This is a genomic window from Micromonospora sp. NPDC050980, assembly GCF_040653835.1.
GTDB lineage: Bacteria > Actinomycetota > Actinomycetes > Mycobacteriales > Micromonosporaceae > Micromonospora.
Genome location: NZ_JBFAGS010000007.1, coordinates 116,588 through 172,189, shown reverse-complemented (window position 1 = coordinate 172,189; position 55,602 = coordinate 116,588). Strand labels below are relative to the sequence as shown.

General features: G+C 73.3%; 52 protein-coding genes, 3 pseudogenes and 1 riboswitch (1 of these 56 running past the window's edge). Of the genes and pseudogenes, 37 read left to right on the top strand and 18 right to left on the bottom strand.

What is annotated here, in order from left to right:
• Positions 1–44, bottom strand: the start of a protein-coding gene (locus AB0H28_RS13985; protein ID WP_358038661.1) for an STAS domain-containing protein. It extends 313 nt beyond the left edge of the window; 44 of the gene's 357 nt are visible here — the first part of the coding sequence; it begins with the start codon at positions 42–44; its stop codon lies beyond the left edge, outside the window.
• Positions 45–203: 159 nt separating this feature from the next.
• Between AB0H28_RS13985 and AB0H28_RS13980 the strand changes: the two genes are divergently transcribed.
• From AB0H28_RS13980 to AB0H28_RS13955, 6 genes are read left to right on the top strand one after another with little or no spacing between them, the layout of a single operon-like run.
• Entirely contained in the window at positions 204–1,064 is an 861-nt protein-coding gene (locus tag AB0H28_RS13980) for an STAS domain-containing protein (RefSeq protein ID WP_358038658.1), read from the top strand.
• Positions 1,064–1,477, top strand: coding sequence for an STAS domain-containing protein (locus tag AB0H28_RS13975; protein ID WP_358038655.1), 414 nt, complete (start codon positions 1,064–1,066; stop codon positions 1,475–1,477). The genes AB0H28_RS13980 and AB0H28_RS13975 overlap by 1 nt, the downstream gene beginning before the upstream one ends.
• Positions 1,474–1,893 (top strand): ATP-binding protein, encoded by a 420-nt coding sequence (locus AB0H28_RS13970; RefSeq protein WP_358038652.1) that lies wholly within the window; start codon positions 1,474–1,476, stop codon positions 1,891–1,893. The genes AB0H28_RS13975 and AB0H28_RS13970 overlap by 4 nt, the downstream gene beginning before the upstream one ends.
• Entirely contained in the window at positions 1,890–2,903 is a 1,014-nt protein-coding gene (locus tag AB0H28_RS13965; RefSeq protein ID WP_358039040.1) for a SpoIIE family protein phosphatase, read from the top strand. Before AB0H28_RS13970 ends, AB0H28_RS13965 begins: the two co-directional genes overlap by 4 nt.
• A 53-nt stretch (positions 2,904–2,956) precedes the next feature.
• A complete protein-coding gene (locus AB0H28_RS13960; RefSeq protein ID WP_358039037.1) occupies positions 2,957–4,324 on the top strand; it encodes a sensor histidine kinase in 1,368 nt (455 codons plus the stop codon).
• Position 4,325: 1 nt separating this feature from the next.
• Positions 4,326–5,864 carry a SpoIIE family protein phosphatase gene (locus AB0H28_RS13955; RefSeq protein WP_358038649.1) on the top strand — a complete coding sequence of 513 codons (1,539 nt, stop codon included), beginning with the start codon at positions 4,326–4,328 and terminating at the stop codon, positions 5,862–5,864.
• Positions 5,865–6,155: 291 nt separating this feature from the next.
• Here AB0H28_RS13955 and AB0H28_RS13950 read toward each other — a convergent pair whose 3' ends face one another.
• Together AB0H28_RS13950 and AB0H28_RS13945 are read right to left on the bottom strand one after the other, a co-directional pair.
• Complete coding sequence (locus AB0H28_RS13950; RefSeq protein ID WP_358038646.1) at positions 6,156–6,518, bottom strand: AraC family transcriptional regulator; 363 nt, start codon at positions 6,516–6,518, stop codon at positions 6,156–6,158.
• Between the two features lie 56 nt (positions 6,519–6,574).
• Positions 6,575–6,628: pseudogene (locus AB0H28_RS13945) on the bottom strand (hypothetical protein); the annotation flags it as partial.
• Here AB0H28_RS13945 and AB0H28_RS13940 point away from each other — a divergent pair.
• The 5 genes and pseudogenes from AB0H28_RS13940 to AB0H28_RS13920 all read left to right on the top strand — a co-directional run.
• Positions 6,629–6,721 (top strand): annotated as a pseudogene (locus tag AB0H28_RS13940) (TIGR03086 family protein); the annotation flags it as partial.
• A gap of 59 nt (positions 6,722–6,780) precedes the next feature.
• Entirely contained in the window at positions 6,781–7,317 is a 537-nt protein-coding gene (locus AB0H28_RS13935; protein WP_358038644.1) for a PadR family transcriptional regulator, read from the top strand.
• Positions 7,314–8,015 carry an ABC transporter ATP-binding protein gene (locus tag AB0H28_RS13930; RefSeq protein ID WP_358038641.1) on the top strand — a complete coding sequence of 234 codons (702 nt, stop codon included), beginning with the start codon at positions 7,314–7,316 and terminating at the stop codon, positions 8,013–8,015. Before AB0H28_RS13935 ends, AB0H28_RS13930 begins: the two co-directional genes overlap by 4 nt.
• Complete coding sequence (locus AB0H28_RS13925; RefSeq protein WP_358038638.1) at positions 8,012–9,514, top strand: FtsX-like permease family protein; 1,503 nt, start codon at positions 8,012–8,014, stop codon at positions 9,512–9,514. Before AB0H28_RS13930 ends, AB0H28_RS13925 begins: the two co-directional genes overlap by 4 nt.
• Before the next feature lie 53 nt (positions 9,515–9,567).
• The gene (locus AB0H28_RS13920) at positions 9,568–10,530 is read left to right on the top strand and encodes a threonine/serine dehydratase (RefSeq protein WP_358038635.1); all 963 of its coding nucleotides are present in this window, start codon (positions 9,568–9,570) and stop codon (positions 10,528–10,530) included.
• Here AB0H28_RS13920 and AB0H28_RS13915 read toward each other — a convergent pair.
• Positions 10,493–12,586: a S9 family peptidase gene (locus tag AB0H28_RS13915; RefSeq protein WP_358038633.1), complete on the bottom strand. Its 2,094-nt coding sequence runs from the start codon at positions 12,584–12,586 to the stop codon at positions 10,493–10,495. The two genes, AB0H28_RS13920 and AB0H28_RS13915, sit on opposite strands and share 38 nt — an antisense overlap.
• A 100-nt stretch (positions 12,587–12,686) precedes the next feature.
• Between AB0H28_RS13915 and AB0H28_RS13910 the strand changes: the two genes are divergently transcribed.
• A complete protein-coding gene (locus AB0H28_RS13910; protein WP_358038630.1) occupies positions 12,687–14,120 on the top strand; it encodes an FAD-binding oxidoreductase in 1,434 nt (477 codons plus the stop codon).
• A gap of 152 nt (positions 14,121–14,272) precedes the next feature.
• Here AB0H28_RS13910 and AB0H28_RS13905 read toward each other — a convergent pair whose 3' ends face one another.
• Positions 14,273–16,333: a SpoIIE family protein phosphatase gene (locus AB0H28_RS13905; protein ID WP_358038626.1), complete on the bottom strand. Its 2,061-nt coding sequence runs from the start codon at positions 16,331–16,333 to the stop codon at positions 14,273–14,275.
• A gap of 179 nt (positions 16,334–16,512) precedes the next feature.
• On the opposite strand from AB0H28_RS13905, the gene AB0H28_RS13900 reads away from it, so the two are divergent.
• Positions 16,513–20,877, top strand: a complete 4,365-nt coding sequence (locus AB0H28_RS13900) for a HAMP domain-containing protein (RefSeq protein WP_358038623.1) — start codon at positions 16,513–16,515, stop codon at positions 20,875–20,877.
• Entirely contained in the window at positions 20,874–21,431 is a 558-nt protein-coding gene (locus AB0H28_RS13895; RefSeq protein ID WP_358038620.1) for a response regulator, read from the top strand. Before AB0H28_RS13900 ends, AB0H28_RS13895 begins: the two co-directional genes overlap by 4 nt.
• A 4-nt stretch (positions 21,432–21,435) precedes the next feature.
• Here the strand turns inward: AB0H28_RS13895 and AB0H28_RS13890 are convergent, their stop codons facing one another.
• On the bottom strand, positions 21,436–21,939 hold the full coding sequence (locus AB0H28_RS13890; protein WP_358038617.1) for a MarR family transcriptional regulator: 504 nt from the start codon (positions 21,937–21,939) through the stop codon (positions 21,436–21,438).
• Positions 21,940–22,013: 74 nt separating this feature from the next.
• On the opposite strand from AB0H28_RS13890, the gene AB0H28_RS13885 reads away from it, so the two are divergent.
• Together AB0H28_RS13885 and AB0H28_RS13880 are read left to right on the top strand one after the other, a co-directional pair.
• The gene (locus AB0H28_RS13885; protein ID WP_358038614.1) at positions 22,014–22,904 is read left to right on the top strand and encodes an ABC transporter ATP-binding protein; all 891 of its coding nucleotides are present in this window, start codon (positions 22,014–22,016) and stop codon (positions 22,902–22,904) included.
• The gene (locus AB0H28_RS13880; protein WP_358038611.1) at positions 22,901–24,493 is read left to right on the top strand and encodes an ABC transporter permease; all 1,593 of its coding nucleotides are present in this window, start codon (positions 22,901–22,903) and stop codon (positions 24,491–24,493) included. Before AB0H28_RS13885 ends, AB0H28_RS13880 begins: the two co-directional genes overlap by 4 nt.
• Positions 24,494–24,563: 70 nt before the next feature.
• On the opposite strand, the gene AB0H28_RS13875 is transcribed toward AB0H28_RS13880, so the two are convergent.
• Positions 24,564–24,896, bottom strand: coding sequence for an STAS domain-containing protein (locus AB0H28_RS13875; protein WP_358038608.1), 333 nt, complete (start codon positions 24,894–24,896; stop codon positions 24,564–24,566).
• Between the two features lie 233 nt (positions 24,897–25,129).
• Here AB0H28_RS13875 and hemL point away from each other — a divergent pair, with 233 nt between their 5' ends.
• From hemL to ccsB, 6 genes are read left to right on the top strand one after another with little or no spacing between them, the layout of a single operon-like run.
• Positions 25,130–26,467 (top strand): glutamate-1-semialdehyde 2,1-aminomutase, encoded by a 1,338-nt coding sequence (gene hemL / locus AB0H28_RS13870; RefSeq protein ID WP_358038605.1) that lies wholly within the window; start codon positions 25,130–25,132, stop codon positions 26,465–26,467.
• 4 nt (positions 26,468–26,471) lie between these two features.
• Complete coding sequence (locus tag AB0H28_RS13865) at positions 26,472–27,119, top strand: histidine phosphatase family protein (protein WP_358038602.1); 648 nt, start codon at positions 26,472–26,474, stop codon at positions 27,117–27,119.
• Positions 27,119–27,697, top strand: coding sequence for a TlpA disulfide reductase family protein (locus AB0H28_RS13860; protein ID WP_358038599.1), 579 nt, complete (start codon positions 27,119–27,121; stop codon positions 27,695–27,697). The genes AB0H28_RS13865 and AB0H28_RS13860 overlap by 1 nt, the downstream gene beginning before the upstream one ends.
• Positions 27,697–28,548, top strand: coding sequence for a cytochrome c biogenesis protein CcdA (locus AB0H28_RS13855; protein ID WP_358038596.1), 852 nt, complete (start codon positions 27,697–27,699; stop codon positions 28,546–28,548). Before AB0H28_RS13860 ends, AB0H28_RS13855 begins: the two co-directional genes overlap by 1 nt.
• Entirely contained in the window at positions 28,548–30,167 is a 1,620-nt protein-coding gene (locus AB0H28_RS13850) for a cytochrome c biogenesis protein ResB (protein ID WP_358038592.1), read from the top strand. Before AB0H28_RS13855 ends, AB0H28_RS13850 begins: the two co-directional genes overlap by 1 nt.
• Positions 30,167–31,141 carry a c-type cytochrome biogenesis protein CcsB gene (gene ccsB, locus AB0H28_RS13845; RefSeq protein WP_358038589.1) on the top strand — a complete coding sequence of 325 codons (975 nt, stop codon included), beginning with the start codon at positions 30,167–30,169 and terminating at the stop codon, positions 31,139–31,141. The genes AB0H28_RS13850 and ccsB overlap by 1 nt, the downstream gene beginning before the upstream one ends.
• A 2-nt stretch (positions 31,142–31,143) precedes the next feature.
• Here ccsB and AB0H28_RS13840 read toward each other — a convergent pair whose 3' ends face one another.
• Together AB0H28_RS13840 and AB0H28_RS13835 are read right to left on the bottom strand one after the other, a co-directional pair.
• Entirely contained in the window at positions 31,144–31,353 is a 210-nt protein-coding gene (locus AB0H28_RS13840) for a hypothetical protein (protein ID WP_358038586.1), read from the bottom strand.
• Between the two features lie 41 nt (positions 31,354–31,394).
• Positions 31,395–31,862, bottom strand: a complete 468-nt coding sequence (locus tag AB0H28_RS13835; RefSeq protein ID WP_358038583.1) for a MarR family transcriptional regulator — start codon at positions 31,860–31,862, stop codon at positions 31,395–31,397.
• A 63-nt stretch (positions 31,863–31,925) separates the two neighbouring features.
• On the opposite strand from AB0H28_RS13835, the gene AB0H28_RS13830 reads away from it, so the two are divergent.
• Positions 31,926–32,480 carry a carboxymuconolactone decarboxylase family protein gene (locus tag AB0H28_RS13830; RefSeq protein ID WP_358038580.1) on the top strand — a complete coding sequence of 185 codons (555 nt, stop codon included), beginning with the start codon at positions 31,926–31,928 and terminating at the stop codon, positions 32,478–32,480.
• Between the two features lie 58 nt (positions 32,481–32,538).
• Here the strand turns inward: AB0H28_RS13830 and AB0H28_RS13825 are convergent, their stop codons facing one another.
• Positions 32,539–32,796: a hypothetical protein gene (locus tag AB0H28_RS13825; RefSeq protein WP_278108326.1), complete on the bottom strand. Its 258-nt coding sequence runs from the start codon at positions 32,794–32,796 to the stop codon at positions 32,539–32,541.
• Between the two features lie 226 nt (positions 32,797–33,022).
• Here AB0H28_RS13825 and AB0H28_RS13820 point away from each other — a divergent pair, with 226 nt between their 5' ends.
• Entirely contained in the window at positions 33,023–33,814 is a 792-nt protein-coding gene (locus AB0H28_RS13820; protein WP_358038576.1) for a helix-turn-helix transcriptional regulator, read from the top strand.
• The gene (locus AB0H28_RS13815) at positions 33,802–33,993 is read left to right on the top strand and encodes a DUF397 domain-containing protein (RefSeq protein WP_358038573.1); all 192 of its coding nucleotides are present in this window, start codon (positions 33,802–33,804) and stop codon (positions 33,991–33,993) included. Before AB0H28_RS13820 ends, AB0H28_RS13815 begins: the two co-directional genes overlap by 13 nt.
• A gap of 7 nt (positions 33,994–34,000) precedes the next feature.
• Here the strand turns inward: AB0H28_RS13815 and AB0H28_RS13810 are convergent, their stop codons facing one another.
• The gene (locus tag AB0H28_RS13810; protein ID WP_358038571.1) at positions 34,001–34,174 is read right to left on the bottom strand and encodes an alpha/beta hydrolase; all 174 of its coding nucleotides are present in this window, start codon (positions 34,172–34,174) and stop codon (positions 34,001–34,003) included.
• A 243-nt stretch (positions 34,175–34,417) separates the two neighbouring features.
• Here AB0H28_RS13810 and AB0H28_RS13805 point away from each other — a divergent pair, with 243 nt between their 5' ends.
• Complete coding sequence (locus AB0H28_RS13805; protein ID WP_358038568.1) at positions 34,418–35,878, top strand: menaquinone biosynthesis decarboxylase; 1,461 nt, start codon at positions 34,418–34,420, stop codon at positions 35,876–35,878.
• Positions 35,875–36,777 carry a menaquinone biosynthesis prenyltransferase MqnP gene (gene mqnP / locus AB0H28_RS13800; protein ID WP_358038565.1) on the top strand — a complete coding sequence of 301 codons (903 nt, stop codon included), beginning with the start codon at positions 35,875–35,877 and terminating at the stop codon, positions 36,775–36,777. Before AB0H28_RS13805 ends, mqnP begins: the two co-directional genes overlap by 4 nt.
• 40 nt (positions 36,778–36,817) lie before the next feature.
• Here mqnP and AB0H28_RS13795 read toward each other — a convergent pair whose 3' ends face one another.
• Positions 36,818–37,783, bottom strand: a complete 966-nt coding sequence (locus tag AB0H28_RS13795; protein ID WP_358038562.1) for a terpene synthase — start codon at positions 37,781–37,783, stop codon at positions 36,818–36,820.
• 101 nt (positions 37,784–37,884) lie between these two features.
• On the opposite strand from AB0H28_RS13795, the gene AB0H28_RS13790 reads away from it, so the two are divergent.
• Complete coding sequence (locus AB0H28_RS13790; RefSeq protein ID WP_358038559.1) at positions 37,885–38,529, top strand: UbiX family flavin prenyltransferase; 645 nt, start codon at positions 37,885–37,887, stop codon at positions 38,527–38,529.
• A gap of 65 nt (positions 38,530–38,594) precedes the next feature.
• On the opposite strand, the gene AB0H28_RS13785 is transcribed toward AB0H28_RS13790, so the two are convergent.
• A complete protein-coding gene (locus tag AB0H28_RS13785; protein ID WP_013473529.1) occupies positions 38,595–38,861 on the bottom strand; it encodes a BldC family transcriptional regulator in 267 nt (88 codons plus the stop codon).
• A 269-nt stretch (positions 38,862–39,130) separates the two neighbouring features.
• On the opposite strand from AB0H28_RS13785, the gene AB0H28_RS13780 reads away from it, so the two are divergent.
• From AB0H28_RS13780 to AB0H28_RS13770, 3 genes are read left to right on the top strand one after another with little or no spacing between them, the layout of a single operon-like run.
• Positions 39,131–39,589 carry an Lrp/AsnC family transcriptional regulator gene (locus AB0H28_RS13780; protein ID WP_358038556.1) on the top strand — a complete coding sequence of 153 codons (459 nt, stop codon included), beginning with the start codon at positions 39,131–39,133 and terminating at the stop codon, positions 39,587–39,589.
• 40 nt (positions 39,590–39,629) lie between these two features.
• A complete protein-coding gene (locus tag AB0H28_RS13775) occupies positions 39,630–40,469 on the top strand; it encodes an SDR family oxidoreductase (RefSeq protein ID WP_358038553.1) in 840 nt (279 codons plus the stop codon).
• 10 nt (positions 40,470–40,479) lie between these two features.
• Positions 40,480–41,571: a PLP-dependent cysteine synthase family protein gene (locus AB0H28_RS13770; RefSeq protein WP_358038550.1), complete on the top strand. Its 1,092-nt coding sequence runs from the start codon at positions 40,480–40,482 to the stop codon at positions 41,569–41,571.
• Between the two features lie 4 nt (positions 41,572–41,575).
• Here AB0H28_RS13770 and AB0H28_RS13765 read toward each other — a convergent pair whose 3' ends face one another.
• The 4 genes from AB0H28_RS13765 to AB0H28_RS13750 form a co-directional block, all read right to left on the bottom strand.
• Positions 41,576–42,196 (bottom strand): putative glycolipid-binding domain-containing protein, encoded by a 621-nt coding sequence (locus AB0H28_RS13765; RefSeq protein ID WP_358038547.1) that lies wholly within the window; start codon positions 42,194–42,196, stop codon positions 41,576–41,578.
• Between the two features lie 212 nt (positions 42,197–42,408).
• Positions 42,409–44,433, bottom strand: a complete 2,025-nt coding sequence (locus AB0H28_RS13760) for a DEAD/DEAH box helicase (RefSeq protein ID WP_358038543.1) — start codon at positions 44,431–44,433, stop codon at positions 42,409–42,411.
• A 186-nt stretch (positions 44,434–44,619) separates the two neighbouring features.
• Positions 44,620–46,221 (bottom strand): hypothetical protein, encoded by a 1,602-nt coding sequence (locus AB0H28_RS13755; protein ID WP_358038540.1) that lies wholly within the window; start codon positions 46,219–46,221, stop codon positions 44,620–44,622.
• A 110-nt stretch (positions 46,222–46,331) separates the two neighbouring features.
• Complete coding sequence (locus AB0H28_RS13750; RefSeq protein WP_358038538.1) at positions 46,332–47,996, bottom strand: C40 family peptidase; 1,665 nt, start codon at positions 47,994–47,996, stop codon at positions 46,332–46,334.
• Between the two features lie 229 nt (positions 47,997–48,225).
• Between AB0H28_RS13750 and mqnE the strand changes: the two genes are divergently transcribed.
• Genes mqnE through AB0H28_RS13735 form a run of 3 tightly spaced genes read left to right on the top strand, consistent with a single transcriptional unit; the run spans position 48,226 to position 50,137 of the window.
• Positions 48,226–49,395: an aminofutalosine synthase MqnE gene (gene mqnE, locus AB0H28_RS13745; RefSeq protein ID WP_358038535.1), complete on the top strand. Its 1,170-nt coding sequence runs from the start codon at positions 48,226–48,228 to the stop codon at positions 49,393–49,395.
• An 8-nt stretch (positions 49,396–49,403) separates the two neighbouring features.
• Positions 49,404–49,832 (top strand): hypothetical protein, encoded by a 429-nt coding sequence (locus tag AB0H28_RS13740; protein WP_358038532.1) that lies wholly within the window; start codon positions 49,404–49,406, stop codon positions 49,830–49,832.
• Between the two features lie 26 nt (positions 49,833–49,858).
• Entirely contained in the window at positions 49,859–50,137 is a 279-nt protein-coding gene (locus AB0H28_RS13735; RefSeq protein WP_358038529.1) for a DUF4229 domain-containing protein, read from the top strand.
• A 59-nt stretch (positions 50,138–50,196) separates the two neighbouring features.
• Here the strand turns inward: AB0H28_RS13735 and AB0H28_RS13730 are convergent, their stop codons facing one another.
• Positions 50,197–51,537, bottom strand: a complete 1,341-nt coding sequence (locus AB0H28_RS13730; protein ID WP_358038527.1) for a C39 family peptidase — start codon at positions 51,535–51,537, stop codon at positions 50,197–50,199.
• Positions 51,538–51,742: 205 nt separating this feature from the next.
• On the opposite strand from AB0H28_RS13730, the pseudogene AB0H28_RS13725 reads away from it, so the two are divergent.
• The 3 genes and pseudogenes from AB0H28_RS13725 to AB0H28_RS13715 form a co-directional block, all read left to right on the top strand.
• Positions 51,743–53,050, top strand: a pseudogene (locus AB0H28_RS13725) (M14 family metallopeptidase); the annotation flags it as partial.
• 120 nt (positions 53,051–53,170) lie between these two features.
• Positions 53,171–53,264: riboswitch (cobalamin riboswitch) on the top strand.
• A 106-nt stretch (positions 53,265–53,370) separates the two neighbouring features.
• Positions 53,371–54,303, top strand: a complete 933-nt coding sequence (locus AB0H28_RS13720) for an ABC transporter substrate-binding protein (protein ID WP_358038524.1) — start codon at positions 53,371–53,373, stop codon at positions 54,301–54,303.
• A 125-nt stretch (positions 54,304–54,428) separates the two neighbouring features.
• Complete coding sequence (locus tag AB0H28_RS13715; RefSeq protein WP_358039034.1) at positions 54,429–55,460, top strand: iron ABC transporter permease; 1,032 nt, start codon at positions 54,429–54,431, stop codon at positions 55,458–55,460.
• Positions 55,461–55,602 lie beyond the last annotated feature (142 nt).

Below are 55,602 nucleotides of genomic sequence, written 5' to 3'. Positions count from 1 at the left end.
ACGACCATGTCGCCGCGCTGTTCCGTGTGCACCGTCAGGGACATTCGTCGACCTCCTGTGTTCGACAGGAACGGTATCCCACGACGGGCGCGTCGCGCAGAACGGGAGCGGCACAGGTGCCGACGATCATTTCTTTGTCCCGGGGCAAGGAGTGCCGCGACCTCCGGTGATAGAGTCCGCCCGTCCAGATCAGGGAGGTCAGCATGGCGTTGAGCGCGGAGCAGGGGGGTCGCCTCGCCGACCTGCTGAGTCAGCACGCAGATCGGTTGACCGACCGCTGGATCGGAATCGTCGCCGGCTCGCTGCGTGGCCGGCTGAGCCGCGCCGAGTTGGCCCGCCAGGTGCAGGAGTTGCACCGCGCGCTGGTCGACGCCGGCCGGCAGGGTCTCGGCGACCTGGCCGACGAGCACGGCGGTGAGCTGCGGGCGGTGCTCGCCGAGGTCTCCACCACCCGCGCCCGGCAGGGGTTCAGCGCCACCGAGACCGCGATCAGCGTGTTCGCGCTCAAGGACGCCCTGCTGGAGCTGATGGAGCAGGAGCAGGGCGAGAGCACCCTGCGCGACTTCGTCGCCTACTCCGCGCTGATCGACCAGATGGGCCTGTTCACCTTCGAGACGTTCGTCCGCGCCCGGGAGAGCCTGATCGCCGACCAGGCGGAGCAGTTGCTGGAACTTTCCACCCCGGTGGTCAAGCTGTGGGAGGGCGTGGTCGCCGTCCCGCTGGTCGGGACGCTCGACTCGGCCCGCGCCCAGGTGGTGATGGAGCGCCTGCTCCAGACGCTCGTCGACACCGGCTCGCCGTACGCGATCATCGACATCACCGGCGTGCCGGCGGTGGACACCCAGGTCGCGCAGCACATCCTGAAGACCGTGGTGGCCGCCCGGCTGATGGGCGCCGACTGCATCATCTCCGGCATCCGGCCCCAGATCGCGCAGACGATCGTCGCGCTGGGCATCGAGTTCGGCGACATCGCCACCAAGGCGAGCCTGGCCGACGCGCTGCGCCACGTGCTGCGCCTGACCGGCGTCGAGACCACGGCCCGCCGCAGCCGCCGGGAGGCGTGATGGAGCGGGTGCCGATCCTCAAGATCGGCGACATCCTGCTGGTCTCCATCCAGGTCGACATGTCCGACCAGACGGCGGTCCAGCTCCAGGAGGACCTGGCCGAGCGGATCGTCGCCACCGGCTGCCACGGCGTGATCATCGACATCACCGCGCTGGACATCGTCGACTCCTTCGTCGGCCGGATGCTCTCCACCATCGCGTCCATCTCCAAGGTGCTCGACGCCGAGACGGTGGTGGTCGGGATGCGTCCCGCCGTCGCCATCACCCTGGTCGAGCTGGGGCTGTCGCTCAACGGCATCCGCACCGCGCTCAACGTCGAACGGGGCATGGAGCTGATCGCGGCGTCCCGCGCCGACGACGGCGACCTGGCGCTCGGTGACGACGAGGACGCCGAGACGACGGCGACGCCATGACCACGGGCGTCGACCTGGGGACGCCGGCGACGCAGGCGATCCGTAGCGACGAGGACGTGGTGCGGGTGCGGCAGTTGGTGCGTACCGCCGCCGTCGCCGCCCGGCTCTCCCTGGTCGACCAGACCAAGCTGGTCACCGCCGCCAGCGAACTGGCCCGCAACACGCTGATCTACGGCGGTGGGGGCAGCGCCGAGGTGGCCACCGTCTCCGACGGCCGCCGCCGCGGCGTCCGTATCGTCTTCGCCGACCAGGGGCCGGGCATCGCCGACCTCGACCTGGCCCTCACCGACGGCTACACCACGGGCGGCGGGCTGGGCCTCGGGCTCAGCGGCGCCCGCCGGCTCGTCGACGACTTCGACATCAAGACCGCCGTCGGCGAGGGCACCGCGATCACCGTCACCAAGTGGTCACGATGATCGCCGACGTGGTTCCCGACCACGGCGTGTGGTTCCGGGTCGACAACGGCGCGACCGCCGGCGGCGTACGCCGGGTGGCCGAGCGGCTCGGGCGGCAGCTCGAACTGGGCGCGCCGCGCGTCGCCGACCTGGCCATCGTCACCGCCGAGATCACCAGCAACCTGGTCAAGCACGCCCGCGAGGGCACCCTGCTGCTGCGCCCGACGCGCCGTGACGGGCGGGCCGGGGTGGAACTGGTGGCCATCGACGCCGGCCCCGGCATGGCCGACCTCGTGCTCTCCTCGGCCGACGGCCACTCCACCTCCGGCACGCTCGGCATCGGCCTCGGTGCGATCAGCCGGCAGGCGAGCCGCTTCGACGGCTACTCCGTGCCCGGCCGGGGCACCGTCCTGACCGTGCAGGTGTGGGACGGGCCGCCGCCGGCACCGGATTGGGCCGGTGGGCTGGCCCGACCGATCACCGGTGAGCAGGACAGCGGCGACGGCTACGCGGTGCGGATGGTGGACGGACGCCGGCAGGTGCTGGTCTGCGACGGGCTGGGGCACGGGCCGCTGGCCGCCGCCGCCACCGGGGCCGCGGTCGCCGCGTTCCGCTCGGCGCCGGCCGGCCCGCCGGACGTCGTGGTGCGACACCTGCACGCCGCCATCTCGCACACCCGCGGCGCGGCGCTCGCGGTGGCCGAGCCGGATCCCACGGTCGGCCAGCTCCGCTACGCGGGCCTGGGCAACATCGCCGCGATGATCGTGGCCCCCGGCGAGCGGCGGCGCGGGCTGGTCTCGCTGCCGGGCATCGCCGGGCACCAGCGTCCGGCCATCCGGGGGTACGACTACCCGTTCCCGCCCGGCGCGACGCTGGTGATGCACAGTGACGGCGTGGTGGACCGCTGGAACCTGGACGACTATCCCGGGTTGGTCGGCCGCCCGCCGCTGCTGGCCGCCGCGACGCTGCTGCGCGACGCCGGGATCCGTCGGGACGACGCCTGCGTCCTCGTCGCCCGGGTGTCGGCATGAGCGAACGCACCGAGCGGAGCGAGGGCCGTGAGGGCATGCCCGGCCAGCTCGGCATGAGCGAACGCACCGAGCGGAGCGAGGTGCTCCTGCACCTGGCGCTCCGGGTCGAGCAGGACATCTTCCTGGTCCGCCAGCGCGGCCGGGAGGTCGCCGCGGCGGTCGGGCTGGAGCACCAGGACCAGGTCCGGCTCGCCACCGCGCTCAGCGAGGTGGCCCGGGAGCTGCTGCACGGGGTCGACGGCGCGGACGTCAGCTTCGCCGTGGACCGGGACGTCGCCGCCCGCAGGGCCCGGCTCCGGGTGGACCTGTCGCCGGTCCGTCCGTTCCCCGGTGGCCGGTACGAGCCGCAGTCCGGCGCGGTCGCGCGTCTGGTCGACTCGTTGCAGGTGATCACGGTCGAGGGGGATACCGTCGTGAGGATGTCCCGACGAGTGCCGGATCACGCTGAGGAGCTGACGCCGGAACGCGCTGCCCAGCTCCGCGACGAGCTGGCCGAGCACGCTCCGGCCTCGGCGCTGGAGGAGTTGGCCACGCAGAACGCCCAGCTCATCGGCGCGCTCGACGAGGTGCGCACCCAGCGGGACGAGCTGGCGGTGCTCAACTCCGAGCTGCAGGAGACCAACCGGGGCGTGATGGCTCTCTACAACCAGCTCACCGAGGAGCTGGAGGAGACCAACCGGGGCGTGGTGGCGCTCTACGCCGAGCTGGACGAGAAGTCGGCCCAGTTGCGCGCCGCCAGCGAGTCGAAGAGCCGGTTCCTGGCCAACGTCAGCCACGAGCTGCGCGCCCCGGTCACCGCGATCATCGGCCTGGGGCGGCTACTGGCCGACTCCGCCTCCGATCCGCTCACCAGCGAGCAGGCCCGGCAGGTGGGGTTGATCCGCTCGTCCGCCGGTGACCTGCTGGCCCTGGTGAACGAGCTGCTCGACCTGGCGAAGGCCGAGTCCGGCCGGATCGAACCGAACTGGTCCGAGGTCGACCTGCGCGCGGTGTTCGGGCAGCTGCGTGGCACGCTGCGGGCGCTGGCCACCCGGCCCGAGGTGGAGCTGGTGGTCGAGGAGCCGCCCGCCCCGGCCACGCTCCGCTCCGACGAGGTGCTGCTCGCCCAGGTGCTGCGCAACCTGCTGCACAACGGGCTGAAGTTCACCGAGCGGGGCGAGGTGCGGCTGCGCGCCGAGCTGCGCGACGAGACCTGGTCGCTCTCGGTCACCGACACCGGGATGGGCGTCCCGCCGGAGTTGCAGGAACGGATCTTCGAGGAGTTCTACCAGGTGCCGGGCACCACCCGGGTCGGCGGCACCGGCCTCGGCCTGCCGTACGCCCGGAGGTTGGTCGCGCTGCTCGGCGGGACGCTGGAGCTGACCAGCGCGCCGGGCCGGGGCAGCACGTTCACCGTGGTGCTGCCCGTGGGCGGAGCGTGACGTGGACGGCGGACCGGCGACGGTGCTGGTGGTCGACGACAGCGGCCCGAAGCGCTACCTGCTGGTGAACTGGCTCTCCCGGGCCGGGTTCACGACCGTCGAGGCCGAGAACGGCACGGCGGCGTTGGATCGGGTGGCCCGGGAGGCGGTCGACCTGGTGGTGCTCGACGTGCGGCTGCCGGACATGAGCGGTTTCGAGGTGTGCGAGCGGATCAAGGAGGCGCACCCGTCAACTCCGGTCGTCCACGTCTCCGCCCACGCGGTGGACGTGGTGGACCGGGCGCAGGGGCTCACCCGGGGCGCGGACGCCTACCTGACCGAGCCGATCGAGCCGGAGGAACTGGTCGCCACCGCGCACGCGGTGCTGCGCTACTACCGGGCCCGGCGGCGGGCCGAACAGCTCGCCGAGCGCCTGGCCGCGCTGGCCGACGCCACCGTGGAGATGCACGCGGCGCCGAACTTCGTCCGGCTGCTGGAGGCCGCCGCGTCCGGCGCCGCGCGGGTGTTCCGATCGCCGGCGGCGGTGGTCGCCGAGACGTTCGACGGTGACTGCCTGGCCGGGGTGGCCGCCGACCCGCACACGCCGGCCGGGATCGTGCCGTGGGTGGTGGACGACACCGGGGTGCCGATCGGCACCCGGGTGTGGGTGGACCAGCCGGGTAACTGGCCGTTGACCGAGTGGCCGGCCGGTGACACCGTGACCGTGGCCGCGACCCGGCTGCGGGAGGACCGGGCCCCGCTCTACGTGGTGGTGCCCACGTCGACCCAGACCGTGCGGACGCCGGTGCTGGTGCAGCTCGCCCAGGCCGTGGCGTCGGCGGTGGAGGCGCAGCGCTCCTTCGACGAGGAGCACCGGATCGCCGTGACGCTCCAGCGCAGCCTGCTGCCCCGGCGGCTGCCCGAGGTCGCCGGCCTGGACCTGGCCGTCCGCTACGAGCCGGCGAGCGCGCAGACCGAGGTGGGTGGCGACTTCTACGAGCTGGTGATGCTCGACGGGCACCTGCTGGTGGCGATCGGCGACGTGGCCGGCCACTCGTTGCACGCCGCAACGGTGATGGCGGAGCTGCGGCACGCGGTGCGGGCGTACGCGGTGGAGGGGCACCAGCCGGGCGTGATCCTGGACCGGGTCAACGAGCTGATGCGTACGCTGCTGCCGAACGAGCTGGCCACCATCTGCGTGTTGCTGCTGCATCCGGGCAGCGGGCTGATCCGGTTGGCCAGCGCCGGGCACCTGCCGGCGTTGCTGAGCCGGGACGGGCGGGTCGAGTTCGTGTCGCAGTCCGGGCCGTTGCTCGGCGTGCGCGCGCCCCGCCCGCCCGATCTGGAGTTCATGCTCCCGGCCGGGGCCACGCTCGTGCTCTACACCGACGGGCTGATCGAGCGGCGGGACGCCACCATCGACGACGGCATGGCGGCGCTGGGCGTGGTGGCCGCCCGGGTGGACGACGACCTCGACCAGTTCTGTCAGCGCCTGCTGATCGAGCTGGCCCCGCCGGAGATCCACGACGACGTCGCCGTGGTCGCCGTCCGCCGCCGCTGACGGTCACCCTTCGCATTCAGTAGCGTTGTCACTCGGCGTGTCCGGGCGGCTCGGGCGGCGATATGGCCCGTCGGTGCCTTTGCTCTGCAGCCATTGGCGCAGCATCGCCATGAGCAGGGGTGACAGGCGCGATGGGTCGGCGGCGCTCAGCTCACCATCGTCACCTTGCGTGCGTGCTGCGCCCGTGGCTGCAGAGCAAAGGCGGCGCGGGCCGACCTCGGCAGCCTCGGCCGTCGTGACGGAGAGCAACCGTCTCGCCTGGTCCGCCGACCGTCCGGCCCGTCCGGCGGGTCAGGCACCGCGGGAGGGGGCCAGCGAGCGGGCGTACGCGGCGGGCGGGACGCCGGTGACGGCGGTGAACTCGCGGACCAGGTGCGCCTGGTCGGCGTACCCCAGATCGGCGGTGACCCGCGACCAGTCCAGCGGCCCGGCGGCGGCCTGCTCGATCGCCTCCTGGAGCCGGTAGCGCCGGATCACCCACTTCGGACCGACGCCGACGTGGTCGAGGAAGAGCCGCTGGAGCCGGCGGGTGGAGACGCCGTGCCGTCGGGCGACCTCGTCCACCCGCAGCACGCTCCGGTCGGCGCGGATCTCCTGGACCAACGCGACGGCCTCGCGCCAGAACGGGCGGAAGCCGCCGGGGCGGAACTGCACGCCGCTGACCCGCCCGGCGCCCGGAACACCACGTTGACTGACGGATGCGGCACGACCCGCTGGTCGAACGGTTCGGTCAGGTCCCAGTCGATCAGCCAGTAGTGCTCCACCCAGCGGCGCTGGAGGGCGACTCGCCGGGCATGGGGCTGCCGCAGGAGACGGTCGGGTCGATGGGCCTGATCGACCTCACCGTGCACGGCTGGGCGCGAACCGGCCTGGGGTCGCTCTTGACACCACTATTCGCTCAGCGAATAGTGGGGCCGTGTCCACCCAGCACGTCCTGCTCGGGCTGCTCGCCGGCGGGCCGCGCCACGGTTACGAGCTGAAGCGCGCCCACGACGAGCGGCTGCCCCGCGCCCGGCCGCTCGCCTTCGGGCAGGTCTACGCGACGCTGTCCCGGTTGCACCGCGACGGCCTGGTGAGCCCGGCCGGGCCCACTCGCGAGGGCGGGCCGGACCGCACCGCCTACGCGCTCACCGACGACGGGCGGGTCGCGCTCGACGAGTGGCTGGCCGCCGTGGAGCCCCCGATGCCGTTCGTGGCCAGCACGCTCTTCGCCAAAGTTGTGGTCGCGCTGCTGGTGGCCGACGCCGACCAGGCCCGCGCCTACCTCGTCGCCCAGCGCCGGGCGCACACCGAACGCCTACGCGAGCTGACCGCCGTCAAGACCGCCCCCGGCGCCCACCTCGACGAGGTGGTCGCCGCCGACTTCGCCATCGCCCACCTCGACGCCGATCTCCGGTGGCTGCACACCACCCTCGACCGGGTCGCCGACTGGCACCGGGAGGTGCACTCGTGACGTTCCTACAGGCGCGCGGCGTGGTGCGGGCGTACGGCCCGACACCGGCGCTGCGCGGCGTGACGCTCGACGTGGCCGAGGGGGAGATCCTCGCCGTCACCGGCCCGAGCGGTTGCGGCAAGTCGACGCTGCTGCACTGCCTGGCCGGCATCCTGCGCCCCGACGCGGGCCAGGTCACCTGGCGCGGCGAGCGGATCGACGAGTGGTCGGAGGCGGCCCGCTCCCGGCTGCGCCGCACCGAGTTCGGGGTGCTGTTCCAGTTCGGTCAGCTCGTCGCCGAGCTGACCGCGGCGGAGAACGTCGCCCTTCCGTTGCTCCTCGCCGGCACGGGGCGGCGAGCGGCACGGACGGCGGCGCTCACCTGGCTGGAGCGGCTCGGGGTGGCCGAGGTCGCCGACGCCCGGCCGGGTGAGATGTCCGGCGGGCAGCAGCAGCGCTGCGCGCTGTCCCGGGCCCTGGTCACCGAGCCGCGGGTGCTCTTCGCCGACGAGCCCACCGGCGCGCTCGACACGCTCGCCGGCGAGCAGGTGCTCACCCAACTGGTCCGGCTGACCCGGGAGCAGCGCACCACAGTCGTGCTGGTCACCCACGAGCCGCGGATCGCCGCTTACGCGGACCGTGAGGTGAGCCTGCGCGACGGCATGGTCGACCACACCGGGCTGGGCCTCGACCCGGCGCTGCCGGGCGGCTCGCGGTGAGGCCGGGCACGCTGCTGCGGCTCGCGCTGGCCGGCACCCGCACCGACGCCGCGCGGGTGGCGCTGACCGCGCTGAGCGCCGCGCTGGCGACGCTGACCGGGCTGGCCGCGCTGACCGTGCTGGCGGTCGCGAAGCCGCCGGGAAGCCAGTGGACGCAGTCGGGTCAATACACCAACGCGCTGCTGCGCGAGCCCGGCCTGCGCCCCGGCGTCGCGTTCGCGCTGCTGCTGCTCTGCGTGCCGGTGCTCGGGCTGGCCGGGCAGTGCGCCCGCCTCGGCGCGCCGGGGCGCGACCGGCGGCTGGCCGCGCTGCGGCTGGCCGGGGCCACCCCCGGTCAGGTCACCCGCCTCGCGGTCGCCGAAACCGGCGTGGCGAGCCTGCTCGGCGCCGGCGCCGGCCTGACCGTGTTCGAAGTCGGCCGCCGGCTGCTGCACCGGCCCGACGCCGCCGGCCGGCTCCCGCTGCCCACCGACGTGCATCCGGCCCCGGCGGCCCTGGCCGCCGTCGTGGTCGGCCTGCCCCTGGTCGCCGCGCTGGTCAGCGCGCTGCTGCTGCGCCGGGTCACCACCACCCCGTTCGGCGTCGTGCGCCGGGTCCGCACCCGGGCGCCCTGGCCGTGGCCGGGGCTGCTCATCCTGGTCGCGCTGGGGCTGTTCGCCGTGATCCGTCCGATCGTCCTGTGGTACGAGCGGCGCGACGTGGTGATGCCCGACTCGATCGTGCCGCTGCTGCTGGCCCTGGGCGGGCTGACCGCCATGATCGGCGTGGTCGCCGGCACCGGCTGGATCTCGTACACCAGCGGGCGGGTGCTGCACCGCCACGGGCGCGGCCCGGCCGCGCTGCTCGCCGCGCGCCGGCTCACCGCCGACCCGTGGGCCGGCAGCCGCACGTTCGCCGCGCTGCTGGCCGCGCTGATCTTCGGTGCCGGGGCGGCCGGCGTGCGGGCCGACTTCCAGGCCGAGGCCGAGCTGACCCGCCGCACCGGCGGTGGCCTGTCCGACCCGGACTTCTATCTCCGCGCGATGGACCTGGTCGACCTGGCGGTCGTGGTGGCGATGGTGATCGCCGGCGGTGGGTTGCTGGTGGCGGTGGCCGAGGGCATCACCAGCCGGCGCCGGGCGTACGCGGCGCAGGTGGCGACCGGGGTGCCCCGGGCCACCATCGGCCGGTCGCTGCTCTGGGCGGCGCTGGCCCCGGCCGTGCCGGCGATCGGGCTCGCCCTGACCGTCGGTTACCTGCTGGTCGCCGGCCTGCTGCCCGCACCCAGCGGCGGCGGCTTCGAGCAGCGCATCTGCGAGCCCGGTCCGCAGGGGTGCGGCGCGAACGGCACCGAGCCGCCCACCGAGTGGGTGCCGAAGGTGACCGTCACCCCGGACGTACCGTGGGAGCAGTTGGCCTGGTTCGCGGCGGGTGGGCTGGCGGCGGTGCTGCTCACGGTCGGGGCCGGCCTGCTCCTGCTGCGCTCCGCGACCTCGGTGGAGGAGCTGCGCGTGACCTGAGCCGGCGGCTTTTTGCTCGCCCGGCCAGTCCGGGTGCGAGGCACGATGGTGCGATGGAGCTGATCTCGATCGCCGACGTCCGGGCCGCCGCCGACGACGTGGCGGGCACCGCGCTGCGGACCCCGCTGCTGTCCACGGCCTGGGACGACGATCTCTGGCTCAAGCCGGAGAGCCTGCAACCGGTGGGGTCGTTCAAGCTGCGCGGCGCCACCCACGCGGTGGCCCGGCTCGACCCGGCCAGCCGGTCCCGAGGGGTGGTCACCCATTCGTCCGGCAACCACGGTCAGGCGCTCGCGTACGCGGCCCGCGCGTTCGGGGTGCCCTGCACCGTGGTGGTGCCCGCGGGCGCGCCCGAGGTCAAGGTGGCCCGGATGCGGGCGCTCGGCGCGGACGTACGGCTGGTGCCGCCGGCCCGCCGGCTCGCCGAGGCGGAGCGGATCGCGGCGGAGACCGGCGCGGCGCTGGTGCCGCCGTTCGACCATCCGGCGGTCGTCGCCGGTCAGGGCACCGTCGGGCTGGAGATCGTCGCCGACCTGCCGGACGTGGACGTGGTCCTGGTGCCGGTCGGCGGCGGCGGACTCGGCGCGGGCGTCGCCACCGCGGTCAAGGCGCTGCGCCCGTCAGCCGCCGTGATCGGTGTGGAACCGGCGCTGGCCGCCGACGCGGCGGAGTCGCTCGCCGCCGGCGAGGTGGTGGTGTGGGACGTCGACCGCACCTACCGGACCTGCGCCGACGGGCTGCGCACGAACCTGTCCGCGTTGACGCTGGCGCACCTGCGGGAACGGCTCGACGGCATCGTGACGGTGACCGAGGACGAGATCATGTCCGCCGCCGGCCGGCTGCTGCGGGAAGCGCGGCTGGTGGTCGAGCCGAGCGGCGCGGTCGCCACGGCCGCCCGGCTGTTCCACCGCGACGAGCTGCCGGCCGGGCGGACCGTCGCGGTGGTGAGCGGCGGCAACGTCGACCCGCGCGTGCTTCTCACACCAGGCCGAGGCGGTCCAGCGTCCAGGCGTTGACGAACGCCTCCTCGCGCCAGGCGTCGTACCGGCCGCTGGGCCCGCCGTGGCCGGCGCCCATCTCGGTCTTGAGCAGGTAGTCGCCCTGCGGGGCGACCGCGCGCAGCCGGGCGATCCACTTGGCCGGCTCGTGGTAGAGCACCCGGGTGTCGTTGAGGCTGGTCACCGCCAGGATCGCCGGGTAGTCGGCGGCGGTCACGTTCTCGTACGGGGTGTACGACTTCATGTACGCGTAGACCTCGGGGTCGTCCAGCGGGTTGCCCCACTCCTCCCACTCGGTGACCGTCAGCGGCAGCGACGGGTCGAGGATCGAGGTGAGCGCGTCCACGAACGGCACCTGCGCGACGATCCCGGCGAACGCGTCCGGCGCGAGGTTGGCCACCGCGCCCATCAGCAGGCCGCCGGCCGACGCGCCCCGGGCGACCAGCCGGTCGCTCGCCGTCCAGCCAGCCTTGACCAGGTGCCGGGCGCATGCCACGAAGTCGGTGAACGTGTTCTTCTTGGCCAGCATCTTGCCCTCGTCGTACCAGCGCCGGCCCAGCTCGCCGCCGCCGCGGATGTGCGCGACGGCGAAGATGACGCCACGGTCGAGCAGGCTCAGCCGGGCGATCGAGAACCACGGGTCCATGCTGGCCTCGTACGAGCCGTAGCCGTAGATGACCGCGGGCGCGGAGCCGTCGCGCGGGGTGTCCCGGCGGCAGACCAGGGAGATCGGCACCCGGGTGCCGTCGTCGGCCAGTGCCCAGTCCCGGTGCTGCTCGTAGTCGGCCGGGTCGTAGGCCCGCCCGTCCGGGCCGGGCCGCACCGGCTTCTGCCGGAGCAACGTCAGCTCACGGGTGGTCAGGTCGTAGTCGTAGACCGAGTCGGGGGTGACCAGGGAGGTGTAGCGCAGCCGGACCGCGCCGGTGCGGTATTCCGGGTTGGCGTCCAGCCCGACGCTGTAGATCGGCTCCGGGAAGTCGATGTCCCAGCTGTCGTCGCTGCCGATGGGCAGCACCCGCAGGCCGGTGAGCCCGTTGCCGCGCAGCGACACCACCAGGTAATTCTCGAACGCGTCGACCGCCTCCAGCCGGGTGCCCGGGGTGTGCGGGATCAGCGGCGTCCAGTCGCCCGGCGCGTCCGCCGAGGTGTACGCCAGCGCGAAGTCCTCCGCGCCGTCGTTGTGCAGGATCAGGAAGCGGTGGCCGTGGTGCTCGACCGCGTATTCGACGCCCTGCCGGCGCGGCGCGACGACTGCCGGCTCGCCGCTGGGGTTGGACGCCGGAATCACCCGTACCTCACTGGTGATCTTGCTGTGGATGTCGATCACCACGAAGCGCTCGGAGCGGGTCAGCTCGACGCCCACCCAGAAGCGCTCGTCATCCTCCTGGTGGACCACCACGTCCTCGCTCGACGGGGTGCCGACGGTGTGCCGCCACACCCGGTTCGGCCGCCACGCGTCGTCCACCGTGACGTAGAAGAGCGTGGAGGCGTCGCCGGACCACGCCGTGCCGTAGAACGTGTCGGGCACCTCGTCGGGCAGCAGCTCGCCGGTGGACAGATCCTTGATCCGCAGCGTGAACCGCTCGTCGCCGGAGAAGTCGGTGGAGTAGGCCAGCCAGCGGCCGTCCGGGCTCACGTCGAACGCGCCGAGGGAGAGGAAGTCGTGCCCCTCAACGAGTTGGTTGCCGTCCAGCAGCACCTCCTCGCCGTCGAGCGGGGCGCCGTCCGCGCTGACCGGGGGCGTGGTCTCGCCGGGGCGGACGGTGCGTCGGCACTGCACGCCGTACTGCTGCCCCTCGACCGTGCGGGTGTAGTACCAGTGGTCGCCCTTGCGGGTCGGCACCGACAGGTCGGTCTCCTGGGTGCGCCGGCGGGTCTCCTCGAACAGCTCGGCCCGCAGCCCGTCCAGGTGCGCGGTGCGCGCCTCGGTGTAGGCGTTCTCGGCCTCCAGGTAGGCGATCGTCTCCGGGTCGTCCTTGGTGGCGAGCCAGGCGTACTCGTCGACGACGGTGTCTCCGTGGTGGATCCGCTCGGCCGGGACGCGCTTCGCCGTGGGCTGTGGGGTCGTGGTCACGGCGCCACGTTACCGGTCGTCCGGCCACCGCCGGGCGTCCGCGCCGTGCGAATCCGGCAACCCGACGCCAGCGTTTTCGAACATGTGTACGATGACCGCCATGGCGGCTGCAGCGCGTTCCACCGACCGACCCGGCGCCCTCGAGATCACCCGCAGGCTGACCGAGATCTGTGGTCCGCCGTTCGCCCGCCTCGCCGGCCCGGCCGACGAGGTGGCCGGCCGCACCGCCCGGTTTGTGGCCGTGCCGGGCGGCCCGCGCGCCGCCGCCGAGGTGCTGCGGCTGGCTGCCGCGCACGACCTGACCGTGGTGCCGCGCGGCGCCGGCACGAAGATCGACTGGGGGGCGGCCCCGGTCGGCGTCGACATCCTGCTGGACACCGGCCGGCTGGCCGGGGTCTGGCACGAGCCGCGGGGCGCCTCGGTGGCCGAGATCGGCGCCGGCACGCCGCTGCGCGCGGTCCAGGCCACATTGGGCCGCACCGGTCGGCGGCTCCCGGTCGACGCGCCCTCCCCGGGCGCGACGCTGGGCGGCGTGCTCGCTGCCGACGAGGCCGGCCCGCTGCGTCACCGGCACGGCAGCCCGTGTGCCCAGTTGGTCGGCGTGCGCTACCTCGACGCCGACGGCGAGTTGGTCAGCGTCGGCGAGTCCGGCACCGCCCGGTTCGGTGCGGCGGCCCCGGCCGGTGCGGTCCCGCGTGTCGAGAGGGGCGGTGACGCGGTCCTGGGGCGCGGCGAGCTGCCGGGCCTGGACGTGGCGCGGCTGCTCTGCGGCTCGCAGGGCGGGCTGGGCGTGCTGGTCTCGGCGACCATGCGGGTGCACGCCGTGCCGGCGAGCCGGGTCTGGGTGTCCCGCCCGGTCTGGACCCCGCTGGAGGTGCACGACCTGGTCCGCGCGGTGCTCGCCGCCGAGGTCGCCCCGGCCGCGGTCGAGCTGGACCTGCCGGTGCCGGTGCCGCTGCCCCGCCGCCGGATCCCGGCGAGCCATCCCTCGGTGGCCGGCCGCCCCGACCACCCGGCGGTGACCGGGCGGCCGGCGGCGGGCAGCCTGGTGGTGCTGCTGGAGGGCGGCCCGGCCGACGTGGTCGAGCGGGTCGAGCGGCTGGCCGCCGTGCTCGGCGCGGAGGCCGTGGTAAACCACCACGCGCCCGAGTGGTGGGGGCGCTACCCGTTCGCCCCGGGCGACACCGCCCTGCGCATCGAGGTGCCGGCCGGCGACCTGCACGCCGCGGTCTACGCGCTGCGCGACGCCGCCGGCGCCCCGGTGCCGGTGCGCGGCTCGGCCGGCGTCGGCACGGCGTACGCCGCCCTGCCCGGCGCGCTGTCGCCGGAGCGGGTCGCGTCGATCCTGAGCGCGGTCCGCAGCGTGCTGATCGCCCGGCAGGGGCGGTGCGTGGTGGTGGCGGCGCCCGCGCCGGTGCGTCGCGTCGTCGACCTCTGGGGCGAGCTGCCCACCCTGCCGCGCCTGCGCAGCGCCAAGGCCCACCTGGATCCGCACCACCGCCTGGCCCCGGGCCGCCTTCCCGGCGGCCTCTGACCCGGCCGACTGCCGGCGCGGCGCGCGTTGTCGGTGGTCTCTGCCCGGGGCCGCTGCGGCGGTGCCAGGGCATGCGGCGCGCAGCCGCGCGGCGACCACACCGGCCAGCGACGCGGCCGACTCGCGCAGCGCACCGCTGGTCGGGGGCCGCGTCAGAGGATGTCGTTGCGGAGGACCAGGACGGCGATGTCGTCGCGTGGGGGTTCGGCGGAGAACGCGATGGTGGCGGCGCGCAGGCGCGCGGCGACCACGTCCGCCGAGTAGCCGGCCAGCGGGGCCGCCGACTCGCGGAGCCGCTCGGTGCCGAACAGCTCCCGGCCGCGCCGCCGCTCGGTCACCCCGTCGGTGTAGAAGATCAAGGCGTCGCCGGGCTTGAGCGCCAGTTCCGCGGTCGGGGTGGTGATGGCGTCGAGCAGGCCGAGCGCGGTGCCGCCGGTGCCGACGAACGTCGCACCGCCGCCGCCGTGCAGCAGCACCGGGCGGTCGTGGCCGGCCAGGTGCAGGGCGACGTCGAGCTGATCCCCGTCGCCCGGCGCGACCGCGGCCAACGCCAGCGTGCAGTAGCGCCCCCCGCCGCGCTCGACGAGCGTCTCGTTGAGCCGACCGAGCACCTCCGGCAGCGGCTTGCCGTCGCCCACCAGCACCCGGATCACGTCCCGGACCAGGCCGGTCACGGCGGCCGCCTGCACACCCTTGCCGGAGACGTCACCGACCACCACCAGCCAGCGACCGTCCGGCAACGGCACCACGTCGTAGAAGTCGCCGCCGACCTCGGCGTCGTCGCCGGTCGGGACGTACTCGGCGGCGAGGCCGATGCCCTCGACCACCGGCAGCACCGGCGGCAGCAGCGACTGCTGGAGGGTCTGCGCGACCCGGCGGCGCTCGGCGTGGATGCGGGCGTTCTCGATGGCGAGCGCGGCCCGCCGGGCCACGTCCTCCAGCACCGCCACCTCGTCCGGGTCGTGGCGGTGCCGCTGGTGCCGGCCCACGGCCAGGGTGCCGAGCCGCTGCCCGCGGGCGATCAACGGCACGGCGAAGCCCTCCATCGGCCCGCCCAGCGGCATCTGGGTCAGGCTGCGGGACGCCTCGCGCAACCGGGACTGGAGCGAGTCCGGGCCGGTCTCGGCCAGCACCCGGTGCAGGTGGGGCAGCATCGTCTCGTCGGCATGGCTGGACGCGGCGAGGCGCAGCCGCCCCCACTCGTCGGTGGTGTGCACCGCGCACCACTGGCCCAGCCGGGGCACCACGAGCTGCGGGATGAGCGCCATCGTCAGCTCGACGTCGAGCGACTGGGCGAGCAACTCGCTCGCCTCGGCGAGGAAGGTCAGCCAGGCGGACCGGCGTACGTCGGCCCGGCGCAGCCGGTCGTTCTCCAGGTGCAGCGAGAGCCGCTCGGCGGCGAGCACGGCGAGCGGCCGGGCGTACGTCGAGGGTGCCGCGTCCAACTCCAGCTCGCCGGCGTACGGGCGGTGCACGGCGAGCGGGACGCGCAGCAGCTCGTTGTCGTCGCGGGGTGGCCGGCCGTGGCGGGCGAACACCTGGGTGCCCTGCCCGTCACCGCGGTCCAGCCGGACCGTGCCGCCGGCGGCCCCGACCATCTCGGCCACCCGGGTGAGCAGCCCGGCGGCGAACTCCGCCAGCGGGTCGTCGGCGTACGGGTCGGGGGTGGTCTGCATCAGCTCGCTCATGGCGGCGGCGCTCGGGGTGCCGTCGTCCGGGCGCTGCGCCGCGGCCCGGGCCGGCGCGGCGGGCGGCCGGGTGGAACCGCGCAGACCGGGACGGTCGAGGCGGAACCAGACCCCCTTGCCGGTGGGCAGGTAGGTGGTGCCCCACCGGCTGGCGAAGTGGTCGACCAGCAACAGGCCGCGTCCGCGCGCGGCCACCTCGGTGATGTCGGAGGTGGTGTTGCGCACTCCGACGACGAGTTCGTCGACCGGGCCGGAGGCGAAGTCGGTGACGGTGACGGTGAACCCGGCGGGGTCGGCCTCGACCTCGATGTCCAGTTCGGTGCGCGCGTGCTCGACCGCGTTGGTGGTCAGCTCGGTGGTGAGCAGCAGCGCCTCGTTGAGCAGCTCGGGCAGGCCGGTTTCGAGGAGCATGGCGCGCACCAGTGCCCGCGCCGCGGCCGGGGTGCGCCGGTCGGCGGGGAGACGGACCCGTCGGACGTGCTCGCCCGCGCCGCCGCCGTGGGTCGCCTCCTCCTCCGCTGACACCTTTGTATCCTCCACCGCCGCCACCCCGGGTGCCAAGCTCCCCGCCGAACCGGCGAACTGGGCGGATACCGCGCGTGACGCGCCATCAGCCGCCGGTGACCTCGACGGATGGCGCGGCACAATGATGGGATGGCCGCGTGTCGGCACGAGCCGGTGGGCCCCGAGCTGAGCGAGGAATGATGACCACGGCGAAACAGTCGGTGACCGCGGACCAGTCCGCGTCCGACCACGAGGTGCTCCTCGGCGAACTGGTCGAGGCGCTTGCCCGGGTGGCCCGCGGCGACCTGCGGGTGCGCCTGCCGCGACGGGCGGGCCTGCCCGGCGAGGTGGCCGACGCCTTCAACGACGTGGTGTCGCTGCAGGAGCGGCAGCACCTGGACCTGCGCCGGATCAGCCGGATCGTCGGGCGGGACGGGCGGCTCACCGAGCGCCTCGACGACGAGGGTCTGGAGGGTTCCTGGGCGGAGGGGCAGCGGGCGGTCAACTCGCTGATCGACGACCTGGGCCGGCCGACCACCGAGATCGCCCGGGTGATCGTGGCGGTGGCCGACGGCGACCTGTCGCAGCACATGGCGTTGGAGATCGACGGGCGTCCGCTGCGCGGTGAGTACCTGCGCATCGGCCGGACCGTGAACACCATGGTCGACCAGCTCTCGTCGTTCGCCGACGAGGTGACGCGGGTGGCCCGTGAGGTGGGCACCGAGGGCAAGTTGGGCGGCCAGGCCGACGTGCGGGGCGCGGCCGGCACCTGGAAGGACCTCACCGACTCGGTGAACACCATGGCGTCGAACCTGACCGGTCAGGTGCGGTCGATCTCCCAGGTGGCGACCGCGGTGGCGAAGGGCGACCTGTCGCAGAAGATCACCGTCGGGGCGCGCGGCGAGGTGGCCGAGCTGGCCGACACGATGAACTCGCTCACCGACACGCTGCGGCTGTTCGCCGAGCAGGTGACGCGGGTGGCCCGTGAGGTGGGCACCGAGGGCAAGCTGGGCGGTCAGGCGCAGGTGCCGGGCGTGGCCGGCACCTGGAAGGACCTGACCGACAACGTCAACTCGATGGCGTCGAACCTGACCAGCCAGGTCCGCAACATCGCCCAGGTGTCCACCGCGGTGGCGAAGGGCGACCTGAGCCAGAAGATCACGGTGGCCGCGCAGGGCGAGATCCTGGAGCTGAAGGACACCGTCAACACGATGGTGGATCAGTTGTCGTCGTTCGCCGACGAGGTGACCCGGGTGGCCCGTGAGGTGGGCATCGAGGGGAAGCTGGGCGGCCAGGCGCAGGTGCGCGGCGTCTCCGGCACCTGGCGCGACCTCACCGAGAACGTCAACCAGCTCGCCGGCAACCTGACCAGCCAGGTCCGCAACATCTCGCAGGTGTCGACGGCGGTGGCGAAGGGTGACCTGTCGCAGAAGATCACGGTGGACGCGCAGGGTGAGATCCTGGAGCTGAAGTCGACGGTGAACACGATGGTGGATCAGTTGTCGTCGTTCGCCGACGAGGTGACCCGGGTGGCCCGTGAGGTGGGCACCGAGGGCAAGCTCGGCGGGCAGGCGCAGGTGAAGGGGGTCTCCGGCACGTGGCGGGACCTGACCGACAACGTGAACTCGATGGCGTCGAACCTGACCAGTCAGGTCCGCAACATCGCGTCGGTGACCACGGCGGTCGCCCGGGGTGACCTGTCGCAGAAGATCACGGTGGACGCCCGGGGTGAGATCCTGGAGCTGAAGTCGACGGTGAACACGATGGTGGATCAGTTGTCGTCGTTCGCCGACGAGGTGACCCGGGTGGCCCGTGAGGTGGGCACCGAGGGCAAGCTCGGCGGGCAGGCGCAGGTGCGCGGCGTGGCCGGCACCTGGCGAGATCTGACCGACAACGTGAACTCGATGGCGTCGAACCTGACCGCCCAGGTGCGGAACATCGCCCAGGTGTCGACGGCGGTGGCGAAGGGTGACCTGTCGCAGAAGATCACGGTGGACGCGCAGGGTGAGATCCTGGAGCTGAAGTCGACGGTCAACACGATGGTGGATCAGTTGTCGTCGTTCGCCGACGAGGTGACCCGGGTGGCCCGTGAGGTGGGCACCGAGGGCAAGCTCGGCGGTCAGGCCCAGGTGAAGGGCGTCTCCGGCACGTGGCGGGACCTGACCGACAACGTGAACTCGATGGGCTCGAACCTGACCAGCCAGGTCCGCAACATCGCGTCGGTCACGACCGCGGTGGCGCGCGGCGACCTGGGCCAGAAGATCACGGTGGACGCGCAGGGCGAGATCCTGGAGCTGAAGAACACCGTGAACACCATGGTGGATCAGTTGTCGTCGTTCGCCGACGAGGTGACCCGGGTGGCCCGTGAGGTGGGCACCGAGGGCAAGCTGGGCGGCCAGGCCCAGGTGAAGGGCGTCTCCGGCACCTGGCGCGACCTCACCGAGAACGTCAACCAGCTCGCCTCGACGCTTACCACGCAGTTGCGCGCCATCGCGCAGGTCTCCACCTCGGTGACCCGCGGCGACCTCACCCAGCGGATCAACGTGAAGGCGCAGGGCGAGGTCGCCGAGCTGAAGGACAACATCAACCAGATGATCGTCACCCTCCGGGAGACGACCAAGAAGAACGCCGAGCAGGGCTGGCTCGACTCCAACCTGGCCCGCATCGGCGGCCTGCTCCAGGGCCAGCGAGACCTGGGCGAGGTCTGCCGCATGATCATGATGGAGGTGACTCCGCTCGTCGACGCGCAGCTCGGCGCGTTCTTCCTGGCGGACAGCTCCGAGGGCAGCATGCGGCTGCGGCTCACCGCCTCCTACGGCTACGTCGCCCGGGGGCACGACGTGACGTTCGGTCCCGGCGAGGGGCTGGTCGGGCAGGCCGCGCTGTCCCGCCGGACGATCCGGGTCAAGGCGCAGCCGGACGGGCGGTTGGTGGTCCGGTCCGGGCTGGCCGACACGCCCCCGGCCGATCTGGTGGTGCTCCCGGTGCTGTTCGAGGGGGAGCTGCTCGGCGTGATCGAGTTCGCCGGCGTGACCACCTTCTCCGAGCTGCACCTGGCGTTCCTGGAGCGGCTGGTGCTGACCATCGGCGTCGCGGTCAACACCATCCAGGCCAACCGGCGTACGGAGGAGCTGCTGGCACAGTCGCAGCGGCTGGCGCACGAGATGCAGGACCAGTCGGCGGAGTTGCAGCGCACCAACGCCGAGCTGGAGGACAAGGCGAAGCTGCTCTCGGAGCAGAAGGCGAACATCGAGACGCAGAACCGGGAGATCGAGCTGGCCCGGCTCGGCCTGGAGGAGAAGGCACAGCAGCTCACCCGGGCGTCGGCGTACAAGTCGGAGTTCCTGGCGAACATGAGCCACGAGCTGCGTACGCCGCTGAACTCGCTGCTGCTGCTGGCGCGGCTGCTCGCCGAGAACCCGGAGCAGAACCTGAGCGCGAAGCAGATCGAGTTCGCCCGGACCATCCACAGCGCCGGCTCGGACCTGCTCTCGCTCATCGACGACATCCTCGACCTGTCGAAGATCGAGGCGGGCCGGATGGACGTGGAACCCACCGAGGTCCCCTTCGCCGAGATCCGCGGCTATGTCGAGCAGGCGTTCGCGCCGCAGGCCGAGGAGAAGGGCCTGGACTTCCAGGTCCGGGTGAGCCGGGAGCTGCCGGCGGCGCTGGTCACGGATGCCCAGCGGTTGCAGCAGATCCTGCGCAACCTGCTCTCCAACGCGGTGAAGTTCACCGACAACGGCGCGGTGACGTTGCGCATCGGGCCGGCCGCCGAGAACGCGGTCTTCGACGTGCCGGCGTTGACAAACGCCCAGCGGGTGATCGCGTTCACCGTGATCGACACCGGGATCGGCGTCTCGGACGACAAGCTGTCGCTGATCTTCGAGGCGTTCCAGCAGGCGGACGGCACGACCAGCCGGCGCTACGGCGGCACCGGCCTGGGCCTGTCGATCAGCCGGGACCTGGCCCGCCTGCTCGGCGGCACGATCACGGTGGCGTCCGCCCCCGGGCAGGGCTCGACGTTCACCCTCTTCGTACCCGATGTGCTGGCGCCGGACGCGGTGGTGGCGCCGGCGCCGCCGTCGCCGAGTCGCGCGGGCCTGCCGTCGTCGCTGCTGATGCCGATGGAGTTGCCGCAGCCGCAGGAGACGCCGGCCACCCGCCGGCTGGACGGCGTGACCGTGCTGATCATCGACGACGACGTGCGGAACGTGTTCGCGCTGACCTCGGCGTTGGAACTGCACGGGATGACCGTGTTGTACTCGGACAACGGCGTGGACGGCGTGCGCCAGCTCGCCGAGCATCCGGAGGTGGACATCGTGCTGATGGACGCCATGATGCCCGACCAGGACGGTTACGAGACGACCGCGCAGATCCGCCGCAACCACCGTTTCGCGGACCTGCCGATCGTGTTCCTGACCGCCAAGGCGATGCCCGGTGACCGGGAGTCTGCGCTGGCGGCCGGGGGCAGCGACTACATCACCAAGCCGGTGGACCTGGACGAGCTGATCGGGCTGATGGCGTCCTGGATCGGCCGCAGCAGAGGCGAGGAGAACGCGTGACGCAGACGGCCAAGGCGCTGCTGGTGGACGACCGGCGGGAGAACCTGATGGCCCTGGAGGCGATCCTCCAGGGGCTGCCGGTGCAGTCGGTCGCGGTGGAGAGCGGTGAGGCCGCGCTCAAGCAGTTGCTGGTGGACGACTTCGCGGTGATCCTGCTGGACGCCCAGATGCCGGACATGGACGGCTTCGAGACGGCCACCCACATCAAGCGGCGGGAGCGGACCCGGCACGTACCGATCATCTTCCTCACCGCTGCGGACAAGGACGCCCAGCTCGCGCTGCGCGGTTATCAGGTCGGCGCGGTCGACTACCTGACCAAGCCGTTCGATCCGTGGGTGCTGCGGGCGAAGGTGTCGGTCTTCGTCGAGCTGTGGGTGAAGACCCGGCAGCTCGCCGCCCAGTCGGATCTGGTGCGGGAACGCGACGTGCAGTGGCGGCGGCTGGCCGAGGCGGTGGACTCCGCGACCGCGTTGTTGCGCGCCGACGGTGACCAGGCGTCCCGGGAGCGGGCGGCGGACCTGCTGGAGCAGGCCCGTTGGGGCAACACCCGCTGAGGGTTCAGTCGGTGGCCGGGCCGCCGTGCCCGGTCGCGGCGCGTCGGGCCCGCCAGCGGTCGCCGAGCGCCTCCACCTCCTCCTGTACGAAGCGGAAGAAGTCCCGCATCTCGGCGACCCGTTCGCCGGCCGGGGTGTTCCGGCCGCGCAGCGCGTCGACCCCGCCGCCGGCGATGTCGATGAAGTTCTTGTAGAGCGTGGTCTTGGTGATGGTGGCCTCGTACCAGGGGTTGTCCGGCATCCGGTAGCGGTCGCGCCGGGAGCCCTTGACCGGCTCGCGGACCAGCATCGCGAACTGGGTGAGGTAGCGCACCGCGCCGCTGACGGCCGCCGCGCTGACGCCCAACCGGTCGGCGATCTCGCCGGCGGTCAGTGGGTCGTCGGCGCTCATCACGGTGAACAGCACCCGGGCGGCCATCCGGGGGAAGCCCACGTCGGCGAAGGCCATCGCCATCCGCTCGACGAAGAGGTGGACCTCCTCCTCGTGGCGGTGGCTCGGCTCGTTCATGGTCGGCTCCTCGGCGCTCACCCCGTGACCCTACAGTCTTCACAAGTTTGTGAAACGAGTGTAGCTTCCGAAGCATGGAAAACACCATCGAGGTGTCCGGCCTGGTGAAGACCTTCGGCCGCACCCGGGCGCTCGACGGGCTCGACCTGACCGTCCGCACCGGCGAGGTGCACGGTTTCCTGGGCCCCAACGGTTCCGGCAAGTCCACCACCATCCGGGTGCTGCTCGGCCTGCTGCGGGCGGACGCGGGGGCCGCCCGGCTGCTCGGCGGCGACCCCTGGCGCGACGCCGTCGCCCTGCACCGCCGGCTCGCGTACGTGCCCGGCGACGTGACGCTCTGGCCCAACCTCAGCGGCGGCGAGGTGATCGACCTGCTCGGCCGGCTGCGCGGCGGGCTCGACCCGACCCGCCGCGCCGAACTGCTGGAATCGTTCGAGCTGGACCCGCGCAAGAAGGGCCGCACCTACTCCAAGGGCAACCGGCAGAAGGTCGGCCTGGTGGCGGCGCTCGCCTCGGACGTCGAACTGCTCATCCTCGACGAGCCCACCTCCGGGCTCGACCCGCTGATGGAGGAGGTCTTCCAGCACTGGGTCCGCCGGGCCCGCCAGGACGGCCGCACCGTGCTGCTCTCCAGCCACATCCTGGCCGAGGTGGAGGCGCTCTGCGACCGGGTGACGATCATCCGGGCCGGCCGGACGGTCGAGTCCGGCACCCTCGGCGACCTGCGCCACCTGCACCGCACCGCGATCGACGCCGAGGTCACCGCCCCGCTCGACGGGCTGGCCGACCTGCCCGGCGTGCACGACCTGCGGACCGACGGGCAGCGGGTCCGCTTCGACGTGGACGCCGCCGCCCTCGACGCCGCGCTGCGCCGCCTGACCGACCTGGGCATCCGCACCCTGGTCAGCACCCCGCCGACGCTCGAAGAACTCTTCCTCCGCCACTACGAGAGCGCCGACCGGTGAGCGCGCTCACCGGGACCCGGCACCTGGTCCGGCTGGTGCTGCGGCGGGACCGCGTCCTGCTGCCGCTCTGGGTGCTGGTTCTCGCGCTGCTGCCGGTGTCCTACGCGGCCAGCTTCTTCGAGCTGTTCCCGACCGCCGTCGAGCGGGCCGCGTACACCGAGGGCACGGCCCGCAACCCGTCCATCGTCGCGCTGCTGGGCCCGGTCTACGGCGACAGCGTCGGCGCGCTGACCGCCCAGCGCAGCGGCTTCCTGCTGGTGATCGTCGGCCTGTTCAGCCTGCTCACGGTGATCCGGCACACCCGCACCGAGGAAGAGGCCGGCCGGCGGGAACTGCTCGGCGGCAGCGTGCTGGGCCGGCACGCCGGGCTGACCGCCGCGCTGCTCGTCACGTACGCGGCCGATGCGCTGCTCGGGCTGCTCACCGCGGCCGGGCTGCACGCCACCGGCCTGCCGGCCACCGGCTCGTACGCGTACGGCCTGGCCGCCGCGCTGACCGGGATGGTCTTCGCCACGCTCGGCGCGCTGGCCGCACAGCTCACCGAGACCGCCGGCGGGGCACGGGGGATCGGCCTCGCCGGCCTCGGCGCCGCGTTCGGGCTGCGCCTGGTCGGCGACACCGCCGGCAACGACTGGCCGAGCTGGCTCTCCCCGCTGGGCTGGGCGGCCCGGGTCCGGCCCTACGAGGGGGAGCGGTGGTGGGTGCTGCTGCTGCCGCTGGCCGCCACGGTGCTGCTCGCGGCGCTCGCGTACCCGGTCTCGGTCCGCCGGGACCTGGGTGCGGGCGTGTTGCCGCCCCGGCTCGGCCCGGCCACCGCCGGTGGCGCCCTGTCCGGGCCGTTCGGCCTGGCCTGGCGGCTGCACCGGGGGCAGCTCCTGTGGTGGTCGGTCGGGTTCGGCCTGCTCGGGTTGATCCTCGGCGGCGCGGCCGAGGCGGCCGGCCGGTCGGTGGAGGGCAATCCGCAGCTCGCGGAGATCATGGCCCGGCTCGGTGGGGCCGCCGGGCTGTCCGACGCCTACCTGGGCGCCACGCTGAGCCTGGCCGGCCTGGCGGCGGCCGGGTACGGCATCCAGGCCGCGTTGCGGATGCGCGCCGAGGAGTCCGCCGGGCGGGCCGAGCCGGTGCTCGCCACCGGCACGCGCCGGTCCACCTGGCTGCTCTCGCACGTGTTGTTCGCGCTGCTCGGCCCGGTCGTGGTGCTCGCCGCGACCGGTCTGACCACCGGCCTGACCTACGGGCTCAGCGTGGGTGACGTGCCGCGGCAGGTGGGCCGGACGCTCGGCGCGGGCCTGGCGCAGGCGCCGGCGGCCTGGGTGGTGGCCGGGCTCGCCGTGCTGCTGCACGGCCTACTGCCCCGGCTCGCGTCGGCCGCCTGGGCGGTGCTTGTGGTCTGCGTGCTGCTCGGCCAGCTCGGCGCGGTGCTGGAGCTGGACCGGTGGCTGCTGGACCTGTCCCCGTTCACGCACACCCCTCAGGTGCTGCGCGACGCCTGGAGCGCCACCCCGCTGTTCCTGCTGACGGCCCTGGCCGCCGCAATGGTCGTCGCCGGCCTGCTCACCTTCCGCCGCCGCGACGTGCCGGTCGGCTGACCGCCACCTCGCCGATCGTGCGAGTTCCGCCCCGGTCCGGGGGCCGGACGCGCGGGATCGGCGGGGGCGGTCAGGGCGTCGTCTCGTTGCGGATCATCAGGGCGCTGCGCAGGCCGGTGATGTCCAGGACGCGGATCAGGAAGTCGCCGACGTTGCTCAGCATCAGCACGCACTGCATGTGACTGGCCTTGCGGCTCAGCACCACGAGCGTGCCGAGGCCCTGGGAGTCGCAGAAGGTGACGCCACCCAGATCGAGCACAATGCGCGGCGGCGGGTCCGCCAGCACCTCGTTGACCACCGTCGAGAGTTGGGCGGCCGTGAGCATGTCGATCTCACCGGCCAGGCGAAGCACGGCTTCGTCACCCGTCCGGTGCACGGTGATGGACAGTTCGGCACGATCCACCCGGTCAGCCTATCGCGATCTCGCCGACCGGGCCTGTCGAGCGCGCCCCACCCCACCCCGGCACGTTTTGCCGCTGATTCACGGAAAGAGTGGCCATTTCGCGTTCCAGGGCCACTCTTTCCGTGAATCAGCGCGGGTTTCGGGGGTGGGGGTGGGGGTGGGGGTGAGGTGGGTTACCTGGGGTGCGGGGTGGCTGCGGGCGGGGCGGTTGGCGCTGACACAATGAGAGCATCGTGACCGAGACTCTCTCCGCCGGATCCGGCCGTTACCCGGCCGACGCTCCGGCCTCCGAGGCCCTGTTCGACCGCGCCAAGGCCGTCGTGCCCGGCGGGGTGAACTCGCCGGTGCGCGCGTTCCGTGCCGTCGGCGGCACCCCGCGCTTCATGGTCCGGGGGGAGGGCCCCTGGCTCTTCGACGCCGACGGCCGCCGCTACGTCGACCTGGTCTGCTCCTGGGGCCCGCTGATCCTCGGTCACGCCCATCCGGAGGTGGTGGAGGCGCTGCGCGAGGCCGCCGCGCTGGGCACCAGCTTCGGCACGCCCACCCCGGGCGAGGTCGACCTGGCCGAGGAGATCGTCGCGCGTACCCCGGTCGAGCAGGTGCGCCTGGTCAACTCCGGCACCGAGGCGACCATGTCGGCGATCCGGCTGGCCCGCGGCTTCACCGGTCGCGCCAAGATCATCAAGTTCGCCGGCTGCTACCACGGCCACTCCGATTCGCTGCTCGCCGCCGCCGGCTCCGGGGTGGCCACGTTCGGCCTGCCCGACTCGCCCGGCGTGACCGGCGCGGCGGCCGGCGACACCATCGTGCTGCCCTACAACGACCTGGGCGCGGTCGAGGCGGCCTTCGCCGCCGAGGGGCGGAACCTCGCGGCGATCATCACCGAGGCGGCGGCCGGCAACATGGGCGTCATCGCGCCCCGCGACGGCTTCAACGCCGCACTGGCCCGGATCGCGCACGCGCACGGCGCGCTGCTCATCGTCGACGAGGTGATGACCGGGTTCCGGGTCTCCCGCGCCGGCTGGCACGGCCTCGACGCCTCCGACGCCGACCTGTGGACGTACGGCAAGGTCATGGGTGGTGGCCTGCCCGCCGCGGCGTTCGGCGGGCGCGCGGAGATCATGGCGAGGTTGGCCCCGGCCGGCCCGGTCTACCAGGCCGGCACGCTGTCGGGGAACCCGCTGGCCTGCGCGGCCGGGCTGGCCACGCTGCGGCTCGCCGGCGACGCGCTCTACCGGCGCCTCGACGAGACGTCCGCCGCGCTGGGCAAGCTCGCCACCGAGGCGCTGTCCGCGGCCGGCGTGCCGCACCGCCTCTCCACCGCGGGCAACATGTTCTCGATCTTCTTCACCGACGCCGACGTGCACGACTACGACAGCGCTCGCACCCAGCAGGTGCCGGCGTTCAAGGCGTTCTTCCACGCGATGCTCGCCGCCGGGGTATACCTGCCGCCGAGCGCGTTCGAGTCGTGGTTCGTCTCGGCGGCGATCGACGACGCGGCGTGGGAGCAGATCGCCGCCGCCCTGCCGGTGGCGGCGCGGGCGGCGGCAGCGGCCGGACACGGGGGGTAATCCAGTGGCGGAGACGGTGGTCCACGTGCTGCGGCACGGCGAGGTGCACAACCCGGACGGCATCCTCTACGGCCGGCTGCCCGGTTTCCGCCTCTCCGAGCTGGGCGTGCAGATGGCCAAGGCGGCTGCCCAGGCGCTCGCCGAACGCACCGTCGTGCACGTGGTGGCGAGCCCGCTGGAGCGCGCCCAGCAGACCGCCGAGCCGATCGCGGCGCAGTTCGGCCTCTCCGTCGGCGTCGACGAGCGGCTGATCGAGAGCGCCAACTGGTTCGAGGGCAAGAAGGTCTCGCCGGGCGACGGCTCGTTCCGCGACCCGCGCAACTGGTGGGTGCTGCGCGACCCGGTCACCCCGTCCTGGGGGGAGGCGTACCAGGCGATCGCCGAGCGGATGTTCGCCGCGCTGCACGCCGCCCGGGTCGCCGCCGAGGGCCGCGAGGCGGTGCTCGTCTCGCACCAGCTCCCGATCTGGACGCTGCGCCGGCACGTCGAGCGCAAGCGGCTCTGGCACGACCCGCGACGCCGCCAGTGCGGGCTGGCCAGCCTCACCTCGTTCCACTTCGACGGCGCCAAGATCGCCGGTATCGGCTACTCCGAGCCGGCGGCCCACCTGATCGCGATCTCGCCGACCGCCCGGACGGCCAAGGGGGCCTGATGCTCACCCGGAGGCTCGCCGCCGTCCTCCTCGCCGCCGTCACCGCCGGTACGGCGCTGGTCGGCTGCACCTCCGGCAGCGAGGAGAGCCGGTGCGCGGCCGACGGCCTCACCGTGACCTGCGCCCCGGAGCAGCGGTCCACGACGCCGAAGGTGAGCGGTGAGCTGCTCACCGGGGGCAGCTACGACATCTCCCGCGACCGCGGCCAGGTCGTCGTGGTCAACTTCTGGGGCTCGTGGTGCGCGCCCTGCCGCGCCGAGGCGGACGACCTGGAGGCCACCCACCAGGCCACCAAGGACGCCGGCGTGACGTTCCTCGGCATCAACGTGCAGGACAGCAAGGACAAGGCGACCGCCTTCGAACAGAGCTACGGGATCACCTACCCGAGCCTGTTCGACCCGTCCAGCCGGCAGGCGCTCAACTTCGACATCCCGCCGAACTCCACCCCGGCGACGGTGGTCCTCGACCGGGACGGCCGGGTCGCGGTGGTGATCCGCCGCGCGGTGACCCGGGACGAGCTGCGGCCGATCGTGGAGCGGGTCGCCGCCGAGAAGCCGGCGCCGAACGGCTCCCGCTGATGGGTGAGACGTTCGCTCGGCTCGCGTCGTCGGGGCCGCTGCTGCTCGCGGTGGGGGCCGCGGCGCTGGCCGGCCTGGTGAGCTTCCTCTCCCCCTGCGTGCTCCCGCTGATGCCCGGCTACCTGTCGTACGTGACGGGCCTGGCCGGCGCCGACCTGGAGGGTGCAAGGAAGGGCCCCCGGTTAACGCCTTCGGTAGAGGAGGGGCCCCCTCTTAACAACGCAGGCGGAGTTGCCGTGGCGGAACGGGCCCCGGCGCGGAGCACCGCCGCCGTCAAGGGGCGGGTGCTCGCCGGCACGCTGCTGTTCATCGCCGGCTTCACCGCCGTCTTCGTGTCCACCGCGATCCTCTTCTCCAGCGTGGGCCGGCTGTTCTTCCGGTACGAGCGCACGCTGGAGATCGTCATCGGCGCGCTGGTGGTGGTGCTCGGGCTCGGCTACCTCGGCGTGCTCCCCGGGATGCAGCGCGAGTTCCGCATCCGGTGGCTGCCGTCGGCCGGCCTGCTCGGCGCACCCGTGCTCGGCGCGGTCTTCGCGCTGAGCTGGCTGCCGTGCACCGGCCCGACGCTCGGCGCGGTGCTCGGCCTGGCGGCCACCGAGGGCAGCGCCGACCGGGCCGTGGTGCTCGCCGTGGCGTACTGCCTCGGGCTGGGGCTACCCTTCGTCGTCTTCGGGTTGGGCTTCCAACGCCTGCTCGGGGTGTTCCGCGCCGTGCGGCGCAACAGCCGCTGGGTCACCCGCGTCGGCGGCGCCCTGCTGATCCTGATCGGCCTGGCGCTGGTCACCGGCGGCTGGCAGAACGTGGTGATCTGGTTGCAGACGCACGTGGGCGTGGGCGAGGTGAGCATCTGATGACGAGCGTGGACGACCGGCCGGCCACCCCGCCGGCCGAGGCGCCCCGCCGCCGGGTCAACCCGGTGCTGGCCCTGCTGCGCAACTCGTGGCGGCAGCTCACCAGCATGCGTACCGCGCTGATCCTGCTGTTCCTGCTCGCGGTCGCCGCCATCCCCGGCTCGGTGCTGCCGCAGCGCGGGGTCAACCCGGAGAACGTCGACAGGTGGTTCGTCGACCACCCCGACCTGGCCCCCCGACTGGACCAGATCGGCATGTTCGCGGTCTTCGGCTCGGTCTGGTTCTCCGCGATCTACCTGCTGCTGTTCACCTCGCTGATCGGCTGCATCCTGCCCCGTACCCGGGATCATGTCCGGGCGCTGCGGATGCGACCGCCGGCCGTGCCGAAGCGGCTGGACCGGCTGCCGCAGCACGCCGTGCTGGCGGCCCCGGCCGCCGCCGACCCGGAGGCCGTCGCGGCGGTGCTGCGCCGCCGCCGGTGGCGGGTCACCGTGCGCGGCAACGAGGTCTCCGCCGAGAAGGGCTACCTCAAGGAGACCGGCAACCTGCTGTTCCACACGTCGCTGATCGCCGTGCTGCTCGGCGTCGCGGCCGGATCGTGGTACGGGTGGCACGGCAACCGCATCCTGGTCGCCGGCGCGGACAACGCGTTCTGCAACACCCGCCAGCAGTACGCCGAGGCGACGCTCGGCCCGCGGGTGGACAGCGCCGACCTGCCACCGTTCTGTCTCACGCTGGAGAAGTTCGAGGCCGACTACCTCGACTCCGGGCAGGCGTCCCGTTTCTGGGCCACGGTCGGCGTGGACTCGCCGGGCGAGAGGCCCCGGACCGCCGGCTTCTCGGTCAACTCGCCGTTGCGGCTCGACGGCGCCAACGTCTACCTGCTCGGCAACGGCTACGCGCCGGTGCTGAAGTACACCGACCGGTACGGCCGGAGCCAGACCAGCGACGACCCGTTCCTGCGCACCGGCGACCCGTTCGCCACCGAGGAGGGCGTGGCGCTCTTCCCGGACGCCAACGTCGACCCGAAGACCGGCCGGCGGGTGCCGGACCAGCAGGTCGCGTTCGACGGGCTCTACCTGCCCACCGCCGGGGACACGCCGCCGTACGTCGCGTCGAAGTTCCCGGCCGAGCGGAACCCGGCGCTGAACCTGACCGCCTACCGGGGCAACCTGGGGCTGGACGCCGGCATCCCCGGCTCGGTCTACCAGCTCGACCAGCGGCAGGTCGACAACGGCAAGCTCAAGCAGGTCGGCACGAAGCTGCTGCGGCCCGGTGAGACGTGGACCCTGGACGACGGCAGCACGCTGGAGTTCGTCGGCACCCGGCCCTACGTCACGCTCGCCGTGCGGCACGCGCCCGGCCAGACGCTGCTGCTGGTGGCCAGCGGGACGCTGCTGCTGGGCCTGATGGGCTCGCTGTTCGCCCGGCGGCGGCGGGTCTGGTTCCGGGTTTCGCCCCCCGAGGGTGGATCTCCGACGAGCGGTAGTAGCTTGGTGGAGGCCGGTGGGCTGCCGCGCACCGAGCACCCAGGGTTCGCCGACGAGTTCGCGCAGCTCGTCGCCGCGGTCAGCGGCGACGGGTCGGAGCGGCGGCGGGCGCGAGAAGGAGACGAGTGATGTCCGCACTCTCCGACCAGTTGGTCACGTTCGCGATCCTGGCGTACCTGGTCGCGATGATCAGTCACGCCGTGGAGTTCGCGCTGGGCAACGCCCGGAAGGTGGCCGTCGCCGCCCCGGCCCGGGAGCTGGTCGGCGCGGGCGTCGGCGGGGCCGGTGGGACCATCGGCGAGCCGGTCCCCCCGGCCGTGCCGCAGCGGCCCGACCGCTCCGCCGCCCGGGCCGCGCTCGCCGGGCGGATCGCCGCCGGGCTCACCGCCCTCGCCGCCGCGCTGCACCTCGGCGCGGTGGTCACCCGGGGCATCGCCGCCGAGCGGATGCCCTGGGGCAACATGTACGAGTTCGTGCTGACGGTCACCTGGATCGGGGCGGCGGCGTGGCTCGTGGTGCTCTGGAAGCAGCCGGTGCTGCGCCGGCTCGGCCTGTTCCTGACCCTGGTGATGGTGCTGCTGCTGGCGTTTGCCGAGCTGAAGCTCTACGTCCAGGTCGTGCCGTTGATGCCGGCGTTGCAGTCGTACTGGTTCGTCATCCACGTGTCGACGATCATCTTCGCCTCGGGCATCTTCCTGCTGGGCGTGGTGCCCGCCGCCGCGTACCTGATGCGGGCCGGTTGGGAGCAGGGGCGGCGCAGCTTCCCGTACACCCTGGCCCGGCGGCTCCCGGCGGCGGCCGGGCTGGAGCGGTTGACCTTCACGCTGCACGCCTTCGCGTTCCCGATCTTCACGTTCGCGGTGATCGCCGGGGCGATCTGGGCGGAGGCCGCCTGGGGTCGCGCCTGGGGCTGGGACCCGAAGGAGACGTGGGCGTTCATCTCCTGGGTGGTCTACGCGGGCTATCTGCACGCGCGGGCGACGCCGAGCGTGCGGCGCAACGTGGCCACCTGGATCGCGGTGGTGGGCTTCCTGACCATGCTGATGAACCTGTTCGGGGTCAACTTCTTCTTCACCGGCCTGCACTCGTACGCCGGCGTCTGAACCTATCCGGAGGGTGTGGCGCCGGTGATCCCGCTCAACACCTCGTCCACGCGCCTGGTGATCTGGTAGGCGACCTCGGGCAGGTCCGCGAGGTCGAGGCGGTCGGCCCGCAGCGCGAACTGGGCGTGCAGCTCGCGGGCCACCGCGTCGCGGATCTCGGTCTGGAGCGGGGTGAGACCGTCGGGATCACCCACCACGTATGCGTCGTCCATCCGCCGATCGTGACTCTCCACGGTGACGGCGTCGACCCGGCTCAGCCGCCGAACCAGCCGGGGACGTCGAGGCGGAACACGTCGGCGGGGACCATCCGGCGCAGGTCGTCCTCGATGGCCGCGACCCGGTCGGCGCCGAGTGTGGCCGCCCAGCGGTCGCGCATCTCGTCGAAGACCACCGCGGAGCGGTGCAGCCCGTCGTGGCCGCGGGGGGTCATTCGGACCAGCTTGCGGCGCGCGTCGGCGGGGTCGTCCACGCGTTCCAGGTAGCCGAGCGCGACCAGCCGGTCCACCGTCTTGCCGGCGGCCTGCTTGGAGACGCCCAGGCGTTGCCCGAGGTCGGAGGCGGTGGTGCCGGCGGGGCCGACGGCCTGGAGGACGAAGCCGTGCGCCGGGCGCAGCTCGGTGTGCCCGTGCCGGGCCAGCTCGGCGTGCAGGTCGTCGATGAGCGTGCGGAAGCCGGCGAGCAGCAGCAGCGGCAGCGCGAAGCCGGGACGGTCAGTTGCCATCTTCGACAACCACGTTTACTGTTTGGTCAACCACGTTGACCATCTTACGAGAGGGGACCGGAGATGTCGCGCTTCACCGCGTACGAGCCGGACACCGCGCCCGCCGCCGCCCGCCCGGTCATGGCCGGCGTCCACCGCAAGCTGGGCCACCTGCCCACCGCCGTCGGCCTGATGGCCGAATCACCGGAACTGCTCAAGGGCTTCCTCGCCGCCAACGCCGCGTTCGACGCCACCGACCTCGACCCGGTCGCCCGAGAGGTGGTCGTGCTGACCGTCGCCACCCGCAACGCATGCCACCTCTGCGTGGCCATGCACACCGCGACGCTCGCCCGGCTCGGCGGCGACCCCGCGCTCATCGACGCGCTGCGGGCCGGCGACCCGGTGCCCGAACCCCGGCTGGAGGCGCTGCGCCGGTTCACCGTCGCCGTGCTCGACCACCGGGGCGCGGTTCCGGACGCCGAGCTGGAGGCGCTGCTCGCCGCCGGCTGGCAGCCACGGCACGCGCTCGACGTCGTGCTCGGCGTCGGCACGTACACCATCTCGACGTTCGCGAACCGGCTCACCGCCGCGCCGCTCGACGAACCCCTCCGGGAGTACGCCTGGACGCCGGCCGCCTGAGGTGCGTGGTTAAGAAGGGGCCCCGCCTCTACCGAATGCGTTAAGCGGGGGCCCCTCCTTAGCCGCTGGGCCGGCGTGGGGCGGCCCAACCGAGGAAGCGTTCGTGCAACGCGCCGGGCTTCGGCGCGTCGTCCGGGTCGAGCCGGTACAGGTCCTCGACGGCGGTGTAGAGCATCCCGGCGAGATAGATGGACAACGCGACGCGGCTGTCCCCGTACTCGGACAGGAGGGTGAGCCGGGCGGCGCCGCACGGCCACGGGCCGCCGCAGGCCCGGCAGAGCCACAACGGCCGGTGCGGGTCGTGGCGTCGCGTCATCGCGCGCTCCCCTCCTCGTCGCAGGTCCGGGAAGCGGGGCCGACCTGCCGGCCGGCCCCGCCACGGTCTCGTCCGTCCTCTCGGGTCGGATCCGGGCGATTCCGTTGTGCACAGTCTGGTAACGGTGGGGCTACTCTCAGAAGGCTTTCGGTCGCCCTGTGTGCCGGTACGGGCTGCCGGTGAGGTCGGTGAGACGCGCGGACGCGACGGTGAGGAGGCGTGCGGGATGGACGAGCGCTTACAGGTGCTGATCGAGGAGCTGCGGCACATGCGGGCGGCCCGGCGGATGACCCAGGAGGATCTGGCGAAGGCGATCAGCTATTCGCCGTCGACGGTGGCGATGGTCGAGACCGGGGCACGCAAGCCGCCACCGGACTTCTGGGACCGGGCCGACGTGGCGCTCGACACCGGCGGCGCGTTCGGTCGGATGCTGACCCGCCTCGGGTCACCGCAGTGGATGCGGGAGTGGGAGGCCAACGAGCGGCAGGCCACCGTGCTCCGGTCGTACGAGAACACGGTGGTGCCCGGGCTGTTGCAGACGTCGGCCTACGCCCGCGCTCTGTTCCGCAGCGTCGGCCTGTTCGACGAGGCGGAGGTGGAGCGGCGGGTGGAGGCCCGGCTGGCGCGGCAGGCGGTGCTGACCGCCGACCGGCCGCCGCAACTCGTCGCGGTGCTCGACGAGCACGTGCTGCGCCGACCGGTCGGTGGCCCGCTGGTGATGCGGGAGCAGGTGTTGCGGCTGGTCAAGCTGGCCACCGAGCGCCCCCGGGTGCGGCTCCAGGTGGTGCCCGCCTCGGTCGGCGCGTATTCCGGTGTCTCCGGGGCGTTCGTGCTTGCTACGCTCGCCTCCGGGGAGGATGTCGCCTATCTGGACGACCAACTCAAGGGGCAGGTGATCGACCACACCGAGGACGTGCTGGCGGTCCGGTCGTCCTGGGAGTCGATCGAGGGGGAGGCGCTGCCGCCCCGGCAGTCGATGGCGGTGCTAGCGGAGGTGGCGGAGACATGGCGGACCTGACCGGCGCCCGGTGGCGCACCAGCACCCGGAGCAGCACCAACGGCGGCAACTGCGTCGAGGTGGCCGACAACCTTGCCGGCGTGGTCGGCGTACGCGACAGCAAGGACCGCGACGGCGGCGTGCTGGCCTTCCGCCCGGCCGCCTGGCGCGCGTTCGTCGAGTCGACCCGCCGGCGCTGAGCGCTCGTTAACCCTTGAGGAACGGCAGCAGCAGCGCGGCCAGCTTCGCCGGCTGCTCCTCGCACAGCCAGTGGCCGCAGTCCTCGACCACCGCACCGGTGACCGAGTCGGGATAGCGCCGGACCTGCTCGGCCACCGGGCCGCCCAGGCTGGCCTGCGCGCCGATGGCGAGCACTGGCATCGGCAGCTTCCTCCCCGGCCGGGTCGACCCCGGTCAGCAGCCGGTGCAGGTCGGCCGCGACCGTCTTCTTGTCGTACCCGCCCGGCGGGGCGTCGCTGTCACCGAAGCCGCGCAGGTCCGGGGCGACCACCCGCCCGACCTCCGTCCCGCGAAGCGGGTTGTTAACAGGGGGCCCCTCCTCTACCGGAGGCGTTAACAAGGGGCCCCTCCTTACACCGCGCAGCGGTGGGGGAGGATGGGGGCATGGCGCGTGGGTTCCCGTACGACGATCTCAAGGACTTCCTCGCGGCCCTGGAGCGCGCGGGCGAGCTGCGGCGGGTCAGCGTCCCGGTCGACCCCACGCTGGAGATGAGCGAGGTGGTCACCCGCACCGTCCGTGCCGCCGGGCCGGCCCTGCTGTTCGAGCGGCCCACCCGGGGCGAGATGCCGGTGGCGGTCAACCTGTTCGGCACCGAGAAGCGGATGGCCATGGCGCTCGGCGTCGAGCGGCTCGACGAGATCGGCGAGCGGATCGGCGAGCTGCTCAAGCCGGAGCTGCCGCAGGGCTTCGCCGGCATGATGGGCGGCCTCGGCAAGGTCATGCAGCTCAAGTCCATGCCGCCGAAGAAGGTGAAGACCGCCCCCTGCCAGCAGGTGGTCTACTCCGGCGACGACGTCGACCTCAACCGGCTGCCCGGGCTCCAGGTCTGGCCGGGCGACGGCGGGATCTTCCACAACTTCGGGCTGACCCACACCAAGCACCCGGAGACCGGCAAGCGCAACCTCGGCCTCTACCGGCTCCAACAGCACGGCCGGAACACGCTCGGCATGCACTGGCAGATCCACAAGAACTCCACCGCGCACCACGCCGTCGCCGAGCGGCTCGGGCAGCGGCTGCCGGTGGCGGTCGCCATCGGCGCCGACCCGGCGGTCGCCTACGCCGCCAGCGCGCCGCTCCCCGCCGACATCGACGAATACCTGTTCGCCGGCTTCCTGCGCGGCGAGCGGGTCGAGATGGTCGACTGCCTGACCGTCCCGTTGCAGGTGCCGGCGCACGCGCAGGTCGTGCTGGAGGGCTACCTGGAGCCCGGCGAGCGGCTGCCCGAGGGGCCGTTCGGCGACCACACCGGCTTCTACACGCCGGTCGAGCCGTTCCCGGTGCTGCACATCGAGACCATGACCACCCAGCGCGACCCGGTCTACCACTCGATCGTCACGTCCCAGCCGCCGCAGGAGGACCATGGCCTCGGCAAGGCCACCGAGCGGATCTTCGCGCCGCTGCTGCGGTTCCTGATCCCGGACATCGTCGACTACGACCTGCCCGCCGCCGGCGTCTTCCACAACTGCGCGATCGTGTCGATCCGCAAGCGCTACCCGAAGCACGCGCAGAAGGTGATGAACGCGATCTGGGGCGCGCACATGATGTCGCTGACCAAGCTGATCGTGATCGTCGACGAGGACTGCGACGTGCACGACTACTCGGAGGTCGCCTTCCGCGCCTTCGGCAACGTCGACTACGCCCGCGACCTGCTCCTCACCGAGGGGCCGGTGGACCACCTGGACCACGCCTCCTACCAGCAGTTCTGGGGCGGCAAGGCGGGCGTGGACGCCACCCGCAAGCTGCCCACCGAGGGCTACACCCGTGGCTGGCCGGAGGAGATGCGGATGTCCCCCGAGGTGGTCTCCCTGGTCGACAAGCGCTGGCAGGAGTACGGCATCCGATGACCGCGCTGGCGGAGCGGCCCGGCCGGGTCACGTCCTTCCTCAAACTCGTCGCGATCGAGCACTCGGTGTTCGCGCTGCCGTTCGCGTACCTGTCGGCGTTGACCGCCATGCAGGTGCACGGCGGGCGGGTGCGCTGGGCAGACCTGCTGCTGATCACCGTGGCGATGGTCGGCGCGCGGACGTTCGCGATGGCCGCCAACCGGATCCTCGACCGGCGCGTCGACGCCCGGAACCCGCGTACCGCGAACCGGGAACTCGTCACCGGGGCGGTGAGCGTGCGCACGGCGTGGACCGGCGCGGTCGTCGCGCTCGTGGTCTTCCTGGCCGCCGCCGCGCTGCTCAACCCGCTCTGCCTGGCGCTCGCCCCGCTGGCCGTGGTGCCGCTGGTGGTCTACCCGTACGGCAAGCGGTTCACCAACTGGCCGCACGCCATCCTCGCGGTGGCCCAGGCGGTCGGCCCGGTCGGCGCCTGGCTGGCGGTCACCGGCACGTTCGCCGGTTCCGGCCCGGCCTGGCTGCTCGGCGCGGCGGTCGGGCTGTGGATCGGCGGCTTCGACCTGATCTACGCCTGCCAGGACTCGGAGATCGACCGGGAGATCGGCGTGCACAGCGTCCCGGCCCGCTACGGCCGGCGCTTCGCGCTGCACGCCTCCACGGCCGCGCACGTGGTGACGTTCGCGCTGTTCATCTGGTTCGGCGCGCTCGTCGGCTTCGGTTGGCTCTGGTGGATCGGCCTGGCGCTCACCGCTGTCGCCTTCGCCTACCAGCACCTGGTGGTCAGCCCCACCGACCTGAGCAAGGTCAACCGGGCGTTCTTCACCGCCAACGGGTTCGTCGGCATCGCGTTGTTCCTGCTCGCCCTGCTCGACCTGGTGGTCCGGCTCGACCTGCGCCCCTGACCGGGCCGGACGGCGCTCGCCCGGTCGGCCGCGCACCCGGTCAGGGCGTCGCCGCGGCCGGGTAGCGGGCGCTCTCCAACGTCCAGTCGACGGTGCCGCGCACCGCGGCGGCCACCCCGTCGAGATGCGCGGTGACCGCCTCGTCCAACGCCGGCCCGAACGACGGCACCGCCGCGCGCGACGCCATGAAGCGGCTCATCTCGGCCCGCCAGTGCCCGGCCACCAGATCCACCGCGACCGGCAACGGCACGCCCCGCTCACCGGCCACCGCGAGCACCAGGTTGTGCCCGCCGCCGGTCGACAGGTCGCGTCCCAGTGACGCGATGTCGTTGAACCAGGAGAGCAGGTCGTTGGCGAGATCGGCGTGCCGGCGCAACGCCGGATGGTGGTAGACCGCGTCGGGCAGCGGCCGGCGGGCGGCGAACTCGATCAGCGGGTACGACACGTTGGCCGCCGAAGTGGCCCGGCGCAGCCGCACGTACTCGGCGACGCCGGGCGGCCGGCCGGCCGACGTCGCCGCGGCCTCGCGGGCGACGCCGTCGAGGTGGTCGGCCACGGCGTCGGCGAACCGCAGCCGCCAGCGTGCCGGCATCCGGTGGCGCGGCTCCCGCCACGCCTGCACCAGCAGCCGGCGCAGCGGCCCGGAGAAGCCGGGGTGACGGGCCCGGGGGCCGTCGCGGAGCAGCGCGAGCGCCCCGTCGCGCAGCGCGCGGATCTGCGCCGGGGCCAGCCGGTCCGGGCCGTCGCAGGCGTCGTCGACCAGGAAGAACCAGGTGAACAGCGCGGTGAGCACCCGCAGGTCGGGTTCGGCGGCGTCCGGGTAGAGCCGTCCCGCATAGCGGGCGAAGCCGGCCCGGGCCAGCCGGCGGCGGGTGCCCGGGTCCAGCGGCAGGTCGAGGCGGTCGAGCCGATCGACCAGCCACCCCTGCACCTCGTCCGCGTAGGGCGAGAGTCGAGGCGGGACGGGACAGTCGGAGCGCAGCGCACGCAGCACCGCAGCCGTCATCACCGAGCCCTTCCGTGCAGGGGGATCGCCGGACAGCAGAATCCCACGTCACGGGAAGCCCCGTCGACCCGTCGGACATGTGGCCTGGCAGGCTTACTGCCATGCGCGAACCATGGGTGGTGGGCGTCTCCGGCGCCTCCGGGACCCCGTACGCGGCGGCGGTGGTCCGGGGCCTGCTCGACGCCGGCCAGGCGGTGGACCTGATCGTCTCCCGGGCGGCCCGGTTGACCGTCCTCGACGAGACCGGCCGGCCCTTCCGGGACGCGCACTGGGCCGAGGACCTCACCGCCTGGCTCGACCGGGATCTCACCGGGGCGGACCTGCGGCACTGGCCCGCCGGTGACCTGGCCGCCGGCCCGAGCAGCGGCTCCTACCGGGTACGCGGCATGGCGGTCGTGCCGGCCAGCACCGCGGCCTGCGCCGGCATCGCCATCGGGCTCTCCAAGGACCTGCTGCAACGCGCCGCCGAGGTGAACCTGAAGGAACGCCGGCCGGTCGTGGTGGTGCCCCGGGAGACCCCGGTGACGCGCAGCCACCTGGAGCATCTCATCGCGTTGCACGACGCCGGCGCCGTGGTGCTGCCGGCCAGCCCCGGTTTCTACGGTGCCGGGGCGGCGGCCTCCGCCGGGCAACTCGTCGACTTCGTGGCCGGCAAGGTGCTCGACGCGCTCGGCGTCCGGCACACGCTGTTCCGGCGCTGGTCCGGTCAACTGGCCGCGGCCCGCCGGGACGTCGACCCGGCCTGACCGTACGGCCCGCGACCGGTCGGGGCGCGGCCCGGCCCACCCGGCCGCACCGCGCCCCGATCGCTTCAGTACATGCCGGCGTTCGCCGGGCCGGGGCCGGTCGAGGCGGTCGGGCCCATGTTGCGTGCCTTGCCCATGTCTTCCGCCTCGTCCAGCATGCCCTCCCCCTCAAGCAGGGCCCGCACCTCGGATTCCCGAAACCGGCGATGCCCGCCTGGAGTCCGGATGCTGCCGATCCGGCCGGCCGCTGCCCATCTGGTCACGGTCTTCGGGTCAACCCGAAACAGCGCAGCGACCTCACCCGGTGTCAGCAGGCGATCTCCAGTGTCCACAGCCCCCTCCTCGCGTCGACGAAGCCCCCGGCTGAACACACTGCCCCCGGCCGGTGCGAGCCCAGAGCCGTCATGAGGGACGTATGGCAATTACAGCACCAGCGAACGGGCGTGTCCGCCAAACGCGAAAAACGCACACAGTGGGAAAGTTAGTAAATGGTACCGGCGTAGAACCCCCGTGACCGCGCGTTTGTGAATGGCGACGTGACGTCATGTTCAACGGGTGCCGACCACGTCCGGTCACGCCCAAAAGGATAGGGTCACTCTCCGTGGACACGATCGACCTGAGCCTCGTGGAGTTGCTGCGCGGCAACGCCCGCCTGTCCTACGCCGAGCTGGCCCGGCAGGTCGGCCTCTCCGCACCCGCCGTGCACGAGCGCGTCGGCAAGCTGGAAGCCGGTGGGGTGATCCGCGCCTACCGGGCCGAGGTCGAGCCGGAAGCCATCGGGCTCGGCGTCACCGCGCTGATCGGCATCGTGGAGGACTCCGACGCGGACACCGACGACGTGCTGGAGTCGTTCCGCCAGATCCCCGAGATCGAATCCTGCTACTTCATGGCCGGAGTCGAGTCCTTCCTGCTCAAGGCGCGGGTGGGCACCATCGCCGAGCTGGAACAGCTCATCGTGCGGCTGAACCGGATCCCGGGGGTCGCCTCCACCCGCACCGGCATCGCCCTGTCGACCAAGTGGGAGAACCGCCCCCAGCCGCTCGAACTCCCGGCCACCTGACCCCTGGCCGGACCGCGGTGCCGGCGGTTAACGTGCGCCGATGACGACATCGCGGGGCGCCGCCGTGGTGACCGGGGCGGCCGGCGGCCTGGGCCGGGCGCTCGCCGCCGCGCTGCACGCCGACGGCTGGCCGGTGCTGCTGACCGACGTCGACGCCGACGCGGCGGCCGACACGGCCGGGCCGCTGGGCGGCTGGTCCCGCCCCCTCGACGTACGCGACGAGGACGCCTGCGCCGCGGTGGCCGCCGAGGCGGCCGGCACACCGGGCGGGCTCGGCCTCTGGGTGAACAACGCCGGCATCCTGGTCACCGGCCCCTCCTGGGCGCACGACGCGCCGACCCGACGCCGGGTGGTGGAGGTCAACGCGCTCGGCGCGATGAACGGCACCCTGGCCGCCGTGGCGGTCATGCGGGCGCAGGGCCACGGGCACGTGCTCAACGTCGTCTCGCTGGCCGGGCTGATCGCCGCGCCCGGTGAGACCGTCTACGCGGCCAGCAAGCACGCCCTGCTGGCGTTCAGCCTCGGCACCCTCACCGACCTGCGGATGGCCGGTGTCCGCGGCGTACACGTGTCGTGCCTGTGCCCGGACGGGATCTGGACGCCGATGCTGCACGACAAGCTCGACGACCCCGGCGCGCTGGCCTCCTTCACCGGGTCGCTGCTCACCCCCGAGCGGGTCGCCGCCCGGGCGGTCCGGCTGGCCCGCCGGCCCCGCCCGGTGGTCAGCCTGCCACGCTGGCGCGGCGCGCAGGTGCGGCTGCTCGACGCGTACCCCCGGCTCGCCCTGGCCCTGACCCCGGTGGTGCGGGCCGCCGGCCGGGCCGGGCAGCGCCGGCAGGCCCGCCGGGTCCGGCCGGAGGCGAGCCCACCTCGCTTGTAACGTTGCCGGCGTGACTCATCTCGACCGGTGTGACGAGGCCGGCCGGCGCTGGCTGACCGAGGCGATCGCCACGGTCGAGGCGGACGCCAACCGCTCCGCCGACACCCACCTGCTGCCCTTCCCGCTGCCCCGGGACTGGGGCATCGACCTCTACCTCAAGGACGAGTCGGTGCACCCGACCGGCTCGCTCAAGCACCGGCTGGCCCGGTCGCTGTTCCTCTACGGCCTGTGCAACGGCTGGATCTGCCGCGACACCACAGTCGTCGAGGCGTCGTCCGGGTCGACAGCGGTCTCCGAGGCATACTTCGCGCGGATGCTCGGGCTGCCGTTCATCGCCGTCATGCCCGCCTCCACCTCCCCGGAGAAGATCGCCCAGATCGAGTTCCAGGGCGGGCGCTGCCACCTGGTCGACGACCCGGCCGAGGTGGTGGTCGAGGCGCGCTGGCTGGCCGAGGACACCGGCGGGCACTACATGGACCAGTTCACCTACGCCGAGCGGGCCACCGACTGGCGGGGCAACAACAACATCGCCGAGTCGATCTACGCCCAGCTCGCGCTGGAGCGGCACCCGGTGCCGGCCTGGATCGTGGTGGGCGCCGGCACCGGCGGCACCAGCGCCACCATCGGCCGGTACGCCCGCTACCGCCGGTTGCCCACCAAACTGTGCGTGGTGGACCCGGAGAACTCCGCGTTCTATCCGGCCTGGCAGGCCGGTGACTGGTCGGTGCGCACCGATCGCGGGTCCCGCATCGAAGGCATCGGCCGGCCCTGCGTCGAGCCGTCCTTCCTGCCCAGCGTGGTCGACCGGATGGTGCAGGTGCCGGACGCCGCGTCACTGGCCGCGATGCGGGCCGGCTCGGCCGTGCTCGGCCGCCGGGTGGGCGGCTCCACCGGCACCAACCTCCACGGCGCGTTCGGGCTGATCGCGGAGATGCTCGCCGCCGGCCGGACCGGTTCCGTGGTCACCCTTATCTGCGACCCGGGCGACCGCTACGCCGACACCTACTATTCCGACGAGTGGGTGGCCGCGCAGGGCCTCGACCTTGCCCCGCACCTCGCCGCCGTCGACCGGTTCCTGACCGACGGCACCTGGCCGGCCTGAGCGGTCAGCGGGCGCCGGCCCGCTCGGCGAGCCCCGGGTAGCGCACCACAAAACCGTCCGGGTCGACCTCCAGGTCGGCACTGAAGGTGCCGCTGGCGTAGCGGACCCGGCCCGGGCCGAGCGAGGTGTAGACCTGCTCGGCCGGCACCACGGCCAGGCCGGGCAGCAGCACCCAGGCGACCGTCACGCCGGTGGCCAGGTCGGCGGGGAGCCGGCCCAGCCCGATCCGGCGGATCGGCAGCGTGTTGGTCAGCGGGGAACCACCCAGGTCGACGTCGAGCGCCTCGGCCAGCCGGTCCGGGTCGTCCGTGCCGGGCAGGCCCGCCGGCGGGTGCCCGGCCGCGCTCAGCGCCGCGTCCAGGTCGCCCTCCTCACCGGTACGCACGCGCCACCCGTCGCGGCCCCGCTCCAGGCGTACGCTCCGCGCCCAGCCGGCGCCCTCCGCGTCGACCTCCAGCCGGTTTGTCGACCAGTCGCGCGCGATCGTCAGACGGTATCGGCAGGTGTAGGGGATCGGGTCGACCGCCAGCGCCACGCCCTGCGCGGTGAGCCCCTCACGGTCGTCGAGCACCACGTGCTCGGAGCCGGCGGTGTCGGTCCTGGTCCAGAAGAGCGACTTCGGCATGGACCGGACCTTACGCGAGCCGGCGGCCACCGGCAGCGGATGCGCGATGCTGCCCTGTCTTGCCCCGCGCGGGTAGAACGACATCAGGGCCCTTGGCACCTTCAGCCGGGCCGGACATCGGCTCCGGGGTGCCCGGGCGCGGGCGTCCCGGACAGACGCGCTGCCGCCGCCGAGCGGATGCTTGGCGGCGGCAGCGGTTGGGCGCGCTCGGATCAGTGGGTACGCGCGGGCGGACGCCCGCCGAACCCGCGCCGGTCGTCCCGGCCCCGCCCCTCGGTCCGGAAACCGCCCCGGCGCTCGGCCGGACGCGCGTCACCCCGGTCACCGAAACGCCGCTCGGCGTGCGGGCGGTCCTCCTGACGCCGGTCGCCGAAGCCGCGCGAGCCGCCCGGCCGGTCGTCGTACCGCCGCTCGTCCCGGTCGTTTCCGCGGCCGGCGGCCGGCCGCTGCCGGTCCCCGTACGGCCGGTCGGCCCGCTCGCCGAAGCGCCGGTCGTCGCCGCGCTGGCCGCCGAAGCGCTCGCCGCGCTGGCTACGGTCGCCGGTCCCCCGTTCGCCGAAGCGCTCGCCCCGCTCGCCGAAGCCCCGGTCGTCGAAGCCCCGGTCGTCGCGGCGCTCCGGTCGTCCGAAGCGGCGCTCGCCGCCGGACCGCTCGCCCGAGTAGCGCTCGCCGGCAGGCCGGTCGCCGAACCGGCGGTCACCACCGTGGTCCGCGAACCGGTCACCGGACCGCTCACCTGCGGGCCGGTCGCCGAACCGGCGCTCGCCACGGCCGTCACGGTCGCCGAACCGGCGCTCGCCACGGTCGGCGAAGTCGCGCCCGCCCCGTTCGCCGTCGAAGCCCCGGCTGTCGCGGTCGAAGCCCCGGCCGTCGCGATTGGAGCCCCGGCCGTCGCGGTCGAAGCCCCGGCCGTCGCGATTGAAGCCCCGGCCGCCGCGGTCGGAACCCCGGCCGTCGCGGTCGCCGAAGCGGCGCGAGCCGCCACCGCGCCGCGGCTCCGGCTCGTCCCGCACCGGTTGGCCGCTGGGCTCGCGCGCCCCGGTCAGCTCGGCCAGCGCCTCGTCGCCCGCGCGGACCCGCGCCTGGGACGGCTCGACGCCCGCCTTCTCCAACATCGCCATCGTGGTCCGCCGCTGCTTCGGCAGGACCAGGGTCGCCACCGCGCCGGACTCGCCGGCCCGCGCGGTGCGGCCGGCCCGGTGCAGGTAGTCCTTCGGATCCTTCGGCGGGTCCACGTGCAGCACCAGCGAGACGCCGTCGACGTGGATGCCACGGGCCGCCACGTCGGTAGCGACAAGCACGTTCGTCCGGCCCTCGCGGAACTCCGCAAGCGTCCTGGTGCGCATCCGCTGGGTCTTGCCGCCGTGCAGGCCACCGGCCCGCACGCCGACCGCGGCGAGCTGCTCGACCAGCCGGTCGACGCCGAGCTGCGTCCGGGCGAAGACCATGGTGCGGCCGTCGCGGGCGGCGATCGACGCCGTGACCGCGAACTTGTCGTGCGGCGGGATCAGCAGCAGGTGGTGATCCATGGTGGACACGGCGGCCGTCGCCGGAGCGGTCGAGTGCGTGACCGGGTCGGTCATGAATCGCTTGACCAGCGCGTCGACGTCGTTGTCCAGAGTGGCCGAGAAGAGCAGCCGCTGGGCGTCCGCCGGAGTCTTCGCCAGCAGCTCGGTGACCTCGGGCAGGAAGCCCATGTCGGCCATCTGGTCGGCCTCGTCCAGCACCGTGACCTCGACGTCGTCGAGCCGGCAGACACCGCGTGCGATCAGGTCGCCGAGCCGCCCCGGGGTGGCCACCACGATCTCCACGCCCCGGCGCAGCGCGTCGATCTGCCGGTCGTACGGCACGCCGCCGACGGCGGTCTTCAGGAAGATGCCGACCGCCTTGCCGAGCGGCACCAGCGCATCGTTGACCTGCATGGCCAGCTCGCGCGTGGGGACCAGGACCAGGGCGCGGGGGTGCAACGGCCGGGCCCGGTTGCGCTCGGCGAGCCGGCCGATCACCGGGAGGCCGAAGGCGAGCGTCTTGCCCGAGCCGGTCTGGCCCCGGCCCAGCACGTCGCGGCCGGCCAGCGCGTCCGGCACGGTGGCCCGCTGGATCTCGAACGGGGTGGTGATGCCCTGCCGGGCGAGCGCCTCGACAAGCGGCCGGGGCAGGCCGAGCGAGGCGAAGTCGGTGGTGTCGATGGTCGGGTCGAGGGACGGGGACGTGCCGGAGGCAGCGAAGGTGGTCAAGAGTTGCCTTTCGAGCGGGGCGCATCTTCGCGATGGCCCGCCGCGGCACCGTTACGCCGTCGAATCGCCCGCAAGATCGCCCATGGGCGCGCAGTCGGCACGCCGGGTCAGTGATCCCGACAAGTGTACGGCGATTCGCCGACACGGCCATCGCAGCGCGCGGTCGTAGTGGGCGGGCTCACCCCGTCAGCGGGTCAGCGTCGAACCGGTCAGCCCGCTTAGGGCGTCGTTGGCCAGGAAGACCACGAGCAGACTGATGGCGATCAGCACCGTCAGCGCGACAGCCAGCACGATGATGACCTTGGTGTTGCGGGCCCGGGCGGTCGGGGCGTCCTCCGACCAGCCCTGGGCCAGGATGTGACCGGTCAGCGAACCGGTGGTCTCGGCCGGGCCGCCCTGCGGGAGGGAGACGGTGGCGAAGCCGGGTCCCTCCGTGCCGCCGTACACGGTCGATGCCAGGTCCTGACTGCCCGGCTGGGGGCGTACCGGACGGGTGGCCTCGACGTCCCGGGTGGTGGCGGCCGGCGGCGGCCAGGTCGGCAGCGCCGGTGCCGGCACCACCGGCGGCGAGGGTGGGGGCGACGCGAATGCGCCGGCCCAGGCGGGCGGCTTCCCGGCGGCACCCGCCATGGCCGGCGGCGGCGGGAACGGCGGTGCCGGCATCGGACCCGGCGGCGGCACCGGTGGTCCCGGTGGCGGCACGGGCGGCCCGGGCACCGGCGGGATCGGCCCGGGTTGGTACGGCCCGGGCTCCGGCGACGGCGCGGGCACCGGCGGGGTGGGCACCGGCGGGGTCGGGCGGAGCGGCGGCTCCGGCTCGGGGACCGGCGGGGCGGGCGACGGGGGCGTCGGACCGGGCACCGGGGTCGGTGCCGGCTCGGGCTCGGGCCCGTGCGGTGTCGGCGGCTGCGCCGGCTCCGGCGGTTGAGCGGGCTCCGGCGGCTCGGGGTCGACCGGGCCGGCCCGGTAGACCTTCGCGGCGGCGGGAAGGGCCGGCATCGAGACCGCGACCTCGTCGGCGGACACCCGGCTCTGGCCCGGCACCGCCGCGCTCGCGCGGGCCGCCGGTGGGTCGGTGCGCGGTGCGGGGGTGACCCGCCCCCCGAAGGGGTCGTCCGGCTGGTTCGCCGCGGGCCCGCCGCCCGGTCGACCGTCCGGCTCCCGCGGCGCGGGCACCTGGGCGGAGCCGGAGATCCGCGACGCCGGCACGACCGTCTCCGAGCCGCCGCTGGGCGCGGCCGCACCGGCGTCGCCCCGAGCGGGTGTCGGCTGGCCGGCCGCGTCGCCGGTGGTCGTGGACGTCAGGGCCGGCGCGGCGGCGGTCGGCGCGGGGAGGGCGGCCGGTCCCAGGTCGGCCGGGTTCGGGTCGTGCAGGTTCGCCTGGGCCGGGACCGGTGAGGGCGCCGATCGGCCGGCCTCGGGCTCGGCACGGGGGGTCGCGAGGTCGCCGGCCGGGCTGTCGGTGCGCGCCGGCTGGTCGGCGTCGCCCGGCGCCGGACGCTCGGCGGCTGCGAAGGCGGACCAACTGGACGGCGGGACGGTCGCTCCGGGGCGTCGCCGGTCGAGCGGAGGCGCGGCCTCCGCCGCGGCGCCGGCCCGATAGGTGGTGGCGGTGGCCGGCGGCCCGGGACGTTCCCCGTCCGACGGCGGCGGGACGGCCACGCCGGCCACACTGACCCGGGCCCGTGCCACGGCCACCGGCGCCGGCGGGCGCTCGTCGGCGTCGCCGACGGGATCGGGCGTGGCTCCCGGGTGGACCGTCTCCGCCGGAACCTCGTGCTCGCCCATCTCGCCCTCCGCACCCACGCTCGCCCCCGACCGTGGCGCCGGCCGGAAGTGCCTGGATCTCACCGTGCCACATTCCGGCCCGGGAGCACAGCCGGAGTGGACGGTTGGGGTCAGCCGGCGCTGGTCGGGCTCGCGGAGCTGCTGCCGGTCGGCTTGGCCGCGCTCTCGGTCGGCTTCGCGGCGCTTTCGGTCGGCTTGGCCGCGCTTTCGGTCGGCTTCGCGGCGCTGCTCGACGGCGCGGCGCTCTCGGTCGGCTTCGCCGAGGTCGTGCTCGGCTCCGCCGTGGCGGTCGCGGTCCGGCTCGGCGACGGGCTCGGCGACTCGGACGGGCTCGTCGTCGGCGTCGGCGTGGTGCTCGTCGACGGGGTCGGCGACGGGCTGGACCCGGTCGGGGTGGGCTTCGGTGTGCCGGTGGGCTCGGGTGTGCCGGTGGGCTTGGGTGTGCCGGTGGGCTTCGGCGTGCCCGTCTTCGTCGGTTTCGGTGTCGGCTTCGGCGGGTTGGTCGGCACGGTCGGGACCGGCACGGGCGTGGCCGGGGCCGGCACGGCGCCCACCACCCGCGTCGCGGCGTAGAGCCGGGACCAGCGAACCACGGAGATCTTCACCACGTCGCCGGTCCGGGGCGCCTCGACCATCTTGCCGTTGCCGACGTACATGGCGACGTGGTGGATGCTGGTCCAACTGCCGCTCGAGGCGAAGAAGAGCAGGTCGCCGGGGAGCAACGCATTCGGGCTGACGGTGCGCGACCGGGTCGCGAAATACTGGTCCCGGGAGACTCGCGGCAGGCCCCGGTAGCCGGCGGCCTGGTAGGAGGCGAGCATCAGGCCCGAGCAGTCGAACCGGTCCGGCCCTTCCGCCGCCCAGAGGTAGGGGTCGCCGAGCTGGGCCAGGGCATAGCGCACGGCGTCGAGCGCCCGGGGGTCGGCGACCAGGCCGTTGATGCTCTGGCTGACGACGTACGGGTTGCCGCGCTGCTGCTCGGCGGCGTCCTCCTGGCGCTCGATGTCGAGCAGCTTGGCGGCATTGTCCCGGCGCAGCTTGAGCAGAGCCGCTTCCTGCTTGTGCAGGTCCGTCTCGATGCGGGTGAACTCCGCGGTCTTCTCGGTGACCCGTCGCTGGACCGAGGCGTGGGCCTCGCGGGCGACCCGCTCGTCGTCGGTGGCGCGGAGCAGTTCGCCGGTCAGCGAGGTGCTGGCGCCCTCGGCCTTGTCGCCCCGGGTGATCCGCTGGAGGTCGCTGAACTGGCGCAGGCTGACGCCGAACTCGCCCGGCGGCAACGCGGCGTCGGCCTTGACCGCGTTGGCGGCGGCGCTTTTGGCGTTCTCCTGGGCCCGGGTGAGGGCGGCCTGGGCGTCCGTGAGCCGGCTGGTGGCCGTGGTCAGCTCGGCCTGGGCCGCGTCGCGCTCGCCCTTGATCCGAAGCAGGTCGTCGCCGAGTTGGGCGACCCGGGCGTCGACCTGGTTGATCTGCGCGATCAGCGGGCCGTCCGCGGGGTTGCCGACACCGGTCGTGGCGCCCGGCCGGCCCGTCGCGCCGCCGGGGACCGGGGCGCCGGGAACGGCGCCCGCCCCGGTGGGCAACTGGAGGGTGCCGGTGACCTGCGGCCGGGAGCCGGTGCGGGGGATGGTGTCGGGCAGCGGATCGGCCCATGCGGGGGTGGCGAGCGCCGCAGCCGCGACCGCCCCGAGCAGAGCGGACCAGAGCGCCGGGCGCAGCACCGGCGAGATCACCGGTGGTCGGCCTCGTCGCCGTCGGGCCTTGGTGCTGTCGACCATTCCGCTCCCCGTCCGAGCTGGTGCGCCTCGCGCCTGTGGGCGTGCTGAGACAGGACGGCCCCGGTGTGTGTTCCGTCCCACTCTTGTCTTACCTCACCGACGCAGCGATGTCGATGTGCGGAGGGTGACGGCTGGTGAACTGGGTCGCTGCGGTCGACCGCGTCGGCGGACCGCCCGAGTCGCGACGTACGCTCGATCGGGACCCCAGGTGGAAGGACGTGGCTGTCGGATGGACGCCGGACTCAAGCGTGAGCTCGAAGCGAAGGTCTACGCGGGGGAGCGGCTGACCCGCTCCGACGGCATCGCGCTCTATGCGAGCGACGACCTGACCTGGTTGGGCCGGCTGGCTCACCACAAGCGCACCGAACTCAACGGCGACCGGGTGATGTTCAACGTCAACCGGCACCTCAACCTGACGAACGTCTGCTCCGCGTCGTGCGCATATTGCTCTTTCCAGCGCAAGCCGGGCGAGAAGGACGCCTACACGATGCGGATCGACGAGGCGGTCCGGAAGGCCAAGGAGATGGAGGACGAGCAGCTCACCGAGCTGCACATCGTCAACGGCCTGCACCCGACGCTGCCCTGGCGCTACTACCCCAAGGTGCTGCGCGAGCTGAAGGCCGCGCTGCCGAAGGTCAACCTCAAGGCGTTCACCGCGACCGAGGTGCAGTGGTTCGAGAAGATCAGCGGGCTCACCGCCGACGCGATCCTCGACGAGCTGATGGACGCCGGGCTGGAGTCGCTGACCGGCGGTGGCGCGGAGATCTTCGACTGGGAGGTCCGGCAGCACATCGTCGACCACGCCTGCCACTGGGAGGACTGGTCGCGGATCCACGCGCTGGCCCACTCGAAGGGGATGAAGACGCCGGCGACCATGCTCTACGGCCACATCGAGGAGCCCCGGCACCGGGTCGACCACGTGCTGCGGCTGCGCGAGCTCCAGGACGAGACCGGTGGCTTCCAGGTCTTCATCCCGCTGCGCTACCAGCACGACTTCGTCGATTCGGCGGACGGCAAGGTCCGTAACCGGATCCAGGCCCGCACGACGATGGCCTCGCCGGCCGAGTCGCTCAAGACGTTCGCGGTGTCCCGGCTGCTGTTCGACAACGTCCCGCACGTGAAGTGCTTCTGGGTCATGCACGGGCTGTCGGTGGCCCAGCTCTCGCTCAACTTCGGCGTGGACGACCTGGACGGCTCGGTCGTGGAATACAAGATCACCCATGACGCCGACTCGTACGGCACGCCGAACACCATGCACCGCGACGACCTGCTCCACCTGATCTGGGACGCGGGCTTCCGCCCGGTGGAGCGCAACACCCGCTACGAGACCGTCCGCGAGTACGACGCCGCGCCGTCGATGGCCGAGCGTCGTTCCGAGCCCCAGCAGGTCTGGGCCTGACCTCGGCGATGGGCGCCCAGGAGCAGCAGCGAGCCTTCCCCCGGCGGGACGCCGAGGGACGCATCCTCACGCTGGGCGACCTGCTCGGCGTGACGCTCGCCGGCCTGGTGATCGGCCTGCTGGCGCTGCTGCTCTTCGAGTGGGCGTTCGCCGCCGTGGGTGCCGGCGGGTTCGGGCGGACCAACGGCTGGCTGGCGGTGATCCTGCCGCTCTGGCTGTTCTGGGACGACTTCCGGGCCTGGGAGTTCGGCGCCGCCCGGGTGCTGGCCGCGCTGGTCGGTGTCGGGGTCGGCGTGCTGGCCGGGCTGGTGGCGGCCGGGCTGGCCGCCGGTCTGCCGCCGCTGTTCACCGGCGCGCTGGCCGCGGCGGTGTTCACCGTGGTCTACGCGGTCATCTGGTTTCATGGCGTGCACTGGCTGGCCCGACGGACGGGCTGAGGCACGGAGAGAGTGGGAAATCGGGCATGAGCGCGGCGGTCAAGTACACGCTGGGCCGGGTCGGGCTGTTCGTCGGTGTGCTGGCGGCCCTCTGGTTCGTCGAGATGAACATGTTCCTCCGGTTGATGCTGGCGCTGGTCTCCTCCGCCGCGCTGTCGTTCTTCCTGCTCCGGGGCTGGCGGGACGAGATGGCCGGGGAGATGGCCGAGGCGTCGGAGCGGCGTCGCGCGGAGAAGGACCGGCTGCGTTCCGCGCTGGCCGGCGACGACCAGCCCACCGACGCTCCGGGCGAGCCCCGAGGCTGAGTGGTGAGAAGGGGCCCCCTCTCTACACCAGGCGTTAAGAAGGGGCCCCTCCTTTCACCTCACCAGTTGGTGGAGTTGGGGGCGGTGGGCCACCGCCGGTCGAGCGGCTTGATCAGGTACGCGATGCCGCCGGAGCCGGAGGCCACCGTCCCGTTGTCCCGGTACCGCATGGTGCGCAGCCAGATCTGCTCGAACTGCTCACGCTGGTAGACGTTGCGGACCGCCTCGTTCGAGGAGGAGGCCGGGTCGTTGACGATCACGTCGCCGTCGGCGGTGAAGCCGACGATCACGAACAGGTGCCCGGAGGTGCCGTAGTTGGCGCCGTCCAGTTCGCTGGCGAGGAACGACTGCGACGTGACCACCGGAATGCCCGCCCTGATGAACCGTTCCGCCTCGTCCAGCGAGTGCAGCCGGGTGACCCGCGCCTCCAGGCCTGGGAAGCTCGCCGCGTACGCGGTGTTGAACGGCCAGTTGCCGGCGCCGTCGTACTCGTGGTCGTAGGTCATCCGGGCGGCGTGGTCGACGGTCGGGTCAGCGTAGGCGGGGTCGACCCAGGCGGTGTCCTCCGTCGAGGGCTTGCGGCCCCAGTACTCGACGACCATCTCGGTGGAGGTGGGTGAGCACCAGGCCTCGCCGCCGCCGTCGTACTCCGGGTACTCGCCGACGTGGACGTTCTGCGAGTAGCGGGGCACGGCCAGTTCGGTGCCCCAGGCGATGCCGCCGCGGCTCGGCGGGACGGTGAACCGGTCCGGCACGTTCGAAGCCATCGCGCCGAGCATCCGCACCTGGGGCGCGGCGGCCTGGCCGGGCGCGCGGTAGAGCGTCAGCCGGAGCTGGTACGAGCGCAGCAGCACCCCGGCCGCCGCGTCGTCGATGGAGAACGTGTCGGTCCAGATGCTCGACCAGGGGTCACCCTGGCCGTCCAGGGTGGCCCGCTTGATGTCCTGGTCGCCGGAGGCCCAGCGGCCCATGACGTACCACGGGGTGTGCTCCCCGGTGTTGTAGGTGCCGTTCAGCTCGACCTGGATCCAGGTGCCGGCGGGGGTGCTGGCGTTCCACGACGCGACCAGCTCGGTGGCGTCGAACCCGATCCGCCGCTGCGGCGAGGTCCAGGTGGCGTACTCCCAGGTGCGGGTGACGCCGGTGTGCTCGTCGGTGAATTCGGTGGTGCCGGCCGGCCGGCCGATGGTCAGCGCGGGGTGCCGGCCCGGCACGGCCCGGGTGCCCTGGTGGGAGCCGCCCCGCCAGTCGGGGTACCGGGAGAACTCCTGGAAGGTGATCTGCTCGTCGTGCGTGACGCCCGGCCGGGCGCGGTGCGCCTGGGCGGGTGCGGTGGTGCCGAGGAGGGTGAGCGCGGTCAGGCCGGCGAGGGCGACCGTGCGCAGGGGGCTTCCGAACATGGCAGCTCCATGGGGAGACGGCATCGTTGCCGTTCACTGTCGCGCTTGGCGGGAAGTTTCGCCAGACGTTCAGGCATGGAAAATGATTGCCGGCGTGAGGATCCGGTCGGGATGGATAAGGAGAACGATGAATGTTGATATGACCATGTGACTCCTGGTGAAGTGTGCGGACAACGGGATCTCCCCGTACCCGAGGAGGTTTTCCATGGCCTTCGGCATGCTCCCGCTCCGCCGACGGGTGGCGCTCGTCGCCACCGTCGGCCTGACCCTCGTCGTCGCCGCCGCCGGGCCCGCCGGCGCCCGCCCCACCCCGGACCGGGCCGGTGAGCCGGCCGTCGCCTACCGGGTACTCGGGCCGCGCACCGCCGCCGACCGCACCGCGGTCGCCCACACCGGCGCCGCGATCGACTACTCCGAACACGGAGTGCTGCACGTCACGGCGAGCACCGCCGAGGCCGCCGCGATCACCCGGCTCGGCTTCCGGCTGGAGAAGGACGTCGCCCCGGCGCCGGCCGGCGGCGCCACCGCCTACGCCTTCCCGCCCGCCGACTCCAACTACCACGACTACGCCGAGCTGACCACCGTCGTGAACCAGGTGGTCGCCGACCACCCGTCGATCGCCCGCAAACTCAGCATCGGCACGTCCTACCAGGGCCGGGACCTGATGGCCGTGAAGATCTCCGACAACGTCGGCACCGACGAGAACGAACCGGAGATCCTGTTCAACGCGCAGCAGCACGCCCGCGAGCACCTGACCGTCGAGATGGCGATCTACCTGCTCAACCTCTTCACCGACAACTACGGCAGCGACTCCCGGATCACCAACATCGTCAACTCCCGGGAGATCTGGATCGTCCCGACGGTCAACCCCGACGGCAGCGAGTACGACATCGCCACCGGCTCCTACCGCTCCTGGCGCAAGAACCGGCAACCCAACAGCGGCTCCTCGTACGTCGGCACCGACCTGAACCGCAACTGGAGCTACCAGTGGGGCTGCTGCGGCGGCTCGTCCAGCTCGAAGTCCTCGTCGACCTACCGCGGGCCGTCCGCCTTCTCCACCCCCGAGACCGCCGCGCTGCGCAACTTCGTCAACAGCCGCGTCGTCGGCGGGGTGCAGCAGATCAAAGCGAACATCGACTTCCACACCTACTCCCAGCTGGTGCTCTGGCCGTACGGCTACACGTACAGCAACACCGCCACCGGGATGAACGCCGACCAGTACGACACGTTCGCCACCATCGGCCGGCAGATGGCCGCGTCCAACGGCTACACGCCGGAGCAGTCCAGCGACCTCTACATCGCCGACGGCACCAGCATCGACTGGATGTGGGGCACCCACAAGATCTGGGCGTACACCTTCGAGATGTACCCCGGCTCGGCCTCCGGCGGCGGCTTCTACCCGCCCGACGAGGTGATCCCGGCGCAGACCTCGCGCAACCGGGACGCCGTGCTGACGCTGTCCGAGTACGCCGACTGCCCGTACCGGGCGATCGGCAAGCAGAGCCAGTACTGCTGACCTCACCGCCGAGGTGGGGACCCCGGTTCCACCCCCGCCGGGGTCCCCACCCACCCTCCCGTCCGGACGATCTCCGCTGGTCGTGCGCTACCGTGTCACCGACCGTGCCACAGCGAAGCCGGTGCGAAACCGGCGCTGTCCCGCAACTGTGATGCCCCGTACGCGCGGCGTCGGCCTCCCGCCGGCGCCGACGGACGTGGGACGAGCCAGGTCGCCTGCGGCCGGTCGCGACACGCGCTCTCGAGGAAGGGCGCCTCGCGGACGGGCCTTCCCACCTGTCGGCGAAGCACCACGCTCCTCGACCGACAGGAGGACCGATGACCCGCCGTACCCCCCGGCTCTTCGCCGCCGCGCTCGCCGCCGGCGTGCTGCTTCTCGGTGGCTGCGCCGAGAAGACCTCGAACGACACCCCCGCCGCCGGCGCCTCGGGCGGCGCCTTCCCCGCGAGCGTCGGCGACCTGACGCTTGCCGAGCGCCCCGAGAAGATCGTCTCGCTCTCGCCGACCTCGACCGAGATGCTCTTCGCCATCGGTGCCGGCAAGCAGGTCACCGCCGTCGACGACCAGTCGAACTACCCGGCGGACGCACCGAAGAGCGACCTTTCCGGCTACCAGCCGAACGCCGAGGCGATCGCCGCGAAGAGCCCCGACCTGGTGCTGCTCGCCAACGACACCAACAAGATCGTCAGCCAGCTCGTCGCGCTGAAGATCCCGGTCCTGCTCACCCCGGCGGCGACCACGCTCGACGACACCTACCGGCAGCTCACCGACCTGGGCACGCTCACCGGGCACCAGGCCGAGGCGGGCGCCGTGGTGCGGAAGATGACCGACGACATCACCGCGCTCACCAAGGACCTGCCCAAGCGCGCCGAGAAGCTGACCTATTACCACGAGCTGGGCCCGGAGCTGTACACCGCGACCAGCAAGACCTTCATCGGCACCATCTACGCGCTCGCCGGCCTGGAGAACATCGCCGACCCGGCCGACGCCGACGGCAAGAGCGGCGGCTACCCGCAGCTCTCGCAGGAGGTCATCGTCAAGGCCGACCCCGACTTCATCTTCCTCGCCGACACCAAGTGCTGCCAGCAGAGCGCCGACACGGTCAAGGCCCGCAGCGGCTGGGCCGGCATCACCGCGGTCAAGAACAACCAGATCGTGGCGCTCGACGACGACATCGCCTCGCGCTGGGGCCCGCGCGTGGTCGACCTGCTGCGGGCAATCGTTGACGCCACCGCCAAGGTCCCGGCCTGACCGTGGCCGTACGACCGGCGGAATCCGTGCCGGCCGGGGCCGCCGACGCGCCCCGGCCGGCCGGCCGCCCGCCCCGACCTCGCCGGGGCCCGGCCCGCGCCGACGCGCCGGTCCGGCCGGCCGGGCTGCGCACCCGCTGGCTGCTCGCCGGCGTGGCGGCGGTGCTGCTGGCGCTGGTGGCCGGTGTCTCGTTCGGCCCGGTCGGGCTGCCACCCGGCAGCGTCGCCGCCGAATTGCTCAACCTGCTGCCCGGGGTGCACCTGGACAGCGGTCTCACCGAGCGGGAGATCGCCATCGTCACCGAGCTGCGGCTGCCCCGGGTCGTGCTCGGCCTGCTCGTCGGCGCGCTGCTCGCCCTGGCCGGGGGCTGCTACCAGGGTGTCTTCCGCAACCCGCTGGCCGACCCGTACCTGCTCGGCGTCGCCGCCGGGGCCGGGCTCGCGGTCACCGCGGCGATCGTGCTCGGCGCCGGGGCCGGCGGGGCACTCACCGGGCTGCCGGTGACCATCCCGCTCGCCGCGTTCGTCGGCTCGCTCGGCGCGGTCGCGATGACGTACCTGCTCGGCGCCGCCGGCGGCCGGGACCGGTCACCGGCGACGCTGATCCTGGCCGGGGTCGCGGTGTCGGCGTTCCTCGCCGCCGGCCAGACCTACCTGTTGCAGACCCACTCCGACAGCCTCCAGCAGGTCTACTCCTGGCTGCTCGGCCGGCTCTCCACCGCCGGCTGGCACGACGTGCTGCTGGTCCTGCCCTACTTCCTGCTCACCGCCGTGGTGGTGCTCGCGCACCGGCGCGAGCTGGACGTGCTCTCCCTCGGCGACGACGAGGCCACCAGTCTCGGGCTGCACCCGCAGCGCTCCCGCTACCTGCTGATCGCCGCCGCCTCGCTGGGCACCGCCGCCGCGGTCTCCGCCTCCGGCCTGATCGGCTTCGTGGGCATCATCGTGCCGCACACCGTCCGGCTGCTCGCCGGTTCCAGCCATCGGGTGGTGCTGCCGCTGTCGATGCTCTTCGGCGGCGCGTTCCTGGCGTTGACCGACGTGGTCGCCCGGACCGCCGCCGCTCCCGCCGAGATCCCGATCGGCGTGGTCACCGCGCTGCTCGGCGGCCCGTTCTTCGTCCTGATCCTGCGGACCGCCCGCGGGGTGCGTTCGTGAGCGCGAGGAGTGAGCCGGGTTTGCGAGCCCCGCAGTCGCGAGCCCGGGGTGCGTTCGTGAGCGCGAGGAGTGAGCCGGGTTTGCGAGCCCCGCAGTCGCGAGCCCGGGGTGCGTTCGTGAGCGCGAGGAGTGAGCCGGGGTA

What these genes read in the sequence shown, in the direction of transcription:
- AB0H28_RS13980 (WP_358038658.1), top strand. Translation starts at nt 204, where the DNA reads ATGGCGTTGAGCGCGGAGCAGGGGGGTCGCCTCGCCGACCTGCTGAGT.
- AB0H28_RS13975 (WP_358038655.1), top strand. Translation starts at nt 1,064, where the DNA reads ATGGAGCGGGTGCCGATCCTCAAGATCGGCGACATCCTGCTGGTCTCC.
- AB0H28_RS13970 (WP_358038652.1), top strand. Translation starts at nt 1,474, where the DNA reads ATGACCACGGGCGTCGACCTGGGGACGCCGGCGACGCAGGCGATCCGT.
- AB0H28_RS13965 (WP_358039040.1), top strand. Translation starts at nt 1,890, where the DNA reads ATGATCGCCGACGTGGTTCCCGACCACGGCGTGTGGTTCCGGGTCGAC.
- AB0H28_RS13960 (WP_358039037.1), top strand. Translation starts at nt 2,957, where the DNA reads ATGAGCGAACGCACCGAGCGGAGCGAGGTGCTCCTGCACCTGGCGCTC.
- AB0H28_RS13920 (WP_358038635.1), top strand. Translation starts at nt 9,568, where the DNA reads ATGGAGCTGATCTCGATCGCCGACGTCCGGGCCGCCGCCGACGACGTG.
- AB0H28_RS13910 (WP_358038630.1), top strand. Translation starts at nt 12,687, where the DNA reads ATGGCGGCTGCAGCGCGTTCCACCGACCGACCCGGCGCCCTCGAGATC.
- AB0H28_RS13900 (WP_358038623.1), top strand. Translation starts at nt 16,513, where the DNA reads ATGACCACGGCGAAACAGTCGGTGACCGCGGACCAGTCCGCGTCCGAC.
- AB0H28_RS13890 (WP_358038617.1), bottom strand. Translation starts at nt 21,939, where the DNA reads ATGAACGAGCCGAGCCACCGCCACGAGGAGGAGGTCCACCTCTTCGTC.
- AB0H28_RS13885 (WP_358038614.1), top strand. Translation starts at nt 22,014, where the DNA reads ATGGAAAACACCATCGAGGTGTCCGGCCTGGTGAAGACCTTCGGCCGC.
- AB0H28_RS13860 (WP_358038599.1), top strand. Translation starts at nt 27,119, where the DNA reads ATGCTCACCCGGAGGCTCGCCGCCGTCCTCCTCGCCGCCGTCACCGCC.
- AB0H28_RS13855 (WP_358038596.1), top strand. Translation starts at nt 27,697, where the DNA reads ATGGGTGAGACGTTCGCTCGGCTCGCGTCGTCGGGGCCGCTGCTGCTC.
- AB0H28_RS13850 (WP_358038592.1), top strand. Translation starts at nt 28,548, where the DNA reads ATGACGAGCGTGGACGACCGGCCGGCCACCCCGCCGGCCGAGGCGCCC.
- ccsB (WP_358038589.1), top strand. Translation starts at nt 30,167, where the DNA reads ATGTCCGCACTCTCCGACCAGTTGGTCACGTTCGCGATCCTGGCGTAC.
- AB0H28_RS13840 (WP_358038586.1), bottom strand. Translation starts at nt 31,353, where the DNA reads ATGGACGACGCATACGTGGTGGGTGATCCCGACGGTCTCACCCCGCTC.
- AB0H28_RS13835 (WP_358038583.1), bottom strand. Translation starts at nt 31,862, where the DNA reads ATGGCAACTGACCGTCCCGGCTTCGCGCTGCCGCTGCTGCTGCTCGCC.
- AB0H28_RS13830 (WP_358038580.1), top strand. Translation starts at nt 31,926, where the DNA reads ATGTCGCGCTTCACCGCGTACGAGCCGGACACCGCGCCCGCCGCCGCC.
- AB0H28_RS13825 (WP_278108326.1), bottom strand. Translation starts at nt 32,796, where the DNA reads ATGACGCGACGCCACGACCCGCACCGGCCGTTGTGGCTCTGCCGGGCC.
- AB0H28_RS13820 (WP_358038576.1), top strand. Translation starts at nt 33,023, where the DNA reads ATGGACGAGCGCTTACAGGTGCTGATCGAGGAGCTGCGGCACATGCGG.
- AB0H28_RS13815 (WP_358038573.1), top strand. Translation starts at nt 33,802, where the DNA reads ATGGCGGACCTGACCGGCGCCCGGTGGCGCACCAGCACCCGGAGCAGC.
- AB0H28_RS13810 (WP_358038571.1), bottom strand. Translation starts at nt 34,174, where the DNA reads ATGCCAGTGCTCGCCATCGGCGCGCAGGCCAGCCTGGGCGGCCCGGTG.
- AB0H28_RS13805 (WP_358038568.1), top strand. Translation starts at nt 34,418, where the DNA reads ATGGCGCGTGGGTTCCCGTACGACGATCTCAAGGACTTCCTCGCGGCC.
- mqnP (WP_358038565.1), top strand. Translation starts at nt 35,875, where the DNA reads ATGACCGCGCTGGCGGAGCGGCCCGGCCGGGTCACGTCCTTCCTCAAA.
- AB0H28_RS13795 (WP_358038562.1), bottom strand. Translation starts at nt 37,783, where the DNA reads ATGACGGCTGCGGTGCTGCGTGCGCTGCGCTCCGACTGTCCCGTCCCG.
- AB0H28_RS13790 (WP_358038559.1), top strand. Translation starts at nt 37,885, where the DNA reads ATGCGCGAACCATGGGTGGTGGGCGTCTCCGGCGCCTCCGGGACCCCG.
- AB0H28_RS13775 (WP_358038553.1), top strand. Translation starts at nt 39,630, where the DNA reads ATGACGACATCGCGGGGCGCCGCCGTGGTGACCGGGGCGGCCGGCGGC.
- AB0H28_RS13765 (WP_358038547.1), bottom strand. Translation starts at nt 42,196, where the DNA reads ATGCCGAAGTCGCTCTTCTGGACCAGGACCGACACCGCCGGCTCCGAG.
- AB0H28_RS13755 (WP_358038540.1), bottom strand. Translation starts at nt 46,221, where the DNA reads ATGGGCGAGCACGAGGTTCCGGCGGAGACGGTCCACCCGGGAGCCACG.
- AB0H28_RS13750 (WP_358038538.1), bottom strand. Translation starts at nt 47,996, where the DNA reads ATGGTCGACAGCACCAAGGCCCGACGGCGACGAGGCCGACCACCGGTG.
- mqnE (WP_358038535.1), top strand. Translation starts at nt 48,226, where the DNA reads ATGGACGCCGGACTCAAGCGTGAGCTCGAAGCGAAGGTCTACGCGGGG.
- AB0H28_RS13740 (WP_358038532.1), top strand. Translation starts at nt 49,404, where the DNA reads ATGGGCGCCCAGGAGCAGCAGCGAGCCTTCCCCCGGCGGGACGCCGAG.
- AB0H28_RS13735 (WP_358038529.1), top strand. Translation starts at nt 49,859, where the DNA reads ATGAGCGCGGCGGTCAAGTACACGCTGGGCCGGGTCGGGCTGTTCGTC.
- AB0H28_RS13730 (WP_358038527.1), bottom strand. Translation starts at nt 51,537, where the DNA reads ATGTTCGGAAGCCCCCTGCGCACGGTCGCCCTCGCCGGCCTGACCGCG.
- AB0H28_RS13720 (WP_358038524.1), top strand. Translation starts at nt 53,371, where the DNA reads ATGACCCGCCGTACCCCCCGGCTCTTCGCCGCCGCGCTCGCCGCCGGC.